Origin of the sequence: Arthrobacter sp. NPDC056691 (assembly GCF_042791415.1) — a bacterium.
Taxonomy (GTDB): domain Bacteria; phylum Actinomycetota; class Actinomycetes; order Actinomycetales; family Micrococcaceae; genus Arthrobacter.
On sequence record NZ_JBHTXX010000007.1, the window covers coordinates 55,757 to 112,514 of the forward strand.

Below are 56,758 nucleotides of genomic sequence, written 5' to 3' on the forward strand. Positions count from 1 at the left end.
TGAGCAGTACGCGCGCACGGGCCGCAGGTTCGAGGCGCGGAATCTGATGGACAAACTGGTGGGTTTCTCCAACGAACTCGGCCTGCTAAGCGAAGAGTACGCCACCAAGGAGGACCGGATGGCCGGCAATTTCCCGCAGGCTTTCTCGCACCTGGCACTCGTCCGGGCCGCGGACGCCATGCACGGCGTGGATCTTCTTAGCCTGGCCGCCGAAGCCGTCTGACGCCCGCACCTGCAGCAGCGCCACCGAGGGCCTGCCAGTCCGCCCAGTCCGACCAGCCCGAAAGAGTAGTTAAAACCATCCGGAATAGGTGTTTTATCTGCCGTTAAACGACACAATGATGGAGTCAGGCCCACCCATGGGATGGGAAGCGTACCTGACCGCCATTGCTGAACCCATGGCGGCTGAAGATGCAGCCGCTGCCCGACCAGGGCCACGGCACCACCATCTCGCCGGATGCGTCATGGCGAGTACAGCAGAAAGGCAGATCCAATGAGCAAAACCTTCCAGCCCACCGAACTTTTCGAGGGGAAACTAGACGAATCCCTGCTCGGCCCTCCCTTGGCCGAGGTGCTGGGCGACGAGATTCCAACCCGGATTTCAGTCCCGTTTACCAGCGACGACTCCCGGATCCTCTCCGGGGTCTGGGAAGCCGAACCGGGCCTCTCGCGGTGGGAGTTCCTGGAGCGCGGTGAGGTCATTCACGTCCTTGAAGGACGCATGGTGGTCACCGAGGACGGCGGGGAGCCGGTCACGCTGGAGGCCGGAACTGCCGGCTTCTTCCCCATCGGGTGGCAGGGAACCTGGGAGATCCAGGAACGGATCCGAAAGTTCTTTGTCATTTTCAACGCCTAACAAGCGGCCGCTTCAGGCTCTTCCTGGCACGCGCCTCAATGGCCGGGGACTGGCGGCGGGCCGGACGGCTTAGGGTCCTCCCGCCGTCGTCCGGCAAGCTCGCCGAACCAGTCAACTGCCGCCTGCGCCGCCCTGGCGTCCCGCTCAATGCAAAATATCGCTGATCTCCGCCCGAACCAGCCGTTCGGCCAGCTCACCGAGGTCCAGGTTGAGGACCGCTTTGAGGGCACGCGCCATGTTTGGGGCCACGGCAAGGAATTCGGCCAGACCCGGATCGGATTCCAGCTCTCGCCCAAGCTTTTCCCGCACATCATCGGCGGTCCAGTGGCTGTGGGTATGCTGGCTGGTAAGTACCGTCTTGGCGTTCATGGCCCTGCCCTTCGTTCGCCCCGTACATTGGCTTTGCCATCACCGACTTTGCCGGGCCGGGCTCAAGAACCGGTCAGGCAACGGGCCGGATTTCAACAGGTTTTGGCCAAGTTTTGCTAAAGGCCCAACTCCGCTGGAAGAGACGCCTTGGCACCTGCTCTGGAAGTGGGGGCGGTCGCCCGGGGAGGCGGGACTAATTCGGCGGCTGGCACCGTTATGCACATCGGCTGGGGCTTGGCGCCGTAACTGGGTTGCGCGCTAACACCCTGCGTTTGATGACAACGGGAATGAGATTTAATGACGACGACGACTGCCGAAGGAGTCGGATTCCGTTCGCGGCGGGGACCCATCCTTATTGCGCTGATGCTGGCGACGGGTCTGGTGGCGATCGATTCGACGATCGTGGCGACGGCGGTGCCTTCCATCGTTGACGACGTTGGCGGCTTCACGTCGTTTCCGTGGCTTTTTTCGGCCTACCTGTTGGCGCAGGCCGTCTCGGTGCCCGTCTACGCGAAACTCTCCGACGTCGTCGGCCGCAAACCGATTATCCTCAGCGGTATCGGGCTTTTCCTGCTCGGTTCGATTCTCTGCGGAGTGGCCTGGAGCATGCCGGCCCTCATCGCGTTCCGGGTGCTGCAGGGCCTGGGCGCGGGAGCTGTCCAGCCCGTGGCGATCACCATCGCCGGCGATATCTACACGCTGACCGAGCGGGCAAAGGTGCAGGGCTACCTCGCCAGCGTGTGGGCGGTCTCCTCTGTTGTTGGCCCAACGCTCGGGGGTGTGTTCTCCTCACTGGGCATCTGGCGCGGGATCTTCCTCGTGAACATACCCCTGTGCCTCCTGGCAGGGTGGATGCTGATCCGGACATTCCACGAGGAAGTGGAGCGCGCGAAGCACAAAGTCGACTATCTGGGGGCCGGCCTGCTGACAATGTCGCTCAGCCTGCTCATCCTAGGAGCCCTCGAAGGTGGCCAGGCATGGGCCTGGAACTCTCCCGTCAGCATCGCTGTCTTTGCAGTCGGAGCACTCTTGTTCGCCGTGTTCATGCTCGTGGAGAGGAAGGCAGCGGAGCCGGTCCTCCCGCCGTGGGTCGTGTCCCGGCGGCTGCTGGGGACAACAGCGATGATCTCATTCGGCGTCGGCGCGGTCATGCTTGGCCTGACCTCCTACGTCCCAACGTTCCTCGAAGGAGCCCTCCGGACCTCCCCGATTTTCGCCGGGCTCGCCTTGGCGGCGTTGACCATCGGCTGGCCGATCAGCGCGTCCCAAGCGGGCCGGTTCTACCTGCGGATCGGATTCCGCAGGACCGCCCTGATCGGCGTCACTGTTACGGTCATCGGGACAGCCGTCCTGGCACTAACTGCCCCGGCACCCAATATTTTGGTGGCAGCGGCAGGTTGCTTCGTCGTCGGACTTGGCCTGGGGCTGGTGGCGACCCCGAGCCTCATTGCCGCCCAGTCAAGCGTCGAATGGAATGAGCGCGGTGTAGTTACCGGCACCAATCTTTTTGCACGTTCGATCGGAAGCTCCATCGGCGTCGCCGTATTCGGGGCAGTGGCCAACGCGATTTACGCCGGCGCCCCCGGCGGCGTTGCCGATCCGCAGACAATCGTGTCGGCGTCGGCCGCCGTCTTCCTGGCAGTGTTGGTGAGTGCTGTACTCACCGTGGTTGCCGTTGTCGCGATGCCTGGCGTGGACGGCACAAGCGCCGCCCCCGCTGCGGCCGCCAAGGCCAGCGCGGCGGCCAAGGCCAGCGCGGCGGCCGCACAGGATTAGGACCGTACCCGACCCGCCGGCGCTGGCAGCCGCTGCCTCTTCGGTCGGGCAGCCTGAACAGGCTGAGGGCGGGTGACGGCCAGGATCATGCCGACGCCGGCCAGGGAAGAGATCATCGCGGAGCCGCCGTAGGAGATGAATGGCAGGGGCACACCAATGACCGGAAGCAGGCCGGTGACCATGGCGATGTTCACGACGGCCTGTCCGATGATCCAGGTGATCACGCTGGAGGAGACGATTCGGGCGAACGTGTCCTGGGTCCGGGCAATGACCTTGAAAACAGCGATGCCAAGGACCGTAAACAGCACGAGCACCAGGAGAGTTCCGGCCAGGCCGAGTTCCTCGCCGAGGATTGTGAAGATGAAGTCGTTGTGGGCTTCCGGGATCCAGTTCCATTTCTGCCGGCTCTGCCCCAGACCGACGCCGAACCAGCCGCCGGAGGCCAGGGCGTACTGGCCGTGCAGCGCCTGGTAGCCGACGCCCTGGGAATCGTCCGCGGAACCCGCGCCGAGCCAGGACGAAATGCGGGATACGCGGTTGCCGCTGGTGGCGGCCAGGATGAGGGCCAGCAGAGCGCCGAGGATGCCCGCGACGCCGAAGACTTTCATCCGTACGCCGCCGTAAAACATGGTGGCGGCGAGGATCATCATGATGATCATGACCGTGCCCAGGTCATGGCCCAGGGCGACCAGCCCGATGATGATGGCTCCGGTTGGCAGCAGCAGCGGGACGATGGCGTGCTTCGATTCGTGAAGCATCGCCTGCTTGCGGGACAGGACGGCCGCTGCCCAGACGATGAGCGCGAGCTTGGCGAACTCGGAAGGCTGGACCGTAAAACCGCCGAAGCCCAGCCAGTTCCGGTTGCCGTTCACGGTCATGCCCAAGGGCGTGAACACCAGGCCGAGGGATACGACGGCGGCCCCCAGCAGAGGCCAGGCGAGCCAGCGGATGTGCCGGGTCCGGAGGCGTGCCAGGCCGAACATGATGGCTATGCCGGCCGCCGTCCACATGGCCTGCTTGAGCGGAAGGTCGTACGGGTTCCTTCCGGCCGCCACGGACTCCACCGACGACGCCGACGCCACCTCGATGAGGCCGAGTGCTGCCAGTACCAACACCACTGCCAGGATTACCGGCCGGGTGCGGTCCCCGGACTCATCACCGAGCCAGCGTCCGATGCGGAGCAGGACGTCGCCGCGCCCCGTCACATTGCTCGACGGAAGCTTTGCGGTCATTTTGCCATCACTTGTTTCCTTCCCTTGGGGCCGGCCCTGCTCCGGGCCATTCCGGGAAGGAGAAACCCACCGGGGAGAAATCATACGTCCTGGCGCCCGGGATCCGGTGGTTCGACGGACGCGCGTGGTTCGCCGGACGCGGGGTCAACCCCGGTAGAGGCGCCTGCCGTAGAGGTGCCTGCGCCGCGGCTTCCTGACCGGGGGAGCGGAACAGAACTCTTGAAGATCGGCAACCAGCCGGAAGTACCTGCCGGATTCGAGGGCGGCGAGTGCCCTGTCGTAAGCCGCTTCGTACGCGGATCCCTGGGCTGGGCCCTGGACGTTGGACCGGGTCTGATCGTGCACCGGTGCGGAGTGGCTGAGTGGACCCAGGGCTTCGGAAAGCCATGCCAGCTCAGCCCGGAGACCGTCCACCGTGGTCCTGTCGAAGAGCCTGCGGTCCCCAAGAACTGACCAGACCCGGCCCGCGGCGGCACCCATGGCGCTGGAGGCGTCGTGCTCGCCGGACCGCACGCCGGGGTCGTAACAGAGCAGCGCCGCGACCTGATCGAAGAGGAAGGATGACGCCGCCGGCCCGGCTTTGTGGTGGGTGCTTTCCAGAGCTTTCAGCATTTTCTGTCCCGACTGTCCCGATGCCCGGGCCGGAAGAAGGCCCAGATGATTTCATCGCCTTCGATACCTTTCATGGTGATCCGCCGACCTGAGACAGCCATGAGAAGCCTGTGAGGGTCTTCTCATGAGCAGAGCCATTGGACGCGGTGCCGTGGCTGTCTATGCTGATGCAATGACTGAAGGTATGGGCAGGGTGGTCTGCGACATCACCGTCACGGCCGACGGATTCTCGGCCGGGCTCAACCAGACCGAGCAACGCCCGTTCGGTGACGACGGCGGCGACGGCACCGGCGACGCACTGCACGCCTGGATGTTCAAGACTCCCGACGAGAACCGGGCGGAAATCGACCAGATCATTGCCGCAAAAGCATTCATCATGGGGCGCAATATGTTCGGCCCCGTGCGTGGTGAGTGGGACCGGCAGTGGAACGGTTGGTGGGGCGACGATCCGCCGTTCCACGGCCCTGTCTTCGTCCTCACTCACCATGCGCGCGAACCGCAGCCGATGGCCGGCGGCACCACGTTCCACTTCGTCACCGAAGGCATCAAATCTGCCCTGTCACAGGCACGCGCGGCGGCCGGCGATGGCGATGTCGCCATTGGTGGCGGCGCCACCACCATCAACCAGTGCCTCGCCGCGGGACTGATCGACGAACTGCGCGTGCACATTGCGCCGCTTACGTTCGGCGCCGGCACGCGGCTGTTCGAGGGCGTGCCGCCGCTGAAGCTTGAGCAGGTGACGGCCCGGGCAGCGAGCCTGGTCACGCACGTGACTTACCGCCTGCAGTCCTGATCCGGCTGGGCAGCGACCCGGGACGAACGGTGACCCGTGACGAACTGGCCTGCACAGCTTTAGCTCAGGTACGCGTCGGCCGCAGACAGTGCCTCGTCCAGGATGGCCACGCCCGCTGCCGCATCGGAGTCTGTCACGTTGAGAGGTGGAGCGACATTGACACGGTTGCCCTGGATCAGCGGCAAAAGCCCCCGGTCCAGGCACGCCCTGGCGACGGCAATCATCGGCGCGCTGTCAGCGGCTGTGGCTCCTGCGGGCACGAGCGGCTCTTTCGTCTGCCGGTTCCGGACCAGCTCCAGGCTCCAGAGGCCGCCGATACCCCGCACATCCCCAACGGACCGGTGCTTCCCGGCCAACACCCTGAGTGCCGGCCCCAGGACATCCTTGCCAAGCCGGGCAGCTGCCGCTGCAGTGCCTTCCTGGTGCATCGCAGTGATGGCGCCGACGGCTGCTGCGCAGGCCAGAGGGTGGCCGCTGTAGGTCATGCCCGCCGGGTAGGGGCGTTTGGTGAACGTCTCAAAGATCGTGTCGCTGACCAGTACGCCGCCCAGCGGAACGTACCCGCTGTTGACACCCTTCGCGAACGCCATCAGGTCTGGTGCCACACCAGCATGGTCCACCCCGAACCACGCTCCGGTGCGGCAAAAGCCCACCATCACCTCGTCGGCGATGTAGACGATGCCGTGGCGGTCGCACAACTCGCGGACCCCGCGCAGGTAGCCGGGCGGCGGAACGATGACGCCCGAACTGCCAACGACTGATTCCAGGACCAGGCCGGCGATTGTGGACGGGCCTTCCAGGAGAATCACCTGATCGAGATGGGCCAGCGCCCGTTCGGACTCTTCCTCCGGCGTCCGTGATCCGAAGACGGACCGGTACAGGAAAGGACCAAAGAAATGTACGGCGCCCGCCGCACCCGTGTCCGAGGCCCAGCGGCGCGGGTCGCCCGTGAGGTGGATCGATGTGGTGGTCGAGCCGTGATAGGAGCGGTAGGCGGCAAGCACCTTGGGCCGTCCTGTGTGCAGACGCGCCATCCGCACCGCATGCTCGATGGCCTCCGTTCCGCCGGTGGTGAAGAGCACGTGCCCGAGGCGCTCCGGTGCGACCTCAATGATCAGCCGGGCCGCTTCGCCCCGGACATCGGACGCGTGGCCAGGGGCAAGGGTGCACAAGCGGTCCGCTTGCTCCTTGATCGCAGCAACGATGCGCGGATGCTGGTGCCCGAGGTTGGTGAACACCAGCTGCGAGCTGAAGTCCAGGTAGCTCCGTCCGTTGACGTCGAAGACGTGGCTCCCGGAGCCGCCGATCAACGTTGGCACCTCGCGCGGCCCCTGCACGGCCCAAGGGTGGAAGACCAGATCGTCGAGATTCATGACATCCTCCGTTGAATGCGTGCCGGACGGCTTGCTTCACTGTGGCACCTTCCAGCAGCAGTTTCCAGAGCACTTCCTCCCCGCCAGGCGCGACACGCGGCCCGGTTCTTCAGCGCCGGGAAGGCAATGGAGCGGACCCTTGAACGGCCGCCCGCTCCGTGGATAGCATTGCCGGCACGGGCGCCGACGGCGCAGCGCCCGGTCAGCCACCAACATCGATCAGATCGAGGAGACGGCCATGGGCGAGGCAACTGCAGAAACGTCATCGGCGGAACTAATGGTGGATCTGATCATCTCCCTGGACGGTTATGCCTCGGCCGAGGGATGGCCAGGCTGGTGGGGACTGGAAGGCCCGGAATACCTGGGCTGGCTCGAGGAGGAAGGGAAGAAGAACCACACCTTCCTTCTGGGGGCGAACACCTACCGGGTGATGTCCGGCATGTCCGGAGAAGCCGCGGCCGAAGGCGCAGACTTCTCCCAGGAGGAGGGAGCCGCCCTGACCGGCCTTGACGCCGTGCCCAAGGTGGTCTTCTCCTACACCCTGCAGGCACCTCTGGCCTGGCCCAACTCGGAGCTGGTCACCGGGGATGCCGTGGAGGCCGTGAGGGAAATGAAACGGACCGGCACCAGGCCTTTGAGTACCCTCGGCAGCCTGAGCCTTTGCCGGTCGCTGCTGACCGCCGGCCTCGTCGACAGGTTCCGGCTTGTCGTCTTCCCGGTGATCACGGGCCGCACCGGGCGGGAGCGGATCTACGACGGCTATCCTGACGTCTCGCTGGAGATGGTGGACAGCAGGACGTTCGACGGCCGGCTTCAGCTGCTGGAGTACGTCCCCACGGTGATTGATGGTCCGCCGGGCGGCGGGCCAAGGTAAAAGCAGCCCCGGCCGATTCAGCCCAGAGTGGTGCCGGCGGTCATGCGTGCGCTACCGCCTCTGCCTGGGCCTGGACGGCGAGCCGGAATTGGTCCGGGACGGTTCCTGCGCCGGTTGCCAGGTCGGCGGCGAGCTGTCCGATCAGCGGTGCGAATTTGGCGCCGTGGCCGGAGCAGGGGGAGAGGATGGTGATGCCGTCGGCGCGGTCGAGGATGAAGTCCTCGGTGGGGGTGTTGGTGAAGAGGCAGGTGGTTTCTGCGTAGGGTTCCGGGATCAGTCCGGGGAGGTACTGTTCGACGTATTCGATGACCCGACGGCGGTTGTCCGGGTTGATCTGTCCGTCCTGTTCTGCGGCCGATGGCAGGATCTTTCCGCCGTTGTATTCGGCGATCTTCTGTCCGCGGTAGCCGGCGTCGCGGCCTCCGGGCAGACCGTAGGCCTGCCAGCCTTCACGCTTGTGGATGAACGTCGGCCAGGGTGAGGCCTCGTGACCGGTGCCGTCGGCGTAGGGGAAGTGGTAGGCCTGTTCCTGGCGTACCTCAAGGCGCGGGATCGAGGCCAGGAAGGATGAGGGCAGTGCCAGCGATCCGAGCAGCTGGGGGAGCCAGCCGCCGGCGGCGACGATGACGTTGGCCGCGTGCAGGGACCGGCCGTCGGCGGAGGTCAGCACGTAGCCAGCATTTGAGGCGGTGATTGAGGTGACGGCCCAGTTGTTGTGGAGTTCCGCGCCGTGGGCCACGGCCTGGTCCACCATTGAGGCGACGGATTCGTGGGCGTCGATGACGCCGGCGTCCGGGTGCCACAGGACCTGGGTGTCAAAGGCGATTTGGGGCCACCGCTGCCGGGCTTCCTCGGCGCTGAGGAGTTCGTGGTCAATGCCGCGTGCCTGCAGGACGGCGGCGAGGCGTTCGGGCTGGCGGATGGCGCCGTAGTCCACGGCGCCGGCCGGGGTGATGAGCTGTTTGCCGCTGAGGCGGGCCAGTTCGTCCCATCCGGTTTTCGCTTCCTGGACGAGGCCGGCGTAGAACTCGTCGGGGTAGGCGTAGCGGAAGATCCGGGCGGAGCCGTGGGAGCTGCCTGCATCGTTGGCAGGGGTTGAGCGTTCGAGCAGGGCAACGTCGTGGCCGCGGGCGGCGAGATGCCAGGCAGTGGCAGCTCCGGACAGCCCAGCGCCGACGACGGCGTATTCGGTCGATTCCATGGGGCGGCTCCTCTTGGCGGGGGATGGGCAACGGGGCGGTGCCCTCCTCCCATCCAGTAACTCACCCGTGAGAGCATCCGGTCCAATATAATTTGCCTTGTAATTATTAGCGTCAGTCGAAAGAATCGCCATGGAACTCCGGCAGCTCAGGTATTTCCTCGTCGTCGCAGACGAGCTGCACTTCGGCCGCGCCGCCGAACTCCTGCACATCACCCAGCCGCCGCTGACCGTCGCCGTCAAGGGGCTCGAGCGCGAGCTTGGTGTCCAGCTCTTTGACCGCACCACCCGCCGCGTGAGGCTGACGGCAGCCGGCCAGGCGTTCAAGGAACGCATCCAGGCCGCCATGGCTGACCTGGACGACGCTGCCGGAGATGTCGCCGACGTCGCCGCCGGCAAGAGCGGCAAGATCAGGGTGGGCTTCGTCAGTTCCGCAAGCTACACCACGGTGCCCGAAGCCATCCGGGCCTTCCGCCATCACCGCCCCCGCATTGACCTCGTGCTCCACCCGCTCACCAGCGGAGAGCAGATTGAGCAGTTGCTGGACGGCAACCTCGACCTGGGCCTCATCCGGGACCCCGGTGACGTGCCCGGGCTGCGCCTCGAACTGCTGGGCGCGGAAGACCTGGTGGTGGTCCTTCCCGACACACACCCGCTGGCGGCGGCGAAGGCGGTCCGCCCCGCGGATCTTGAGGGGGAGCCAATGATCCTGTTTCCCTACCGGCTGATGCCCGGGTTCGTGGCGAGGGTGCTCCGGCTCTTCGGGACCCTGCCCACCCCGCCGGCCGTCGTCCAGCAGGCCATCCATCAGGAAACGGTTGTCGGCCTTGTCGCGGCGGGGTTGGGGGTCTCGGTCCTCCCTGAATCGGTGCAGCGGTTCCAGATGCCGGGAGTCACTACGCGCCGCTTTGTGGACAGGCCGCAGACGGAGCTTCACGTAGCCCGCCCTCTTGGCACTTCTCCCGCCGTGGATGAGTTCATCCGCTGCCTCAGGGGAGAGATTTCGGTATAAGTCCTGTGATCGCAGGTTGCACAGCCGGAAAAGTGAAATTACTTGAAGCTTGAACTAAATACCGCTACCGTTGATTCAAGCTTCAAGTAATTTTCTCCTGGAATGTCGAGGACCTCGAATGACCGCTTGTGTTGAAACCGCACTGCAGGCTGCGCCCCTGCCCACTGCCAGGCGCAGCCCCGTCAGTGTTCGCAGCCAAGTCACTGTGCCGCTGCGCTTTCCGGACGGATTCAGCACTACAGCTGAGGTGCTGACGTTCCGCGGCCTCGCGGACGGCAAGGAGCACCTGCTGCTCGCCTTGGGCCAGTGGGAACAGCAGCTCCTCGCACATGATGTGCCGCTGGTCCGGCTGCACAGCGAATGCATGACCGGCGACGTGTTCGGCAGCCAGCGCTGTGACTGCGGGCCGCAGCTGCGCGAGGCTGTGGAGGAGATCGCCGCGGCCGGCGGGTTCCTGCTTTACCTCCGGCAGGAGGGGCGCGGCATCGGCCTGTACTCCAAGCTCGACGCCTACGCCCTGCAGGACACAGGCCTCGATACCTACGACGCCAACCTGGCCCTGGGCCACGGCGAGGACGAGCGCGACTACACTGCCGCCGCCCAAATGCTGGACGCCCTCGGCGCCACCCGGATCCGTCTGCTGAGCAACAACCCGGACAAGGCCGAACAGCTGACGGCCCTCGGCATCGACGTCGCCGAACAGGTTCCCACCGGGGTTTACCTTTCGCCGGCCAACCACGGATATCTGGCGGCGAAGCGGGACCGTACCGCACACACGCTGGAACTTTCGAGGGCCGACGTCGGGCCCGTACCAGTGGTGCCGGTGGGCACCGTCCCCAGCCACGAGGAGATGCTCAGCCGCGTTGACGCGCTGGTTCCCCGGCTGCGGGAGCGGGCGGAGGAAACGGAGCGGCTGCGCCGCCTCCCGGAATCCACCATGAATGAGCTGAAGGAGGCCGGCGTGTTCCGGCTCCTGGCCCCAAGGGAGCTGGGCGGCTACGGCATGGGCGTGGAAACCTATGCCGAGGTTATCCGGCGGCTTGCCCGGGGCTGCGCGTCAACTGCCTGGACTGCCGGGCACCTGATCGAGCACGTGTGGATGCTGGCCCGCTGGCCCCAACGGGTCCAGGATGAAGTGTTCGCCAACGGACCTGATCCGCTGGCCGCGGCCACAAGCGCTCCCGTGGGCACAGCCCAAAAGGTCCCGGGAGGATTCTCGATCTCGGGCCACTGGAGCTTCGCGTCCGGGGTCATGCATTCGGAGTGGGCCCTGCTCTCGGTGCAGTCGGACGGCGTCCGGCTGCAGTGCCTCGTCCCCGTGGCAGAACTGGAACTGCTGGATGTGTGGCACACGGACGGGCTGCGGGGAACTGGCAGCAACGACCTGCGGGCGAAGGACCTGTTTGTGCCGGAGCACCGCGCCATGGACTGGACCTTGCTGAGCGCGGCGGACAACGCGGGCAGCCTGATCCACGAGGACCCGATGATCCACACCCCCATGGCCACGCTGCTGAACCTGGTGGCACCGGCGGCCGCCCTGGGAGCCGCCGAGTACGCTGTCGACGTCTTCCGGGAAAAGATGCTGGTGCGCAAGGTGAAGAACACCGTTGACAACCGGCAGGCGGATTCACCCCTGGCACAGGCCCGCTTCTCGAAAAGCTACGGACTGGTGGCCACGGCGCGGCTGCACTGGCAGGAGGCAGTCACGACGGTGGCTGGGTCCCATCAGCGCCTCCCATCAACGCTGACGGAAGACGAACGCGCCAGCTACCGGCTCTCCCTTGCCCTCGCCGGTGAGGCGGCGGAGGAAGCAGTACGGCTCGCCGTCGCTGGCTCGGGCGGGAGCGCCCACCGGCTTGCGCACCCCCTGCAGCGGATCCAGCGCGACGTGAACGTGCTCCTCAACCACCCGACCCTGAGCTTGGATCCGATCCTTGAGCAGGCGGGCCGGGGCCTGCTGGGGCTTGGGTTCACGGTTACTTCCTTCTAAATCGCTGCCCGGTTTCGTCCGTGCTCCGGTCAGCCCGGCGGGTTCATCACTCTGACGGTCCGGGGTGCCTGGAAGGACAGCAGCCGGATCCACTCGGGTTCGTGGTCCCGCAGCTGAATCCCCGGCAGCGCCGCCGCGGTTTCCTGGATGATGACGGCGGCCTCCAGTTCGGCGAGCTTGGCCCCGAGGCAGCGGTGGATGCCGGAACCGAAAACCAGACCGGTCGAAAGTCCACGCCCGGCCTCCTCCTGCGGGGGCGCGCTTTTGGGTTCGGTGCCTGCAGTGATCTGGTTGCCCGACAGTTCAAGCAGTATCTCGGTGCCGGCGGGGAGCCGGCCGCCGCCAAGGTCCGTGTCATGGGCGGTCACGCGGCGCCAGGTGGGAACCGACGATTCCGTCGCCAGCACGTGCCGGACCACTGACCTGGCGCCGGCTTTCGAGGCCGTTTCCCGCCAGCCCACGGGCGCCGCACCCTCCAGCAGCCGGAACAGCGTGGTGCTGATCAGCTGGGTGGTGGTTTCCTGGCCGGCGATCAGCAGGAAGTAGCCGAGCGAGCAGATCTCGGTCCTCGAAAGGCCGTGCCCGGCAAGGGACTTGAACAGGTTGCGCCCCGGAGCCGTCACCGAATCCGCCACGAGCCGGCGCAGCCAGACGTAAAACTCGGCGGCGCTGCTGGCCAGTTCAAGCTGCCGTTCCGGGCCAGGCCAGCCCCAGAACAGCTCCATGGAGTCGAGGCCCCAGCGCTTGAGGGCCGCAAGATCCCGCACGGGGAGTCCGAGCAGTTCGAGCATGACGACGGCGGGCGGAAACGCCGCCACCGTCTGCACGAGGTCCGCGTGTCCGGACCGGGCGAGCTGGCCGGCGGCATCCGCGGCCGCTTCCCTGGCAAGTTCCCGGATCCGCGGCTCCATGGCGGCCACGGTGGCGGGCGTGAAGAAACCGGCCACCACCTTCCGGATTCCGCCGTGCGTGCCGGTGTCGTTGCTGGCCAGCACGGGCGGCAAGGCAAAGCCCGCCCGCTGCAGTACACGCAGGGCCGGTCCCTCCAGCGGCGTCACCGCCACCAGCGCATTGGCGGGGCTGAAGTCGGCAGGACGGTGGAGGACGTCGCGGACCGAATCCGGGTCCCGGACCACGAGGTACGGGCACTTGGACGCGCGGGGAGCTTCCGCGGGGCTGGCCATCGCTGCCGGCATCATGCCCGCACCCCGTTCAGCCACGCGGCGGCGCCGGCGCGGAAGTCAGCCGGGGACAATTCGGAGGCCTGCTCGGGAAGGGCCCCGAGGAGGGGAACCCGCAGCTTCCGGAGCACCTGCCGGTTGCTGTGGTGAACCGCGCCGGGGCTGACGGGCCAGCTGCCGAGCACGGTGCCGAGGACATCCAGCCCGCGCGCGGACAGTGCCTCCAGGGTCAGGGCTGTATGGTTCAGCGTGCCGAGCCCCGGCCGTGCGACGACGACGAATGCCGCCGCCAGCAGCGACCCGAGGTCTGCCAGGGTGCCGCCGTCCGAATCCAGTTCCACCAACAGGCCTCCGGCACCCTCCACCAGGACGTGGTCGTGGGAGGCTGCGAGTTCGCGGATCCGGTCTGCGTGCGAAGCCAAAGCGGGCAGGGGCATCCCGTCATGGGCAGCAGCCGCGACAGGCGCCATGGGTTCCTGAAGGACGACGCCGGCTTCCGCCGTCACGCCCGCGAGCCGGACGATTTCGGCTGCGTCGGAGTCGCCGTCGGCGGCACCGGACTGGCACGGCTTGTAAACCGCGACGCTGCGGCCCGTAACGTGCAGGAGGGCGGCGAGGGCCGCCGTCGTGATGGTTTTGCCGACGCCGGTGTCCGTTCCGGTGACCAGAACGATAGGGGGCAGGTTCATGGAAGTTCCTCCAAAATGGCGCGCAGCACTGCGCAGCTGTCTTCGATTTCTTCGGGCGTGAGGGTGGCACGGGCGGTGAGCCGCAGCCGCGAGATACCGTCCGGAACGGACGGCGGGCGGAAGCAGCCGACACGGACTCCGGCCCGGCGCGCGGACTCGGCGGCGGCCAGGGCCGATTCGGCGGACGGCATGGGGATGGACTGGACGGCCCCCGCTGTCCGATCGGGGATTGCGCCGCGGCTGGCCAGGGCCGGCGCAAGTCCCGCGGCAAGGGCGCCTGCGTTGCCGTGCACGGAAGCCGCCCGCCACGGTTCGTCCCTAATGATCCGCGCCGCGGCGAGGGCAGCTGCGGTGGACGCCGGCGCCAGCCCGGTGTCGAAGATGAAGCTGCGGGCCCGGTTGAGGAGGTGGTCACGCAGCAGGGCGGATCCCAGGACAGCGCCGCCTTGGGAACCCAGCGCCTTGGACAGTGTGGCCGTCACGATCACGCTGGAATGCCCGGCAAGGGCGGTTCCGGCCACCGAGCCCCGCCCCTGAAAACTTCCGGCGCCGGTGACGCCGAGGCTGTGGGCCTCGTCGATGAGCAGCATGGCGTCGTGCTCTTCGGCCAGGGCCAACAGATCGGTGAGCGGCGCCTCGTCGCCGAGGACGCTGTAGACGGATTCGACGGCGACAATCGCCCGCGGTTCCTTACGGCCGGCGAGCAGCTTACCGGCGTCCTCAACGCGGTTGTGGGCGAATGATTCGGTGCGGGAACGGCTGAGCCGGAAGCCGTCGATCATCGAGGCGTGGCAGTGCTCATCGGCGACGATCAGGGTCCCGGGACCGCCAAGCGCCGTGATCGCACCGATGTTTGCCAGGTAGCCGGAGGAGAAGACCAGCGCCGCTTCCGTGCCGGCCAGAGTGGCCAGTTCCTGCTCGAGGTCCAGATGCAGCCGCGTGGTTCCGGCCACCAGGCGCGAGGACGTGGCGCCGGCGCCCCACCGCGACGCGGCCTCAGCGGCTGCCCCGGCCACCCTCGGGTCTGTGGCCAGGCCCAGATAGTCGTTGCTGGCCAGGTCGATGAACTGTTCGTGCGCGGCGCGGGGGAGCGGGCGGCGGACCTGGCCCCGGCGTTCCCGGACGGCGGCCTGCCGTTCGAGCCATTCGGCCATGGAATTGCTCATGACGTACTTCCGGACCGGGCATGAACTCGTTCCAGGACCCCGGCTGCCTGAACCGCGGTTACATGGACCCCGGTTTCATGGACCTCGGCGACCGCCGCCGTCATCCCGGCGGCGATCTGCGCGATGTCCGCAGCGGTGCTGATGTATGGCGGCATGGTGTAGACGAGGTTCCTAAACGGGCGGACCCAGACGCCGTGGCGGATGGCTGCCGCTGTGACCGCGGGGACGTCGACGGCGTCATGCAGCTCGATGACCCCGACGGCGCCGATGGTGCGGACGTTCCGGACCGCCCCGAGTTCCAGAACGGGCGCCAGCCCGGACGCCAGACCGGTGCCGATCCGGGCGACGTCGGCCCGCCAGCGGCCGGTCTCGATGATGCCGAGGCCGGCGTTGGCCACGGCACACGCCAGCGGATTGCCCATGAACGTGGGACCGTGCAGCAGGGCACCGGCGTGGCCGCCGGAAACAGCCGCGGCCACCTCAGCGGTGCACAGCATGGCGGCGAGGGTGAGGTAGCCGCCGGTCAGGGCCTTGCCCACGCACATGATGTCGGGCACCACGCCGGCGTGATCGGCCGCGAACAGTTCGCCGGTCCGGCCGAAGCCGGTGGCGATCTCGTCGAAGATGAGCAGCAGCCCGTGCCGGTCCGCCACCTGCCGGAGCGCCGTCAGGCATTCGGCCGGGTACGCGTGCATGCCACCGGCGCCCTGCAGCACCGGTTCGACGACGATCGCGGCCAATTCCGCCGAATGCGCGGCCGCAAGCTCCGCCACGTCGGAGGCCCACGCCTGCACCACTTCCGGGGTTGCCGACGCCGCCGCCGGAGGACGGGGCGCAAACACGTTGCCGGCGAGCATACCCGGGAAAGCAGAGTGCATGCCGTCCACCGGGTCGCAGATCCCCATGGCCGCGAACGTGTCGCCATGGTAGCCGCCGCGGAGGCTGAGGAACCGCTGCCGCTGCGGATGTCCGGACGCGGTCTGGAACTGCACTGCCAGCTTCAGCGCCACCTCCACGGCGACTGAGCCGGAGTCCGCCAGGAACACCCGGTCCAACCCGGACCGGCCCGGGGCGGCAGGGGCCATGGCAACCAGGCGCTCGGCCAGTTCCACCGCCGGGGCATGGGTGAGCCCGCCGAACATCACGTGGCTGAAGTTGTCCAGCTGCGTCTTGGCGGCGGCATCCAGCGCCGGGTGGCGGTAGCCGTGGATCACCGACCACCAGGAGGACATCGCGTCGACCACTTCGTGGCGGGTGCCGTCTTCACCGCGGAGCCGCAGCCGCACGCCGTCGGCCGCCTCCACCTCCCACAGCGGGAGGTCCGGGGAGGCCGGTGCGTAGGGGTGCCATAACCGTGCGCGGTCCCGTTGAATCAGGCCCATCGGGTGCGAATCCAGCGTCACAGGACCAGCACCCCGTGGCGCGAGCATTCCGCGGACCAGCCCAGCGGCGTCACCTGGACTTTCATCCGGCGCCGGCAGGCGGTGCAGTAGCGCGGCGGTTCCATGGCCATACGTTCGTTGCACCCGTGGTGGGCGGACGACGCCGGGTGGACGCCGCCGTCGGACGTCCCGCCGCAGTGCCCGCAAAAGGTACCGCCGGGTGAGCGGTCGGGTAGCGATACCTCGTTCACAGCGTCTTCTGGAGTTCCTTGATGGGCATGTTCAGCTCGACCAGCAGGTTCAGGTCCGCCGTTGCCGGGCGGCCGAGGGTGGTGAGGTAGTTGCCGACGATCACGGCGTTGATGCCGCCGAGGAGGCCTTCGCGGGTACCGAGGTCGCCGAGGGTGAGTTCGCGGCCGCCGGCGTAGCGCAGCACGGTGCGGGGCATCGCGAAGCGGAAAGCGGCGATGGCGCGGAGGGCGTCCTTGCCGTCCATGATGCCCTGGTTTTCCAGCGGGGTTCCGGGGCGGGGGTTGAGGAAGTTCAGCGGGACCTCGTGCGGCTCCAGGGCCGCAAGCTGGGCGGCAAGTTCGGCCCGCTGTTCCAGGGTCTCGCCCATGCCGATCAGGGCGCCGCAGCACAGTTCCATGCCGGCGGCCTTGACCATGTTGCACGTGTCGAGGCGTTCTTCGTAGCTGTGCGTGGTGACTACCTCGGGGAAGTAGCTGCGGGCTGTTTCGAGGTTGTGGTTGTAGCGGTGCACGCCCCACTCGGCGAGCTGGTCCACCTGGCGCTGGGTGAGCATGCCCAGGGAGCAGGCGATGTTGATCTCCACGGCTTCGTTGATGCGGTCGATCGCGAACTTGATCTGGTTCATGAGCTTGATGTCGGGGCCGCGGACGGCGGCGACAATGCAGAACTCGGTGGCGCCGGTGGCGGCGGTTTCCTTGGCGGCCTTGACGAGTTCCGGGATGTCGAGCCAGACGCCTCTTACCGGGCTGTCAAAGAGGCCGGACTGGCTGCAGAAGTGGCAGTCCTCGGGGCAGCCGCCGGTCTTGATGGAGATGATGCCTTCGACTTCGACGTCCTCCCCGCAGTGCCTGAGCCGGACTTCGTGGGCAAGCTGCAGTGCCGCCGGCAGGGCCGCATCCGGCAGGCGGAGCACTTCCTCTAGCTGCGCCTGTGTCAGCCCGACGCCGTCCTCGAGGACCTGCTGCCGGGCGGTTTCCAGGATGGGGTAGGTGCCCGGGGTAGTCGCGTGGCTTGTGGCTTCGCTCGCGTTTGCCTGAATCGTCATTGATGGGTCCTTTGCGTGTGATGGCTGCGGATATTCCTCCGAACTGACGCTAATTCCCCATCGAGGACAGGATTTTGTGGGGACCCGACAAGCAGATCCGCGGGACATTGGTCGGGTCCCTACTCTGGCGGCGAAAACGGCAAGGGCCGCCGTCGCGGTTGGCGGCGGCGGTCCTTGTGGTTTTGGATGTGCTGTTCTGTTGGTCGGGTTAGCCGTTGATGATTTGGGGGATGCCGAGGTGTTTGAGGCCTTCGACGCCGAATTCGAGGCCGTAGCCGGATTGTTTGGCGCCGCCGAAGGGGATGCGGGGGTCGACGGCGCCGTGTTTGTTGATCCAGACGGTGCCGGCCTGGATGCGGTTGGCGACGTCGCGGGCGGCGGGGAGGTTGGGGGACCAGACGGAGGCGCCGAGTCCGACGTCGAGACCGTTCGCCATGGAGATGGCTTCGTCGATGGTGGTGTAGCGGATGATGGGCAGGGCGGGGCCGAATTGTTCTTTGGTGACGAGGGGGTTGTTGTTGTCGATGTCGGCCACGAGGGTGGTGGGGTAGAAGTAGCCGGGCTGGTCGGGGTCGGGGTTGCCGCCGGTGAGGATCCGGGCGCCGGAGTCTTTCGCGGCTTGGACGAGGGTGGCGACGATGTCGTATTGGGCTTTGTTTTGGAGCGGGCCGAGGACGTTGTTTTCGTCCAGGCCGACACCCATGGGCATGGTGTTGGCGACGGTGGTGAGTTCTTCGCAGACGGCGTCGTAGATGGTGTCGTGGACGTAGAGGCGTTTGAGCGCGGCGCAGGTTTGGCCGGTGTTGATGAAGGCGCCCCAGAAGAGGTCTGCGGCGATGGTTTTGGGGTCGGCGTCGGGCAGGACGATGCCGGCGTCGTTGCCGCCGAGTTCGAGGGTGAGGCGTTTGACGGTATCGGCGGAGGAGCGAATGATGGCTTTGCCGGCGGCGGTGGAGCCGGTGAACATGATTTTGCCGATGGCGGGGTGTTCGGCGAGGCGGGCGCCGACTTCGCGGTCGCCGGCGATGACGTGCAGGACGTCGTCGGGGAGTTCTTCGTTGAGGACCTTGATCAGGGCCAGGACGGAGAGCGGGGTCATTTTGGAGGGTTTGACGACGGCGGTGTTGCCCATCCGCAGGGCGGGGGCGATCTGCCAGATGGTGATCATCATGGGCCAGTTCCAGGGGCCGATGGCGCCGACGACGCCGATGGGTTTGTAGTGGAGTTCGGCGTAGGTTTGGCCGTCGTCGACGATGACTTCGGGGGTGAGTTCGGTGGTGGCGGTGGCGCGGAGCCAGGCGGCGCAGGCGCCGACTTCGAAGCGGGCGCCTGGTCCGTTGAGGGGTTTGCCCTGTTCGCGGGAGAGGAGCCGGGCGAGTTCCTCGGCGGAGCGTTCGACGGCGTCGGCGGCCTTGAGGAGCGCGGCGGACCGGGCGTCGTGGCCTAGGGCCGCCCAGGCCGGCTGGGCGGCTACGGCCGCGGCCACCGCGGTTTCAAGGTCTTCGACGGTGTGGACCGGCGCCTGGCCGACGACACCGCCGGTGGCGGGGTCGAAAATGGTCCGGCTAACCTCGCCGGAGCCGGGGGTGGCGGTAATGCTGGCAAGCAGTGAATCGTAAGTTTCCATTGGTGTTCCTCGTGGAGTGGATTGTCCGGCTAGTGCTTGTGGTTGTCCTGCGGGTATCCGGTGGTGTTCAGGACGGTGAGCCGGGAGTTGAAAGGCAGGATCACAGGCTCGGCGGCGGGTTCGTCCCAGCCGAACATCCGTCCGATGGAGCGATGCTCGCGCAGGTCTATGAGGAGGACCGCCTCAACGGTCATCACTTTTTCGGTCCAGAAGAACAGGTAGAGGTCATCGCCAACGTCGAAGGTGAGGCAGCGGTCGGTGTCTGCGAGTCCGGCTTCGCCCCCGCGGAGGCAGTGCCAGGTGAAGGTGCCGGCGTTGAGGTAGATGTGTTCGTAGGTTTCGACGTCGCTGTAGCGGTAATAGATGCGCTTGCCCACCAGTCCGCCGGAGCGGGAATGGAGGGCCGCCGCACCGTCCACGTTTCCGTGGCTGAACCTGGTGGTGCTACGGGTCTTGCCGTCCTCGACGACGAAGGAGCTGACGGCCGTTGTGACGGCGCGGGTGTTTCTGTCGAGGATGATGTTGACGTTTTCGGCCAGGCGGTCTTCGCCCGTGACGAAGTCGATGATGAAGATCCCGGGCCGAGCCTCGATGGCCTTGTACCTGGCCGCACCCTGGTTTTCCTCGCCGCTTGAGCAGGTCCAGGTCAGGGAATGCGCGTCATGAAAGGTGTACGTGGCGGTGTGTGCACCGTCGCGGGCGAGATGCAATGCCGTTCCGGCCAGGGCTGCGGAGGCAGGCAGGGTCTGGTCCCCGAATCCGTCCAGCATGGTGGCCACGGAGGGCCACTCGTTCTCGGGTACGTAGTCCTGAATATCAGTCGCGGTCATGGTTGTCCTTTGGTTGTGAGGCTGGTTCTGGATGAACGGGGTTGGTTTCTTGGGGCGTCTGAGGCCTCAAACGATTTCCGAGGCGTAGTCGATTGACGGCTTCTGGGTTCCTCGGGCTATTCCTGCGACCAGGACGATGGGGATGCCGAGCAGGAGCCACCGGGCAACGCCGCCGGCGCCGCCGAGCAGGGCATCGTAGTTGTCCAGGGTCAGGTAGCCGATCACGATGAATGAAACGAAGGACAGGAAGGGTGCCACCACGGTCACCCACAGGTTGTCGCGCATCTTCGCTCTGGCAAAGTAGACGACGATCGCTGCCGATGTCAGGAGGAGGATGCTGATGAAGCCGGCGGTTCCGAGGGCGACGAACCACGCGAAGACTGTGGTGAGGGGGTCGGCTCCTGAGATCAGGAAGGCGCTGATAATGGCCAGGACGACGACGCCGTTGGCCAGCCCTGCGAACGTCGGGGCACCGGTCCTGGAGACTGATGCCAGCTTGGCGGGCAGGGTCCCGGCCCGGCCCAGGGCGAAGAGGTACCGGGCGAACATGTTGGCCAACCCCAGCATCATGGCGATGAAGCTGGTGACTACGAGGATTTGCATGGCGAGACTCAGCCATGGGCCGGCACTGCTCTGGGCCAGGTCGAAGATCATGCCGGCGGGGTTCCCGGCGGCTTCGGACTGGATGCGGTCGATGCCGACTGCTCCGCTGATGGCCCAGGTTGAAATCATGTAGAAGAAGCCCACGAAGGCGATGACCAGGTATGCGGCGCGGGGAATCGTCCTGCGCGGGTTCACGGCTTCCTCGGCGAAGACGACTGTCGCTTCGAAGCTTGTGAAGCAGGCAAAGGCGAACAGCAGCGAGATGCCCAGTCCGGGTCCCACGATGGTGGCGCCCGTGAAGCCCTCGAAGGTGAAGATCCCGAACCCCTTTTGGGCGATCAGCGAGACGACAAGAGCGGCAACGACGAGTGTTTCGCCCAGGATCAGTACGCCCAGAACCGTCAGGCTCGCATCCACACCCTTCATGGTCAGGGCGGTGGCCAGGGACAGCACGACGACGATCCAAAAGTACGGCGGCAGGCCCAAGCCAGTCAGGGTCTCGACGAGCTGCTGCGCGAAGACACCGAACTGGGACCAGAGCCCCACCTGGAGGCTGACGTACGTCAGGATCGCAATGCCCGCGCCGCCGGTGGCCCACTTCGTTCCCAGTCCCTTGGCGATGTAGGCGACAAATCCTCCCGCGTTGGTGATGCTGTGGCTCATCCGAAGGTAGCCAACGGAAAACAGGGCGACGAGCAGGGCCGCGATGACGTAGATAACGGGGGTTCCGGGGCCGCTGGCGGCGAACAGGACGGGGCTCGCGCCCACAACGGCCGCCATGGGTGCGGCAGCAGCAATGGCAAAGAAGGCCACCGCGACGACCCCCAGCTTATTGGGCCGCAGGCGGGCAGAGGTGGCCGTGGAGTCCTGAAAAGCGGGCATCTGCCCGGTTTGTTGGTTCATGATGTGTGGCTCTTTCGCCAGGGCATGGACTCATGATCCATGCGATGTGAGTACGTGGGGATGCCGGCCGAAGGCGCACCCCCTCGTGCGCGACTTCCGACGGAAGCGACTGTGATGAGCGGTACGTGAGCCGGATCACGGATAAAACTCTACAAGTGTTTAGTTTTGGGTGTCAAGGGTCACCAGTAGCCGTGCCGGCGGGGCTAAAATCGGCTTATGAGCCTGGATTCCCAACGATTGCCCTACGGGGATGGTCGCGACGCCCTGCTGGCGGCGGTCATTGATGTTGTTGCCGAGAAGGGCCTGCGGGGCGTGACCTATCGTTCTGTTGCCGCCCGGGCAGGTGTGAACCATACGCTGATCACGCATCACTTCGGTTCCATCGAGGGGCTGCTGGCCGCCACCCTGGAGTGGGCCGTGCAGCGCTCGATTGACGAAACCGGCCTTGCCCGCGTGGCGGATTTCGACGAGAAGTTCGCCGACGCTCTTCTGGCCTCGGTGTCCTCCGAGCCGGAACTGCAGCTTTTTCAGTTCGAGATGCTGCTCGAAGCCCGGCGAAAGCCTGAGCTCAAAGCCCTGCTGGACCGCCTGTATGACAACTACATCTCCACGGTCGAGACGGCCCTGCGCGAACGTTCCCTCGATACGGACGATGAACTTTCCAGGGCAGTATTCGCTGCGCTCGACGGGCTGATGCTCCAGTTCCTCACCTTTGGAAATCCGGCGAAGATCCGGTCCGCCGTCGTCCAGGTGGGCAGACTCCTCGAGCGATCGGGCACAGCCGGCGACGCGACCGCCGCCGGCCTCTCCCCGGCCGGGAAGTAATGCCCGGAGACCTGCTGCCGAGTCCGCATTTCGGGCCCGTTCAGGCGCTGCGCCCGTCAAGGATGCTCCGGGCTGCTTCCAGGCCGCTTTCGATGGCGCCGTCGATGAAGCCGCCCCAGCCGCTGGCATAATCCGAACCTGCGAAAAGAAGGGCACCCTGCGGCTGTTGGAAGCTGCCCAGGGACTCCGTCAGGAAGCCCGGCCGGTGCATGGGCCAGGTCTCTCCGGACAGCGGGTCGCTGGTCCAGTCGTGGCTGGCGACGTCCAGGACTTCAAGGTCCGGTGCGAGCAGGTCGAGGGCCGCCTGGACCTGCCGGACGTTGGTGGCGTCAAGGCGGGCGGTCTCGGGGCCGAAGGCAACGAGGATGGTGTTGCCGTCCTGGTCGTATTCGGCCTGGACGAAGTTCAGCGGCCATTCAGCGGCGCCGAGGGCAACAAAGGGGGTGACCTTTCCCTGGACCGTTATCCACACCTTGATGCCCCTGGAGACCTGCCCCTCGGTGATGGCCTTCCGGCCGGGTGCCGGCAGGGGAGGATCGAACACCATGGAGCCCATGGCGCCGAGTGGAAGCGTGCAGATCACGTATTTTGCCTGGAACTCCTCGCCGTCGCTGGCAATGACCGTAGCGTTCTCGTCGGTGCAGTTGATGGCCGAAACTGTCTTCCCGAGACGGACGTCCGTGCCGGCGGCAATGCCGTTGATCAGTTCGCCGGTGCCGCCTTCAATCTTGAACGTGGCGCAGGCCTCAAAGTTGACCAGCCAGTCGCCGTTAGTGAGCGCGACCCACCGCAGGGCCTGGGTGTAGGCGGCATTGTCGATGGGGCCGTTGAAATCAAGCGCCCAGAAGGATTCCAGGATGTCTCGCGAGTCTTCCGTGATCTGCAGTTCAGCGAATCTCTCCGGCAGGGAAACATGATCGATGCCCTTAATGTCGTGGTTGGTGAACGGAGCGAAAGGCTGCGGGAAGTACTGGCGTGCCTGTTCCACCAGCTTGCGGTTGGGGGCATCGATTTCACGCAGCAGCTCGTCCGGGGTGCCCTCGTGCCGTGCACCGCCCGCCCACCAGTAGGCACGTTCCGGGACGGGGCTCTGAACGGTGCCGAGCCCGTAGCGCTTCATTTCCGCCCAGACATGGGGCTGGGTCCAGTGGACCCAGGTGCCGCCGATTTCCAGGGGGCGGCCAAGCCGGTCGTCGAGCCAGGTACGGCCCCCGATCCGGTCCCGCGCCTCAAGAACGATCACGGACAGGCCAGCCTGGCGCAGTTCACGGGCTGCTGTGAGGCCGGCGAAGCCTGCGCCGATTATGACGACGCCGGTCTGCTGGGTGTTGTTGTTGGTGGCAGTCACGGTGAGCCTTCTGTTTCAGATCTTCTTGTTGCCGGTCAGGAGTAGACGAAGAATTCGGTGGTGTCTTCAACAACCGTCCACCGGGTCTGTGCACCCTTGTTGAATGAAGCGGCCGAGCCGGGCAACAGGTCGAAGCTTTCGCCGCCCACGACCTGGATATGCAGGTGGCCTTCGATGATGTGAAGGGTCTCGTCCGCCTCGATCAGCAGGTCAAACGGCTCGGGGGCCTCTTCGGTAGTGACGTGCCAGAAGCCGGCGGACAGTGCTGGACGGCCGCCGTCTCCGGGGCGGCGCACCCACTGGACCTGGCCCAGGATAAAGGGCTCATACTTCTGCGGATCAAGGGCATCGTGGGCGGTGAATTCGACGGCGTTCGTGGACGTGGACATGGGTTCCTCCTTGGCATTTTGAATAACTCAGCACTTGCTTAGTTGTGTGCTGCAGCACAGCTAAGCATTTGCTGAGGTTTGAAGTCAATACCCTGTTGCCAGCGGTTAGAATCGGAGGCATGAGCGGGCAAAAACAGAACGGCTACGGCACAGGGCGGGAGGCTTTGCTTGCCGCCACCGTGCACGTGGTGGCGCGCAAGGGACTGCGGGGCCTGACATTCCGTGCTGTTGCCGAGCATGCCGGCGTCAATAACACTCTGGTGGTCCATCACTTCGGCAAGCGGGACGCCCTGATCGAGGCAGCACTCGAATGGTCCGTGGAGCAGTCGATCGGGCTGTCACAGCTGGAAGCGCTCCCCGCCACCGAGGAGGAGTTCTGCCAGCGCATCCTGTCCCTGATTGAGGACAACCCCGACATCCAGATTTTCCAATACGAAATGATCCTTGAGTCGCGGCGGCGGCCCGAACTGGCAGGGCCTGTGCGGCACCTTTACGAAAGCTACATTGCTGCGCTCTCGGACGGCCTGCAGCGGATCGGCTTCGGCGGCCGGGAAGGTGCTGCCCAGGCCGCTTTCGCGGCGCTGGACGGCCTGGTGCTCCAGCTCCTGGCCGGCGCCAACCCCACGGGCGTCGAGGCGGCCATTCGCTACCTTTGGGCCGCTTTGGGCGGCCACATAAACACCCCGGCGGTCAACGCCAGCTGATATCGGACGGAGTCCAGCATGCGCGTTCTGGTGGTGGATCACCTCAGCCCCGACGGCGTTCTGCAAGGGCCGGGCCGCCCCGACGAAGACACGGGCCGGACGACCAGGCGCACCGGCTGCGCCTGGTGGAGTGCGCGGCCACCGGGACGGGCGTGCTGATGGTGACGTATCGGCCGGCCTAACGGCTTTCTTCCCGGTGACATCGGCTCCATACTCGATCTAGGTGTGGCCAAACACGACCAGTTGGCGGTGATCATGACGGACACGGGCAGCCGCAGGATCGACCTGCCCCTGATCGACCACCACTGCCACGGCGTTGTCGACGGCGAACTGGGCGATGACGGGTTCAGGACCCTGGCCACGGAATCCGACTGGCCGGGCCCGGCAGGCACAGACAGCCTCGATTCGCCCTTCGGCTTGGCGGTACGGCGCGTCTGCGCCCCGGTCCTGGGACTCGATCCCCTTGCGCCGCTGGATGAATACCTCGCGCACCGCCACGCCATTGGCGCCGCTGAAGCCAACAGGCTGCTGCTTCGCAGCACCGGAACGTCCGACTACCTCATTGACACGGGCATACGGGATGCACGGCTTCTTGACCCGGCCACCATGGCGACGCGTGCTGATGCCCGGGTCCGCGAGATCGTCCGCATCGAGAGAGTAGCCGAGGACCTCGCGTCCGGGTCCACCGCAGCCGGCTTCGTTGCGAAGTTCCCGGAGACGCTGGCGGCCAGAACCCGGGAGGCCGTGGGAGTGAAATCCATCATTGCCTACCGCCACGGTTTCGACATCCCGGCAGAGCGTCCATCCGGGCGGGATGTGCTTCAGGCGGCCGGCGAATGGTTCCGTACAGCCGAGAAGACCGGACGCGCCAGGATCACCGACCCCGTCCTTCTGAGGTTCGGGCTTTGGACGGGGATCGACACAGGCCTTCCCGTCCAGCTCCACACGGGATACGGCGACTCGGACCTCCAGCTCTTCCGGGCTGATCCATCGCGGCTCAATCCACTCTTCCATGCGACCAGGTCACTGGGGGTCGATTTCATGCTGCTGCACTGCTACCCCTTCATCAGGGAAGCAGGCATCCTCGCCCAGGTCTTCCCGCACGTCTATCTGGATGTGGGCCTGGTTTCGCATTACCTGGGCCCAAGTGCCGGTGCCGCCATCCGCCAGGCGATGGAAATCGCGCCTTTCAGCAAGGTCCTGTACTCGTCGGATTCGTACGGCCTTGCCGAGCACTACGCCGTCAGTGCCGCCAGCTGGCGGACGTCATTCGCAGCGCTGATGGACGACTGGGTTGCCTCGGGCTGGGCAACCACGAACGACGCCGAAAGAATTGCCACGATGGTCGCCTCGGAAAACGCCAGGCGCGTCTACAACTTGAATCCCTGAAGCCCAATGCCGATCGCCTGAACAACGAAAGGAAAGCTGTGACTTCAAATCCAAAGGCGGACCTGGATCTCCAGCAGGTCAGGGCACTTGTCATTTCCTGCCTGGATAACGCAGGCGTATCCAGGGTCAAGGTTCTGCCCGCGACCAAGGTGGAAGATGCTTTCCACAACGGTTGCGGCGTCTCGGTGAGCGTCGGAGTCCTGTTGGCCGCCGATGACCATGTCACCCGGTCGTCCGGGATCGATCCCATTGTCGGTGACCTGCGCGGAATGCCGGACCGCTCAGGAGTTGCCGTCATCGACAAGGCAAGCGGCCTCGCCTGGGCGCCGGCCGACCTGGTGGACCTGCACGGTGCCCCTTATCCAACCTGCCAGCGCACGGCACTCAAACGCGTTGTTGCCGAGTGGGCAGCGGCCGGACTGGAGGTTTCGGCAGGCGTCGAACTGGAGTTCACAGTGTTCAGCGGGACCCAGGATGCGCCTGTCCTGGCACACAGTGGTCCGGGCTACGGCGCGGCGGCATTCCTGCAGCTGGAGGCCTGGAATCTGGACGTGCTGGCATCGCTTGTGGAGGCCGGCGTTCCGGTTGAACAGATCCATCCCGAGTATGGCCGGGGCCAGGTGGAAATAGCCCTGGCACCGCGGAACCCGGTTCAGGCCGTGGACGATTATCTTCTGGCCCGGTTCATCGTCGCCAGGGTTTCCCGCCGGCATGGATTGCTCGTTTCCTACGCGCCAATAGCTGATTCCACTACTGCGACCAACGGATGCCACATCCATTTCTCCGCGCGGAACGTAGACGGGAATGTGTTCTACGACGCTGCCGCCGTGACGCAGATGAGCCCGGCAGGAGAGAGCATGATCGCAGGCGTCCTCGCCAGGCTGGCGGAAAGCTCGTCATTGCTGGGAGGCAGCGCCCTGAGCCTGGCCCGGCTTCAACCCCAACAGTGGGCGGGGAGTTTTATCTGCTGGGGCACGGGCAACCGCGAGGCCGCCGTGCGCTTCGTGCCGGGCCTCAAGGGCTACGAGGACAAGCAATCGAACGTGGAAGTGAAATGCTGCGACGGTTCAGCCAACCAGTACCTGGCCGTTGCAGCAATTCTTGCCAGCGCGCTGGAGGGCTTCAGGGAACAGCAGCAACTGCCCGCCGAGGTCACTGTCGACCCGGGGACATTGAGCGAGGCGGAGAGGGAACGCGCCGACATCCGGGCATTTGCCCCTGATATGTTGACGGCCCTGGACGGTCTTGACGGCAGCAGCTTCCTCCGCACTGCCTTGGGCCATGATGTGGTGGACTCCTATGTGGCAGTGCGGCGGGGCGAAGCCGAGCGTTTTGCCAGGCTCGACCGTGAGGCCGTGATTGCCGCCCTCCGCTGGCGGTACTAGCCGGCGATGAACCGTACAGCGGCATTCGACACTGGGCCTGCATCCAACACAGATCCTGCGTTCGCGCGCCTGGCCACCGAGGTGCAGAACGTTCAGGTGCTGTACCGGCAACTGCATGCCCAGCCCCGGGTCTCGGGGGACGAGGGCCACACCCTGGCCACGCTCGTGAACGAGCTGCCCGACTCATTCCGTAAGGAAATACTGGCCGGAGACATCGGCATCGTCCGCCTCGGTGGCGCCGGTGCCGCCGTCGCAATCAGGGCGGAGATGGACGCCCTGCCCATCGTGGAACGGACAGGCCTTCCCTGGGCCGCCACCAATGGGGCCATGCACGCCTGCGGACATGACGTGCACATGGCGGCATTCATTGCCGTTGCCCGCACTGTTGCTTCGCTAATCCCACTGCCGGCTCCGCTGGTGGGCATTCTCCAGCCCAGGGAAGAAGTCGGTGAATCCGGGGCCCGCGATGTACTGCGGGCCGGGGTGCTGGAGGCCCAGGAGGTGGGGGCCGTTATCGGAGCCCACCTGCAGCCGGCCCTGGATTCCCTGGCCTATTCCTGCACGCCGGGACCGGTCAATGCCGCCGCCGATGAATTCGAACTGGTCATCACCGGCCAGTCTGCGCACGGCGCCTACCCCCACCATTCTTCCGACGCCCTCCTCGCCGCCAGCGCCTTTGTGGTTTCCTGCCAGCAGATCGTTGCACGCAACGTCGATCCCACCGTGTCGGCGGTACTCACCGTCGGGACTTTCAGTGCCGGCGTCAGCCCCAACGCGATCCCGGAAGAGGCAACGGTTACGGGGACCATCCGCACCATGACGGAGCCGCAACGGCAGATGATCCACAACCGTCTCCGCCAGGTGGCCAACGGAGTGGGCATGGCCCACGACTGCACGGTGCGCCTGGAGATCAGTAAGGGCGAACCGATCCTGGAAAACGACGCCGGACTTGCCGCCGAAATCGGACGCCGGCTTGGCGCCCGGGGGAATGAACTCCGTGAATTCCGTTCCTACGGTTCGGATGATTTTGCGTTCTACGCTTCGGCGGCGCGGGCAGCGATAATCTTTACCGGGACGCCGGCTGCGAGCGGAACCCTGCACGCCAGTACATTCGCGCCGGATGAACAGGCCGTCAGCCGTGTCGCCACAGCCATGCTCACCGGGTACCTTGCTGCCGCCCGGATGCTCGGTCAAGGCAGGGCATGACGTCGGCTGCGGCCTATCGGTCAGGAATCGAGAAGCCGGGCCGCCGCGGTGGACATTAGGGTGAGGAGTGCGATGAATCATAACCAGGAGGGCGCATGCCATACACCGTAGATTTCCAGAACGTGTCCACCGTTGGGCTGGAGTCGTCCCCAGTGGCAGACGCGCTGGCGGGACTGCGCGCCAACGAGGCACGTTATTACAAGAACAAGTACGATCACGCGTTCACCGTCGAGCCCGCCGGCGACGCGCCGGAGACGCTCGACTGGGTAAACCGCGTCCTTTCCAACGAGCGCAACATCGTCTTCTCAGCCCGTCCGCTCGAGGTTACTTCCTTCGAAGTGGACGGCCTTCGGATGGCATATGTGTTCTACGAATCCGGGCTGGCAGTCAACGTGATGTACGGCATCGAACCGGGAGCGAAGCGCGCAGTCGGCTTCAAGCTCTCACAGGGCATGGAGGTTCCCGAGGAACTTGCAGCCAGCTTCAAGTTCGCGCGCCAAAAGTCGAAGCTGGCCGGGGAGATCCGCGGCTCCTACTTCGTGATCAAGGGCGAGTACTAGCGTGTACTAAGCAGCCCCACCAGGGCGACTGCCCGCCGTCGTAAGTGTCCGTTAACCGGCGGCGGGCGCCTTGGCGGCCTTGGCGGCGGCCTTGGCTGCCTGCTTGCTGGCGCGAACCTTCGTCAGCGACTCCGGATCCACGATGTCAGCCACCGAGAGGTACGAACCCTCCGCGCCGTAGTGGCCCGCTGCCTCACGCCAGCCCGGCGCCTGGAGTCCGCACTGCTTGCCGAGCAGCGCCAGGAAGATCTTGGCCTTCTGCTCGCCGAATCCGGGCAGTGCGTTCAGCCTTCGGAGGACTTCCTTGCCGTCCGGTTCGTCCCGGGTCCAGATGGCCGTTGCCTCGCCGCCCCACTCGCTTTGCACGGCCTCGGCGAGCGCCTGGACGCGGCCGGCCATGGAACCGGGGAAGCGGTGGACTGCCGGACGTTCCTTGAAGACCTCAACGAAACCTGCCGGGTCATGTTCGGCCACGGCGGCAGGACTGATGGAGCCGATGCGCGCGCGGATTTTTTCGGGTCCGGCAAAAGCCGACTCCATGGTCACCTGCTGGTCAAGCAGCATGCCGGTGAGCAGCGCGAAGGCGTCATCGCTGAGCAGTTTGTCGGCGGCCTCGTCGCCGGTGATGTGCAGTTCCATGCGCCCATCCTCCCACTTCCGGCCCGTGTCACAGGCACCGCACGGTGAATCCGTGTCAGGATCAGTCATGGTCCACCGCCTGATGCTGCTCGACACCGCCTCACTGTACTTCCGTGCCTTCTATGGGCTGCCCGATACCATCCGCCGGGCCGACGGCACCCCGGTAAACGCCGTCCGCGGCCTGCTCGACATGATCGCGCGGCTCACCACCGACTACGGCGCCACGCATCTGGTGGCATGCTGGGATGATGACTGGCGTCCCCAGTGGCGGGTAGACCTCATTCCCACCTACAAAGCCCACCGAGTGTCCGAGGCAGTGGCGGGTGCGGCCGATGTGGAAGTGGTGCCGGACGCGCTTGAGGCGCAGATCCCCCTGATCCGCCACGTGCTGGACTTGGCCGGCATCGCCGTCGTGGGGGCCCCGGAGCACGAGGCCGACGACGTTGTGGGAACCTACGCCAGCCACGCCAGCCTTCCGGTCGACGTGGTGACGGGGGACCGGGACCTCTTCCAGGTGGTCGACGACGACCGTCAGGTGCGCGTCATCTACACCGCCCGGGGAATGCGGAACCTCGAAGTTTTGACCGACGCCGTCGTCGTGGGAAAGTACCGTGTGCTGCCCGCGCAGTACGCCGACTACGCGACCCTCCGCGGGGACGCCTCGGACGGGTTGCCCGGCGTCGCCGGCATCGGCGAGAAGACCGCCGCGTCGCTGCTCCTGGAACACGGCACGCTCGACGGGCTGCTCATTGCGGCGGCGGATCCCGGAGGCGGGGTGTCGTCCTCGGTGCGCTCGAAGCTCACCGCCGCGGCAGACTATCTCAAGGTGGCCCCCACGGTCGTCAACGTGGTGCGCAATCTGGACCTGCCGTCCCTTGATGAAGCGGGCGCCGAATTGCACGCTGTGACCGGTGAGGCGCGGGACGAACTTGAGCGGCTGGCCACCGAGTGGAACCTCGGCGGTTCGGTCCGGCGGCTCCTGCAGGCGCTGGACCGCCGTCCCTAGAGTGTCCTTATTTTCCCAGCCCGGCCTCGGCGATCAGCTCCGTCAGCCACGGCCGGTGCTCGCGGTGGAAGGTCAATCCCTCAGGCAGGCCCTGCACGGAGGGCTCGGAGCCGGTGATGTCGATGGTGATCCGGCCGCCGCCCATGGGCGCGTTGGTGATATGCAGGTCGCCGTAGGAGGCCGGCAGCACCGGGTCCATCCACATGCCGCCCCGGGACACATGCGCGTCATACCGCATCAGGCTGGTCACCAGCATGATCGGCGTGGTGGCTGCCCACGCCTGCGGGGAGCAGGCCGTCGGATACGGCACCGGCTCAGTGACCTGGTCCCGGCTGAAGCCGCAGAACAGTTCCGGCAGGCGCCCGTCGGTGTAGTCCGCAGCCTCCAGCAGGGCCGTCGCGATCCGCTGCGCCTCCTCGACGAAGCCATAACGCAGCAGGCCCACCGCGATGATGGCGTTGTCGTGCGGCCAGACCGAGCCGTTGTGGTAGCTGGCCGGATTGTAGGCACCCATATCGGTGCCCAGCGTCCGGACCCCCCAGCCGCTGAACATCTCGGGGGTCATCAGCCGCTTGGCCACCAGCGGCACCTTGTCCTCGTCCACAATGCCGTGCCACAGGCACTGCCCCATGTTGGACGCGCACGCGTCAACGGGCCGCTTGTCCCGGTCCAGTGCGACGGCGAAATAGCCGCGGTCCGGGAGCCAGAACTGCTCGTTGAATTTCTTCTTCAACTCCGCTGCCTCTTCGGTGAGCTGCGCCGCCAAACCTGTGTCACCGGCGTCGTACGCCATCCACGCCCGGGACAGGAACGCGGAGTAGACCAGCGCCTGGACTTCGCAGAGCGCGATCGGCGGCTCCGCCAGCGTCCCGTCGGCGAAGTTGATGCCGTCCCACGAGTCCTTCCAGCCCTGGTTGATGAGGCCCTGGTCATTGAGCCGCTCATACTCGACGAACCCGTCACCGTCCTTGTCGCCGTAATTCCTGACCCAGTCCAGGGCGCGGTCGGCGTGGGGGAGCAGAGCGGCGATGGTGTCCCGGCCGAAACCCCAGCGGCTCACCGAACCGAGCGCCATCACGAACTGCGGCGTGGCGTCGTTGCTGCCGTAGTAGGCCGATTTGCCGCCCAGCGCCAGCCCGCTGGAGACACCGAGCCGGACCTCATGCAGGATCTTCCCGGGCTCCTCCTCGCTCATCGGGTCCACCACCTTGCCCTGCCGGTCGGCGAGCGTCTGCAGGGTGCCCAGCGCCAGCGACGGATCCACCGGCAATGCCATTTCCGAGGCCCACAGCGAGTCGCGGCCGAAGAGCGTCATGAACCAGGGGGCTCCCGCGGCCACGACGATACGCTCCGGATGGGCCGGATCCTCAATGCGGAGCGCGCCCAGGTCGTCGTAGCTGCGCCGCAGTGTGCGCTCGATGGAGCGGTTGCCCATGTGCAGCTTGGGAATCTTGGCCACCCATTCCTGCCGGCGGCGGTCGCTCGGGGACAGGTCACCGGAGACGGGACGGATCAACGACGACGGCGGGACCCCGCCGCCGTCGGCGGCAGGCGCCACGCTTACCCGCGAACTCCACTCACCGCGCGGCGGGACCACCGTCCGGAACGTCAGGGAGTCGGCGGTGACCTCGGCGCCGCTTGCGTTGACCACGACGCTCTTGACGAGGTCCTGCCAGCCGGCCTTGATCACCAGGGAGTCGCCCTCTGGCCGGCGGGACTCCTCCCAGCGGCGCTGGACACGGGCTTCCTTCACCTCAAAGAGATCAGCGAAATCCGACTCAACGCTGAGGGAGACGATGCACTCGGTCTCCTTCGAGGAGTAGTTCCGGATGGTGATCTCCTCGCGGATGCCGGCACCCACCTCCCGCAGGCGCTCCACGATCAGGGGACTGTCCGCGTACCCGTCAGAGCGGGGAACCCGGCCAATGAACAGCGCCCGGTACGGCTCCTTGGTCTCCGCCGTCAGCGCCTCCAGTGGCAGGCCGTTCACTGACAGGTTCCACCGGGACAGGATGCGGGTGTCCTCATGGAAAACGCCGTGCGGATGCTCCGGATGGATGTCACCGTTCGCCGAGGAGATGCAGAAGGACGAACCTTCCACCAGGGTGACCGTGCCCGACCCCACAGGACCGGCAGCCGTGTCAGCATTCCAGCCAGCAGCCATTCCCGCCTCCTTCGACGGCTCAGGATAGGGGCGGCGCCGTGCGGACCGGGGCCGCACTGACTTTCTCCGCCTACTCCGTTGGGCATGACGCTACGCTCGAACGACCCCTGATAAAAGGTCTCTGGCGGCCCCCGGTGAAGACGGCGAGAATGGATTCGTGCCCCAACTTCGCGCCGGGACGGACAGCGAGGCGATGAACCCGGCGGCCCGCAAGGTGCAGCGCATCTACCTGACGCTGACACTCGGCAATACCCTTGCGGCGTCGTTCATCTGGGGCATCAACACGCTCTTCCTCCTCGACGCCGGGCTCAGCAACCTTGAGGCTTTTGCCGCAAATGCGTTCTTTACCGCCGGGATGGTGCTGTTCGAGGTGCCCACCGGCGTGGTGGCCGACGGCTGGGGGCGCCGGGTCTCCTTCCTGCTCGGCACCGCCACGCTGTCCGTCTCGACGCTCCTCTACTACCTGCTGTGGCAGCTCTCAGCGCCGTTCTGGGCGTGGGCAGCCGTGTCCGTGCTGCTCGGCCTGGGCTTCACCTTCTTCTCGGGTGCGGTGGAGGCGTGGCTGGTCGATGCGCTGCACTTCTCCGGCTACGACGGCGCGCTGGAGACGGTGCTCGGGCGCGGCCAGATGGTGTCCGGCACTGCCATGCTCATCGGGTCAGTCGCAGGCGGCGTGATCGCCCAGGCCACAAACCTCGGCGTGCCGTTCCTGATCCGTGTGGGCGTCCTGCTGGCCATGTTCGGAGTGGCCCTGTGGCTCATGCACGACGTCGGCTTCACGCCCGAGCGCTCGGCGCGTCCACTTCAGGCGACGCGCGCTGTCCTCTCTGCCTCCATCGAGAACGGCCTGAAGAATCCGCCCGTGCGCTACGTGATGCTGTCCGCGCCGTTCACTGCCGGCGTCGGGATTTATGTGTTTTATGCCCTCCAGCCGTTCCTGCTTGAGCTGTTCGGCGACCGCGGCGCGTACGCCATCGCAGGACTGGCGGCGGCCATCGTGGCCGGTGCCGAGGTCCTTGGCGGCTGGCTGGCGCCGCACTTCCGGCGCCTGGTCCGCAAACGCACCACGGTGTTGATCCTCAGCGGGGCCGTCAGCGCACTGATCCTGGTGGCGCTCGGGTTCACGCGTGACTTCTGGCTGGCCCTGGTGCTGCTGGCGCTCTGGGCACTGGTGGCGGAGGTGGGGATCCCGGTGGGGCAGGCGTACCTCAACGACATGATCGATTCCAGGCAGCGGGCCACGGTGCTCAGCTTCGCCTCACTCATGGGCTCCAGCGGCGGCGTGGTGGTGCAGCCGCTGTTGGGCCGGGCAGCCGATGTGTACGGCTATTCGGCGTCCCTGGCATTCAGCGGCGTCATCCAGCTGCTCGCCGTGCCGTTCCTGTACGCCAGCCGCCGTCAGCGCGCCGCAGCAGACGAAGCGCACGGCCGCTAGAGGCAGGCTGAAGGTTCGGACCGGTGTATGTTCTCGCCGTTGAGAGTCCTTCCACCGCGGAGTAGCGTGACAGTACCGTCAACCCGCATTACACCGACCCGGGAGCGACCATGCCATACCTGAGAAGCCGAGTAGCAGCCGTCACCACGGCCCTGGCAGTGAGCGTGACGGCAGGCGCAGTTGCCAGCCCCGCGTTTGCGGATGAACGGGTGACCGAGAAGACTGCGACCGCCACCGGGTACGGCGGTGCAGTGAGCACCGTTGACCCGGAAGCGTCCGCAGCGGCCATCGACATCCTCCGCAGAGGCGGCAACGCGGCCGATGCCGCTGTCGCCGCGGCCGCGACCCTCGGGGTGACCGAGCCGTATAGCGCCGGAGTAGGCGGCGGCGGGTACTTCCTCTTCTACAGCTCACACACCGGGCATGTGAGCACCATCGACGGCCGTGAAACAGCGCCGGCCGCCATGCCGCATGACGCCTTCATCGATCCCGGTACCATCACCCCCGAAAACCCGGCGGGCAAGCCCTACAACTTTACGCCGGAGCTCGTCACCAGCGGCATATCGGTGGGCGTGCCCGGCACCCCGGCCACGTGGGAGCGCGCGCTGGACCGGTGGGGAACCAAGGACCTGGACGATGTCCTGGAGCCGGCCATCAAGGTCGCGGACCGGGGATTTGTGGTGGACGATACCTTCCGCCAGCAGACCCTGGATAACAAACTGCGCTTCGAAGCGTTCACCTCCACGAGCAAGCTGTTCCTCCCCGGCGGTGACGCACCTGCCGTCGGCAGTATCTTCAGGAACCCGGACCTCGCGGCCACCTACCGGCTGTTGGCGGACAAGGGCACCCGCGGCTTCTACCACGGTGCGCTCGCCAAGGAGATAGCGTCAGCCGTCCAGGCACCGCCGAAGAGCAAGACCACCAAGCTGCCTGTCCCGGCCGGACACCTGACGACGGCGGATCTGGCCAGGTACCGCGCCCTGAACCAGCAGCCCACCCACGTCGATAACCGCGGCCTGGACGTCTACGGCATGGCTCCGTCGAGCAGCGGCGGCACCACAGTGGGCGAGGCGCTGAACATCCTTGAGCCGTTCGACCTCTCCGGGATGTCCACGCCCAGCGCGCTGCACCACTACCTCGAAGCCAGCGCGCTCGCCTTTGCGGACCGCGGCAAGTACGTGGGGGATCCTGCTTTCGTGGACGTTCCCACCGACGCCCTGACGGACCCGCTGTTCGGTAAGGAACGCTCGTGCGGGATTAACCCGAAGCTGGCGGCCGTGAAGCCCGTGGCGCCGGGTGACGTGGCAAAGTACGACGGCGCGTGCCCGGCCGCCGCGGCGGCCCCCGCCAGCGAGCAGGACACCGAGAACATCTCCACCACCAACCTGACGGTCGCTGACAAGTGGGGCAACGTCGTCGAGTACACCCTCACCATCGAACAGACCGGAGGGTCCGGCATAGTGGTTCCCGGCCGTGGCTTCCTGCTGAACAACGAACTGACTGACTTTTCGACCGTGTACGACCCGAAGGACCCGAACCGGATTGAGCCCGGCAAGCGGCCGCGGTCCTCGATGTCGCCGACGATCATCCTCGAGGACGGCGATCCGTTCCTCGCCCTCGGCTCGCCCGGCGGCTCGACGATTATCACCACCGTCCTGCAGACCATCCTGAACCGGGTGGACCTGGGGATGAACATCTCCGATGCCATCGCCGCTCCGCGGGCAGCGCAGCGGAACTCTGCCAAGGTCACGGCCGAGCCCGGGTTCATCACCGCGTATGAGAGCCAGCTGAAGCCGTTCGGCCATGAGTTCACCCCCTCCGGCGACGCGTTCACCTCGGCAGCAGAGATCGGCGCGGCCACCGCCATCGAGTTCAAGTCCGGGGGACGCCTGGTCGCGGCGGCCGAGCCGGACAGGCGCGGGGGAGGCTCAGCCATGGTGGTCAAACCCGCGAGGTGAGTCCCGCCGTCGTCCGTGGAAAAGCCAGCCGCTGCGGAAGGCGGGCCGCTGATGGGGAGCGAGCCGATAATAAGAAGTGCGCCGCTACGGCCGGCTGTCGCCGGGGCCCGGCAGCAACTGGAGGTTCCTGATCTGCGACGGTCCGAACTCCACCGTGAGCGGACGGATTTCCCAGGAGCCGCTCCGTTCCCGTGAACGGCGTTCCCCGGGCCCGTCTTCCCTTGGGTGGCCCTGCGGCTTCGGCTTGCCCACGGCAACGTGGGGGCGCCACCGCGGATACCTGTAGCCCAGGGCGCGGGAGCTGAGGATGAAGTCGTCCGGGTTGTCCACTAGCAGGTCATCAAGCAGTTCATGGAGGGCCTGGACGAGCGAGACCTGGAAGTCCCGCACGGCCTGGGGCACGTCCACCTCGAGTCCGGACACCCGGCCGCCGCCCAGCAGGATCAGCCGCTCCGCGGTTCCGGAGAAGCCCTCCAGCACGGGCAGGCCGCGCAGCCAGTCCGCAGTCCTGGCAACGGCCGCGGCAGGATCCGTGGCGCCCTTGGTCCACTCGGCAATGTCGGCGGCGAAGTCCTCCAGAATGCCGATGTGGAGCAGCGTCATGTGCAGTCCCTGCGGCCTGCGAAGCCCGTCCGCGTAGGCAGCGAGCTGTTCGTAGTCCGCGGGTCTGGTGCCGACGCCGAGCACCGGAACCTCAACTGTGATGCGGGGAAGCCTCAGCATCCGGACCTCCTTGTCCCTGGCCGCCGTCGGAATTCTCTTGCCTGTGGTTGATGCCATTATGCGCTTCAGGCGACCCAAGGTTTTCCCAAAGTTTTCCCAACCTCCAGGGCCGACCATGTGCCCGGGGTGCAAGCTGGATGGCTGCGGAAACTAAACAGAACAACAGTGAGGACATGCCATGGGCGAGCTACGGAAACTCGGCACGATCGGAAGCCTTGGGCTGCTCCTGTCGGGCAGCCTGATTTTTGGTCCATCACAGACCGCCCTGGCGGCCACCTGCCGTGCCGGAACGGCAGTCCCGGTGACCAACCTCGGGGGTAAGGTCCTGACCGCCACAACCTTTGAGGGCAACACCCTGGCACCGTTCGTGGCCACTCGGTCAGGCAATGGAACGGTGGCCGTGGCCAGCCCTACGGCCCATACCGGCACGTGTTCGGTCCGGTTGCGGGCGACCGATACCGTCGGGTCCGTGGCCAACATGGGATACGGCCTGGAGGCCGGCACCACGCGGGCCAGCGCCGACGCCTGGGTCAACATCGTGTCCGGCGGACTCCGGGGGAACAACGTTCCCTATGTGCGCTTCTTCTCCGGTGCCACCCGGATCGCCGATGTCTTCCGCGACAATGCCACGGGCACGCCCTGGCTGCGGACCACCAATCCCAACGGGACGTTCTCGTTCACCAAACTCTCGGCGTCGAACATGCGCCTGGGCGCCTGGCACCATGTGCAGATGCAGGTCAGGGCCAACGGTGACAAGTCCTCCATCGAGATCTGGCTTGACGGGGCAAGGTTGTTCGCCAACAACAGGGTGACCCTCGGCGCCACGAGCCTGAGCAAGGTCCAGTTCGGAGCCGAGCACCCGCGTCAGATGGGTGACAGCTACGTCGACGACGTCGTCATCCGGAGGTAGCGGGTCCCGAAGGTAGCGGGTCCCGAAGGTAGCCGAGGTACGGCGGTAGGGCCGCAGTCCGGCGGGCAGTACGGCCCCGAAGCTCCTGCACGGCCTGCTTTCCCAGGCCGTGCAGGTCATTGCTTGGATCCCGTTGCAATCGGGGCGTGGCGCGTCCGGGCCGCTCCTGCGGTCCGGCGTTTTTGTCACACCCCCCTGTCATGCTGTGGGTATGGGAAACAGTGTGGCTGCTGCGGAGGTGTTGGAGGCTATTGGTGCCTCTGCCTTGGCGCTGGCTGCTGAGCTCCGCGGGCTGGCTGATCCTGCCCCGGCGGGCGCGGTTCCGCTGCCGGATCATGTTGACCCTCTTGGGGAGCAGGCTGCTGCGTTCCTGGACGGCCTGACCGGGGTGGCCGGGATAGAAGCCCGGCTTGCGGCGGTGAAGGTGCACTTCGCTACCGGATACGTCACCGCGGATGCGGCGATGGCGCCCCCGGCTCAGAAGCCGCAGGACGTTGCCGTGCGGCAGATGTCCGTGACGGCGGAGGTGGCCGGTGCGCTGACCGTCAGCGAGGGTGCGGCGGCACGGTTGCTGGTCGAGGCCGCCAGGCTGAGCACGGATCTGCCGCTGACGCTGGCCGCGATCGGGTCCGGAAGTCTGTCCTGGCAGCACGGGCGGATCATGTGCGATGAAACCGACGGGCTGGATCGGGAGGCTGCGGCGGCGTTGGAGGCGCACTTCCTGGATCCGGACGCGCCGGGGTTTGCCCGGGGTTGCCCGGCCGGGGAGCTGACCCCTGCGAGGTTCCGCGCCAAGGCACGGTATTGGCGGGAACGGCATCATCAGGACAGCATCGAAACCCGGCACCGCAACAGTGTGAAGGACCGGCGCCTGGAGTACCTCCCGGCCCGGGACGGCATGGCCTGGCTCTCGGCGTTCCTGCCCGCGGACCAGGCCGCCGGGATCTGGAACCGCTCCACCGCCGCCGCACGCGCAGCCCAGGGCCCGACCGAGACCCGGACCCTGAGCCAGCTCCGGGCCGATGTCTTTTCCACCGGCATGCTCGGTCCCGTTTCGGGGATTGACGGCACGGGCGCAGCATTCTTCGCCGGCCCGGTGCCCGCAGGTGTTGGGCCCGCAGGTGTTGGGGCCGCGGGGGACGGGCCCGCTGCTGATGTGCCGTCCCCGAGGGCTCAGGTCCTGGTCACGGTTCCGGTTTTTTCGCTGCTCGGACTGACCGACGAACCGGCCACACTGGATGGGTATGGGCCCATTCCCGCCAGCATGGCCCGCCGGCTCGTCGCCGACGGCGGAACATCGTTCCTGCGCGTCCTGACCGATCCGCGGGACGGGGCGCCCCTGGAGATCGGACGCACCAGCTACCGGCTCACCAAACCGATGCGCCAATGGCTCCGTCTCCGCGACGCGCGGTGCACGTTCCCCGGCTGCAACAACCACTCCCTGGACAACGACGCCGACCACATCCTGGCCTGGGCCGACGGCGGCACCACCGGCGTCGCCAATCTTGGCCAGCCGTGCCCGAAGCATCACCGCCTGAAACACACGACGGCGTGGAGGCCGGTCGGCGCCACCCGCGAGAGCCCGCCAGGCTGGATCTCACCCGCGGGACGGTCCTACCCGGCCGAATACCAGGACTGGGAACCACCCCACTGGCCAGAACCGACAGCCGGTGCTTTGCCGGAACCGCCACCCGTTCAGGCTTTGCCGGAGTTGCCACCCGGTCAAGTCTGGTCCACGTCGCCGCCCGGCCTGGACGGACCGGAACCGCGACTCATCGAAGTCTCTCCGGAACCACCGGACTGGCTGGAGCCGCCGGATCGTCCGGCCGTGCCCGGCGGCTTCGACCAATTCGAGGGCTACCCGGACGTGGGCGGTTACCGGTGCCCCGAGCCTTCGGAAGCTCCCGACGACATTGACGGACTCGAGAGCCCGACGGCCTTCGACGGCGTTGAACCACCGCTGCCCGTGGATCCATGGCCCTGCTGGTCATCGTCAGCAGCAGCCTAGGAAGACGCCTGCCTGTGTCAGGACCAACGGCTACCACCGGCACAATGGAAGGGTGACTTCCGTACCGCTCCCGCAAGACGTGCTACAGGGCGCCGTGACTGGCTCCGCCCCCTTCGACCTGCAGGCCATCGGTGCTGGCCTGGTTTTTGCGGAGTCGATGGCGGAGCTGGCCGGGGTGCTGCAGACACAGGGGGCCGGGGGCGCCGCGGTGGTCCAGGCCCCGCCCGGCACCGGCAAAACGACGCTCGTGCCTCCGCTGGTGGCCAACCTGGCACAGGCTGCCGCCGGTAAAGGACGGCCGCGCGTCGTGGTCACCCAGCCGCGCCGGGTCGCCGCCCGGTCAGCGGCTAGACGTCTGGCCGCCCTGGACGGGACGAAGCTGGGGGACCGGGTGGGCTACACGGTCCGCGGCGAACGGCAGGCCGGTCCCGCCACGCTCATTGAGTTTGTGACGCCGGGCATCCTGCTACGCCGCCTGCTGGCTGATCCCGGCCTGGAGGGCACCGCCGCCGTTATCCTCGACGAAGTTCATGAACGCGGCCTGGAAACCGACCTGCTGGTGGGACTGCTCGCCGAGGTGCGCCAGCTGCGCGGCGACCTCATGCTTGTCGCCATGTCCGCCACCCTGGACGCGCCGCGGTTCGCGGCCCTGCTCGGCGCCGACCCAAGCGCGGATCCAAGCGCGGATCCAAGTGGCGAGCAAAGCGGGGAGGCCGACGGCGGCGGCCCGGCTCCCGTCGTCGACTGTCCTTCCGCTCTTCACCCGCTGGAAACAGTATGGGAGCCGGCGCCCGTGGCGCGGCTCGACCGACGCGGCGTGACACGTGCCTTCCTGGACCACGTGGCGGACACCGCCGCGGAGTCCTACGCGGCAGCCCTTGCCGCCGACCCCGGCACCGACGCCCTGGTGTTCCTGCCGGGCGCCTGGGAGGTGTCCCACGTTGCCGGCCGGCTGCGCACCCGGGTGGGTCCCGGCGTCGAAATTCTGGAACTGCACGGCCAGGTCAGTCCCGCGGCCCAGGACCGTGCCGTGTCCGGGCGGCAATCCCGGGATCCGGCCCGGATCATCGTTTCCACGGGGCTCGCCGAGTCGTCCCTCACTGTGCCCGGCGTCCGGCTGGTGGTCGACGCGGGTCTGTCCCGCGAACCGCGCCGTGACGCCGGCCGGGGCATGACTGGCCTGGTCACCGTCTCCTGCTCGCGGGCCTCTGCGGAACAGCGCGCCGGACGTGCTGCGAGGCAGGGGCCAGGGAAGGTGGTCCGCTGCTACGACCAGAAGACCCTCGGCGCAGCGCCTGCACACCAGACCGCCGAGATCGCCGTGTCCGACCTGGCGGGTGCCGCCCTGATCCTCGCGTGCTGGGGCTCACCGGGCGGCCGCGGGCTGGCCCTTCCGGACGCTCCGCCGCAGGCCGCGATGGGCGACGCCGTCGAAGTGCTGCGCGAGCTTGGGGCCGTGGGCGGGGACGGCCTCGCCACGGACTTGGGCAAAGCTCTTGCGCGCATCCCCGCCGACCCACGCCTCGGACGCGCCCTCCTGGTCGGGTCGTCGCTGCTGGGTGGCCGGCTGACTGGTCGTGCTGGTCACGGAACTGCCGGATACGGAACTGCCGGATACGGGACGGCGGCGGAGGTTGTGGCCGCCGTCGCAGGGGACCAGCGCGCCACGGGAGCCGACCTGCCCCGGCTGGTGTCTGCCCTCCGTTCCGGCAACGATCCCGCCTCCAGACGATGGGCTGAGGAGGCGCAGCGGCTGGATAGGCTGGCACGCGAAGCGGCGGCCGGCGTCGGGCTTCCCTCCGTCGACGTTCCCTCCACCGCAGTGCCGGCGGGAACCGCTGAACAGATCGGTCTGGTCGTTGCCTTGGCGTTCCCGGACCGGGTGGCACGCCGCGTCCCCGGGGACGGGCCGGAGCGCTACCTGCTGACCTCCGGCACGCGTGCCGGCCTTCCCGCCAGCAGTCCGCTCGCCGGACATGAATGGCTGGCTGTGGCCGAGGTTGCGCGGGCGGACGGGCGGGACGCCGCCGGGACCGGCGCGGTGATCCGCTCTGCCGCGCCGCTGACAGCGGACACGGCCGAGGCCGCCGCGGCGCACCTGCTGTTCGACTCGGTGGAGGCAACGCTCACCCAGGGCCGGGTGACGGCCCGCCGGGAGCGCCGGCTGGGCGCCATATCGCTTTCCTCCACGCCGGTGCGGGCGTCCGCCGGCGAGGCCCGCGCCGCAGTGTCACGGGCTTTGGCGGACCAGGGGCTGGGAGCAATCGGATGGTCGATGGCGGCAGATGGGCTGCGCCGCCGGCTCGCCCTGCTGCATAAGGAACTGGGCGATCCCTGGCCGGACATGTCCGAGCAGGCGCTGCTGGCCCGGCTCGACGACTGGCTGGGTCCGGAGCTGGAGGCGCTGGCCGGCGGTGCGGCAACCTCCGGAATTGACCTCACGGACCCGCTGCGGCGGCTGCTGCCATGGCCCGACGCCGCCAGGCTCGGCGAGCTCGCGCCCGAGTTTTTGGAGGTGCCCAGCGGTTCCCGCGTCCGGATTGATTATCCGGACGCCGGGGACGACGGCGGCAGGCCCGTTGTTGCGGTCAAGCTCCAGGAATGTTTCGGCTGGGACCGCACGCCGATGCTGGCCGGCGGACGGACGGCGGTCCAGTTCCATCTACTGTCGCCCGCCCGGCGGCCGCTGGCCGTCACTGACGACCTCGCCTCCTTCTGGGCCGGGCCCTACGCGCAGGTCCGCGCCGAGATGCGCGGCCGCTATCCGAGGCACCCCTGGCCCGAGGACCCCTGGACCGCGACGGCGACCGCACGGACCAACGCCCGGAAGTGATTATCCCGCGGCCTTCACACCGGTCAGCCGTGCGTACAGCGCCAGATGGGCGTCTACCATGCGTTCGGTGCTGAAACGGTCTTCGGCCTGGGCCCGGACTGTCCTGCGGTCCAGGTCCGCGGCGCGCTGAAGAAGGCCGGCCAGGTCCTCTGGCGAAGAAGCCAGGTAGCCGCTCACGCCGTCGTCAACGATCTCAGGTGCTGACCCCATGGGTGTGGCAACGACGGGGGTGCCGGTGGCCATCGCCTCGATCATCACCAGCCCGAACGGCTCCATCCACTGGATGGGGTTGAGCAGGGCGATGGCTTCACCGAGCAGGTCGTACTTCTCCGCGCCGCCCACCTCGCCCAGGAACTCCACCTCCGGACCCTGCAGCGGCTTCACCACATCGTGGTAGTACTGCACTTCGGCCGGTTCCCGCATCTTCGCGGCGATCCGCAGCGGAATACCGGCCAGTTGGGCCACTCCGATGGCCTCCAGCACGCCTTTGTCGGGGCACATCCGGCCAAGGAAACACGCGTAGCCGCCTTGCCCTTTCCCGACCGGAACAGCGGCCACCTCCATGCCATGGGGGATGATGGCAGCGACGCGGTCCGCCAGCACGCTGCTGACCTGGCTTTTGGAGATGGCGATCAGCGTTGTGTCCCGGGCTGCGGCGCCATAGACAGCGGCAAACGCTGGGTTCAGGTCGCTGTGAATAGTGGTCACCACCGGCAGCCCCTCGGGGCGGCCCCGGTAGAGCGGGCCTGCAAGGGTGTGGTCGTGGACCAGGTCCACCATGCCGTCCATCCCTGCATACGCGTTGATCACGTGGCTGAGTTCCGAGGACGTGAACCCTACGAAGTCGGGCTCGGAGATGCGCATTCCAGGGAGCTGAGCCACCGGGCAGGTACTGTCCGCGGCGGCGGCGAGCAGCACCTCATGGCCTGCCCTGGAAAATCCCCTGGCCAGGGCATCGACCACCAGTTCGATGCCTCCGTACCCGGTCGGGGGAATCGGATACCAGGGCCCCGCAATTAGACCGATACGCATCCGCAGCTCCCTTGTTGTCCGGATGTACCGGGACCGTTTGACTACTGAGTCCATTCGGTTGTGGGTGGCACCGAAAGCCGGAGCTACGGTGCCATATTTGTTGGTGCCGTGTTTGTTACTGCGTCATCAGCCGGGCCAGCGGCGGCCGCGGCTTATGCAGCAGGGTCAGGCCCTCGCGCAGCCCGTCAATGGTCCCTTCCGTCCCCTCCGCGCGTAAGGTGAGCCGTGCAGAACCCATCAGCACGTGGTCCGCCCGGAAGCTGCCGAACTCAGCCGGAAGCACGGGGGCCAGGCAGACCTCTTCGCGGGGAATCAGTGGATCGAAGCGCAGCAGGGTCCGCATCAGGTGCACCGGCGCGGCTGAAGCCCAGGCCTGCGGCGAGCAGGACGTGGGAAAAGGGACCGGTTCGGGGAAATCGTCCCGGGCGAACCCGCAGAAGAGTTCCGGCAGCCGCCCGTCGAACTGTTCCGCCGCGTCAAACAGGCCCATGGCAACGCGCGTGGCCTCCTCGACGAACCCGTACCGCATCAGTCCGCCGGCTATGAGGGCTGTGTCGTGCGGCCACACCGAACCGTTGTGATAGCTGACCGGGTTGTAGGCGCCCATGTCGGACGCGAGGGTACGGATGCCCCAGCCCGTGAACATCTCCGGCGACATGAGCCGCTCGGCCACCAGGGGCGCCTTGTCAGTGTCGACGATGGCTGACCACAGGCAGTGGCCCATGTTGGAGGTGCAGGCATCCACCGGACGCTTGTCCTTGTCCAGGGCCACGGCGAAGTACCCCTTCTTGGGAAGCCAGAACTTCTCGTTGAACTCGGCCTTGATGTCGGCGGCCCGACGGTTCCATTTGGATGCCGTCTCGTCGTCGCCCAGCTGCTGGGCGAGCAGCGCGCGTCCAAGGTAGGCGCCGTAGACGTAGCCCTGCACTTCACAGAGGGCTATGGGGGCCTCTGCCATCCGGCCGTCGGCGAAGTTGATGCCGTCCCAGGAATCCTTCCAGCCTTGGTTCAGCAGGCCGTGCTCGTTGGCGCGCTGGTATTCAACGAAGCCGTCGCCGTCGCGGTCGCCGTAGTGCTCCACCCATTCCAGGGCCCGGTCCGCATGCGGGAGGAGGGAGTCCAGCAGGTCGCCGGCAAGCCCCCAGCGTCCCAACTCCGCGAGCAGCGCCACGAACAAGGGCGTTGCGTCGGCGGTGCCGTAGTACGCCTGGCTGCCCCCGAGCGCCAGCCCGGCGGTGACGCCCAGCCGCACCTCGTGCAGGATCCGGCCCGGTTCCTCCTCGGTATCCGGATCAACTTTTTCTCCCTGCAGCGCTGCCAGCGTCTGAAGGGTTCCTGCCGCCAGCTTCGGATCCACCGCCAGCGCCATGTAGGAGGACAGGATGGAGTCCCTGCCGAACAGCGCCATGAACCACGGGGCGCCGGCGGCAACGGCGGCCCGCTCCGGGTGGTCGGGGTCGAAAATCCGGAGGGCGCCCAGATCCTCCTGGCTGCGGGTGAGGACCTTTTCCACGTTCTTGTCCGTCACAGTGAGCTTGGGAACATGTTCCTCCCAGGCGGCGTAGCGCTGCGCGCCCACGTGCGGAGCCGTCTCGTGCGTGAAGGGCTGCTCAGGCCCGGTGCCGTCCACCAGGGGCGTGGTGAACACGCTGGCGGTCCAGGTGCCGCGGGCGGCTAGCTCAGCGTCGAACGTCAGGGCATCCTCGGATACCGTGGCGCCCGCGGCGCTGATGACCACGCCGCGGTGGACCCCGTTGCGTACGGCGTCAATCTGCAGGGCGTCGGCCCGGACCTTTCGGCTGTGCTCGGCGGACGGCACCACCTTTCCGCCTTTGACGTCGAACAGGTCGCTCAGGTCCGCATCCACCCTGATCTGGATCCGGCAGGTCCGCGGCTGTTCCGAATAGTTGTGGACCTTGATGTCGTCACGCAGGCCGGGGCCGACCTGCCGGCTGTGCACCACCACCAGCGGGCTCTCCACCGCACCGTTGGCCCCGCGGGGCCTGCCGACGAACACCGCCCGGTAGGGCTCACGGGTCTGGCCGGACAGCGGTTCCAGAGGAACGCCGTCGACCGTTAACTGCCAGCGGGACAGAATCCGGGTGTCCTGGTAGAAGGCGCCCTGCGGCTGGCCGGGGAGTACGTCCCCGCTCTCGGCGGAGATGCAGAAGGAGGAGCCTTCCACCACGGTCACTGCTGTGAGGCCGGAGGACCCTGCACCGATATTTTCATTCCACGCACTCATCGACCGCTCCCTGGCGACTAGTCGGATGGCATGGGCCGGCCCTGCGGCCACGTTATCCATCGTCCCCCTGCCGGCATGACGCCGCAACGGGTTATTGCCTGCCAGCAGGGCGGGACCGGAGAGCCGCGCCGTCGGACTGGCGCTGAGGGGCCGGACCCCTTGCTGAACAGCGGCTTTAGGTGTCGAATCTTCTTACCAAGGCCGCGTGGCGGCTCACGACTAACACGCCGGGAGATGGTCATGTCGGTAAAAGGCACTAACGGCCGGGGCAAGGGTCCGGGCCGCGGCAGTTCCGATCTCCGGCGGGCGGACGCGTCGGCCGGAGCGCCCGTGGACAAGCCGGAGGGCATCCGCAACGTCGCGCTGGTGGGGCACTCCGGGGCCGGAAAAACCATGCTGCTCGAGGCCCTCCTCGCCGCCGCCGGGACCATCCCGCGGATGGGCTCCATCGTTGACGGCAACACGGTCAGCGACGCGGAACCGTCCGAGATCCACCAGCAGCGCTCCGTGGTCCTCTCCGTGGCGCCGCTGCTTTACGACGGCGTGAAGGTGAACCTGCTGGACACCCCGGGCTACGGCGACTTCACCGGCGAGCTGCGGGCTGGGCTGCGCGCTGCGGACGCGGCACTGTTCGTGGTGTCGGCCGTGGACGGCGTCGATGCCGCCACCACCGCGCTGTGGGCGGAGTGCGCGCAGCTGGATACGCCCCGGGCTGTGGTGATCAGCCGGCTCGACCACCCGCGGGCGAATTTCGACGCCGCCCTGGCCGCCTGCCAGGGGGCCTTTGGCCAGTCGGTGGTCCCGGCCTACCTGCCGGTCCGCGGGAACGGCAGTGTGACGGGACTGCTGGGGCTTCTGTCCGGGCAGGTCTCGGAGTACGACGGCGAATCCCCGGAGCCCGCGGTCCGGGACGGGAGTGCCGAAGAGCTCGCCGCCGCGGAGTCCGAGCGCGGCACGCTGATTGAGGGGATCATCTCCGAGAGCGAGGACGAGTCCCTGATGGAACGCTACCTCGGTGGTGAGGACATCGACGTCGAAATCCTGGTGAGCGACCTCGAAACGGCTGTGGCGCGCGGATCGTTCTTCCCGGTCCTGCCAACCTCGGCCGAAACGGGCCTGGGCATCACCGAGCTGCTGGACATGCTGACCCGTGCGTTCCCGACACCCCTGGAGCATGCCGTCCCGGAGGTGACAGACCTGGCCGGGGAGCCGGCCGGTCAGCTGTCCTGCGACCCTGCCGGGGCGCTGGCAGGCGAAGTGGTGCGCACCACCATGGACCCGTTCCTGGGGCGGGTCTGCCTGGTGCGCGTCTTTTCCGGAACGCTGCGCGAGGATTCGGCCGTGCACGTCAGCGGCCGGGGCCTGGCCGAACGCGGCCACGAGGACCACGACAGCGACGAGCGCCTCACCCACCTCTACTCGCCGATGGGGGCAAGCCTGCGGCCCGTCCCGTACAGCGTGGCCGGCGACATCTGTGCCATCACCAAACTGGGCAGTGCCGAGACGGGCGATACCGTGTCAGCGAAGGATGCCCCGTTGCTGATCACCGCCTGGGACATGCCGGAGCCGCTCATGCCGGTCGCCGTCGAGGCCGCCACCCGCAGCGACGAGGACGCCCTTGCCAAGAGCCTCGGCAAGGTGGCCGCCGGCGACCCGACGCTCAGGGTGGAGCGGAACTCGGAAACCCACCAGCTGATCCTGTGGTGCATGGGTGAGGCCCACGGCGAGGTGGTCCTGGACCGGCTGCGGGAGCAGGGCGTGAAGCTGCAGACCGTTCCCGTGGTGACGCCGCTGCGGGAGACCTTCGCCGCCCCGGCCGCCGGGCACGGACGCTACGTCAAGCAGTCCGGCGGCCACGGCCAGTACGCCATCTGCGACATCGAGGTGGAGGCGCTCGATCGCGGGGCGGGCTTCGAATTCGTGGACAAGACCGTGGGCGGAGTAGTGCCGAACCAGTTCATCGGCTCGGTAGAGAAGGGCGTGCGGGCGCAGATGCAGAAGGGTGTGTCCGCCGGGTTCCCCGTGGTGGACATCCGGGTGACCCTTGTGGGCGGCAAGGCCCACAGCGTTGACTCCTCGGACGCCGCCTTCCAGTCGGCCGGCGCGCTGGCCCTGCGCGAGGCCGCAGCCGCCGGCCGCATCCAGCTGCTGGAGCCTGTCTCCGCCGTCACCATCAGCATCCCGGACGAGTACGTCGGTTCGGTCATGAGCGACCTGTCGTCGCGCCGTGGCCGGCTCACGGGCACGACGTCGTCCGGCGGGGACGCCACGGAGGTCACCGCCGAGGTCCCGGACGGTGAGCTCCTCCGCTACGCGGTCCAGCTGCGGGCGCTGACCGCGGGCACGGGCCGGTTCCGCCGCAGCTACCTGCGGCACGAACCCGTCCCGGGCAACGTGGCGCCCGCGGCGGCGAACGCCTGAGGGCACCAGGCGTAACGCCCTCAGGCATCGCCTGAGGGCGTTACGTATCTGCCCGCCCGCCAGGCGGCGGGCGTTGGTGTGCCGGGAGCTGCTAGCGTGCCCTGCCGTCGGCTCCGGCCGTCGTGGGCGCTGCCACAGCAACCGGCGCCATGCCCAGGAGCCCGGCCGCGATCCGCGCCCCGATCATGGCCGTGGGGAGATTGATGTTTCCCCTGGTGATGCTGGGCATGATGGAGGCGTCGGCTACGAAAAGCCCCGAAACGCCGTGGACTGCGCCGGTGCTGTCAACCACGGCGGTTTCGTCCGTGGCCGGGCCCATCTTGCATGTCCCCGCAGGGTGGCAGTAGTTCACGATGTCATCGAGTGGTGCTGTCTTACCGGGAACGCGGTCGCCGAGCATGGCGGCGAGTTCGGGCACCTGCACCATTTGCTCCATGAGGTCCAGGGCCTCGGAGAGCACGGTCCGGTCGTAGCCGTCGGGGTCAGTCCCGTAGCGGTGGTCAATGACGGGGTTGGTGATGTCCAGTTCGGCGTTGAGCGTGACTGATCCTTCGGAACGTGCGCGCATGGCGCCGCCGTAGAGGGTGATCGGCGGCAGGCCGGGGTGTCCGCTGTTGGCGCCGGCCACCATGAAGACGTGGATGTCGTACGGGCCGGCATCGCACCTGCTTGATTTGGCCCGCCCGACTGTCTGCTCGTCCGGATTCCAGGGGAGCCTGGCGAGGTCTTCGACAAGCCCGGGCTGGCCGGCGAAGTCGAGCTGGACGCAGGAGTGGTCGAGCAGGTGCTTGCCGACTCCAGGCAGGTTTGCCTGGACCGTCAGCCCAAGGGCGGCCAGTTCGGCCGCCGGACCGACGCCTGAGCGCAGCAGGATCGCAGGCGAGTGGTAGGCGCCGGCGGCGACGACGACGCGGCTGGCTTTGATATGGGCAACACCTGCGGCGGTTTGGACGAACACTCCCTGCGCGACGCCGCCGGCAATGTCGATGCTGGTGACCTGGACACCTCCGGCGATGGTCAGGTTTTCCCGCTCCCGGACCGGATCAAGGAACGCGAAGGCGCTGTTCCACCGGACCCCGTCGGCGACGTTGACCGGCATCGGTCCGATCCCCTCGGCAGCTTCGAGTTCATCAAGGTCGTCGGCAAACGGCAGTCCTGCGGCAACGCCCGCGTTGACGAATGCCTTCTGCGGCGGGGTGAGCTCGTCCATGGTGTACCTGCGGACGCGGAACCGGTCCCTGACCCATTCCAGAAGCGGCGTGACCTCCCCGGCTGACCATCCGGGATTGCCGGCGGCGGCCCATTCGTCGTACTCATGGCGTGCGCCGATGGATGCGGTACAGCCGTTGTGGGCCGAGCAGCCGCCAAGGATGCGTGCTCGGGGCAGGTCCAGGACGCCCTCGCCGGAGGAGCGGCTGGCCCTCAGGTCGTAGTCGTGTGAAAGCGGAATCGACCGGGCGTCGAGCATGTCGGCGGGCCACTGGCCCAGCTCGCGTGCGCCGTAGTCGGGGCCGGCCTCAAGGAGAAGGATGGTTTCGTCGCTGTGCGCAGCGAGCGTCCCGGCGAAGGCGGCTCCGCCGGTTCCACCGCCGATGACGACGGTGTCTACGGATGAGGGGAGTGTATGGGGCATGTCAGGTCCTGTTGTTGAGTAGGTTGCCGGTTGGTGGGTCAGTCGACGTCCGGGAGTTCGCCGGCCCTGGCCATCCAGCCGCGGTTGCCGGGGCGCAGGTTCCGTCCGTAGAGGACAGCCGCGCCCAGCAGGACGTACGCGAGGGCCAGGAAGGGGGCGAAGATCACGGGGTAAGCGGGCAGCGGGACGATGCTGTTGTAGGCGATCGTCAGCAGGGCGAGGGTGGAGACCAGTGGTGCGGCCACATGCGCCCAGATGCTGAACTCCTGTGGGTGGCTGCGGCGGAAGTACAGGAAGGCGGCGACGTTCATCAGAATGAAGATCGGAATGTAGACGAACGTCCCGGTGGTGCCGAGCATGTTGAAGAGGTTGTAGGGGCCGAGCGGCAGGCCGACGGCGAGGCAAATGGCCAGGGCGATTGCCGACTGGACGTACACCGCGGTGACCGGAGTGCGGTGCTTCGGCTGTGTGCGGGCGAAGAACCCGGGAAGCGCCCCGGTGCGGGCGATGCCGTAGATGGTCCGGGTGGCGCTTGTGGTGCAGGCGATGCAGACACCGAGGCCGGAGTTGACGAGGGCGATCAGGACCAGGACCGAGGCGCCGCTCCACAGGCGGTCGGCGAGGACGAACGCGGGTGCGGTTGGCGACGCGGCCAGGGCAGCAATGTCGCCGGTGCCCCAGCCGATCTGCAGGCCCCAGGCGGTGACAACGTAAAAGACGCCGATGAGGACCAGTGAGCCGATGATGGCTTTGGGTACGATCCGCTTCGGGTCCCGGGATTCCTCCCCAACGGCCGCCGCACTTTCGAAACCGGTGAAGGCGAATATTGACAGCACAATTGCGAGGAAGAATCCGGACGGATTCTGGACGTTGGCCGGGTTGAAGCCGTCCAGGTTCACGCCGCCGGTACCCGGGTTGAACATGCCGGTTACAGCGAGGCCGAGTCCGACAGCCATTTCGAATACGGTCATGACAACAAGAAACTTGATCGAGATGACGATGCCCCGGTAGGCGCAGGCAAAGCAGATGACGAGTATGGCGGTCGAGTAGAGCCACCACGGAAGCCCGATGCCGTATTTGCCGCTCAGCTCATCCTGGAGCACGGCGCCGGTGAAGGCCGCCAGGGCGGCCGGGACGATCGTGACCATGACGGCGTAGAGCCAGCCCGTCATGAAACCGGATTTGGGGCCGATGCCGGCGGAAACGTAGGTGTAGAAGCCGCCGGCCGACGGCAAATGCCGTGCCAGGCCCAGCATCGGAACAGAGATCACCAGGCAGACCAGGAACGCTGCCAGGTAGGTCAGCGGGGCAGACGAGCCTGCCTGTCCGCTGGTGAATGCGATGGTGTAGAAGATCCCCAGCGTAGGGGAGATCTGGGCGATCGACTGCATGAGGGTGCCGCCGAGGCCAATGGACCCGGGGCGAAGCCCGGTGTCGAGGTGCTCGCCTGTCGGCTTTGTTGAGGCTTCCGGTGGGTTGGTTAACATCTGCTCTTCCTTGAACTATGAGTATTTAGCGATCGCGGGCCGTGGCCGGCATCTGGAAGCCGGCCATGGTGAGGTAGGCCGCGCCGATGGCGCCGCCGAAGTCGTCCAACTGCGTTGCCGCCAGCTCGGCATGGTGGATCCAGGGTCCGAGCCGGCGGAGATAGGTCTCCAGCTCTTCCCGGTAGAGATCCAGGTGCTCGGCCGCGCTGCCGCCCAGGACGACCGTGTGCGGCCGGTACGCGGCCAGGAGCGTGCCGAGCCCTTCGGCCACGGCGAGCCCGTACTCCCGGAACACCCGGGTGGCCACAGCGTCTCCGCGCGTAGCCCTTTCAGCAAGGTCTGCGACGACGTTTCTGTCCCGGGAATCCCTGCCGAGGGCAGAAGCGGCCGCGCGTTGGAGCGCCTGCCGGGAGGCGGCCATTTCCCAGCACGCCTCCCGTCCGCAGTAGCAGGGCTCGGGCGCTTGCCGGACCGTGATGTGGCCGGCCTCGGGGTGCATCCCGTCCGCACCGCGCAGCGGCCGTCCGGCCAGGAGCAGGCAGGAGCCGATTCCGGTGCCGAGCGTGATGTGCAGCAGGCTTGTTGAGCCGGCGGCGGCCCCGACCCGCTGTTCCGCGACGGCCGCACAGACGGCGTCGTTGTCGATGGTGACCGGCGCGCCGAACCGCGAGGCCAGCGCGGAAACGACAGGTTCCCCGGTGAACCCGGGCAAGGTGTCCGGGTTCCGGATGATGCCCTCGGGATCGACGGGTCCGCTGGCCCCGATTCCGATTGCAGTGATGGGCCGGCCCGGCGCAAGCAGGCTGATCTGGCCGGCGAGGAAGTCTGCGGCCGAGCCGGAGGTGAACTCGCCGGGGGTGGGCACGGCAAGCCGTGCGAAGACTTTCTGCTCCGCATCCATGGCAACGAAACGGGTGCCGGTGCCGCCGATGTCCATGCCGACGCGCACTCCCGCCGCGGAGCCGGTCCGGTCCGGTACGCTGACTGGCATTCAGACCGCCGTGGTGATCTTGGAACCGTAGAGGAAGGCCCCCGGTACAACGCCGTTGGCCCGGGCGAGCCCGACGGCGAAGAGCTCGGCCGCGACGGAGCTCGCCGCCAGGCGATCCAGGGCCCCGGCGCCGGGAATACGGACATTCGTTGCGCCCGGGACCTCGTCGTCGCCCACGATGATGACGCTGGAGCCCGTACGGACGAGATCAGAGGCAAGCAGGCGCAGGCTGGGATCGGGTTCCGTGCCGTGCATTCCGAAGATCACGACGGCGAGACCCTCTCCGGCCAGTTCAAAGGGGCCGTGCCGGAACTGTCCGCCGATGAATCCTTCGGCCGGGACCTTGGAGGATTCTTTGGTGATGAGGGCTGAGAACAGGGCGGTGGCCGCTTCGTCCCCCCGGCCGACGTAGGCAAGCCTGCGCTGCGGATGGCCGGCAACGGCCGCGGCCGCGTCCGCCACCTCAATCGAGCCGATGGCCTGCTCGACGGCGGCAGCCGCGCCCAGGATCTCGGCCGTGACTTCGTCGAGGGGGTGGCCCTCGAAGGCGGCGGACAGCATGCGGTGCACAGCCAGGGTGTTCAGGTAGCTCTTGGTGCTGACGGTGGCTTCGCTGCCGCTGTGCAGCGGCAGGAACAGGTCGGAGTCGACGGCGAGGGGGCTCGAGGTGTCATCGCCGATGCCGATCAGGAGGGCGGGGGCGATCAGGCCTTCCTTGCGCCGGTTCAGCAGTTCCACGACCTCGCCGCTCGCACCTGATTGGGAGGTGACGATGAGCAGGGTGTTGATGGTGATGGCGTTGGGGCTGTCCAGCAACTGCCCGGTGTCTATGCTCCAGGCCGGACGGCCCAGCTCTGTCAGCTTCCGCCAGGTGGGGATGCCGGCGAAGTGGGAGGAACCCATGCCGGTCAGGATAATCCTGTCCCAGCGCGAGCCGGCCAGATCCCGCAGGGGAGGGATTGCAGCGGCTGCAAGGCGGCGCAGCGCGTCCGGCTGCTCAGCTATGTCGAGCTCGAAAGGGGTCATTTCGTACATCTGGGTGCAGTCCTTCGCATAAATCGTGTGTGCCGTCGGGCGATATCTGGTCTGTCGTCGCAGCGCGCCGCCAGCGGCATCGCCAAACATTGTGGTTGTGCGAACGATCATAAATATGGTGCGAATCGATTGTCAATGGCCGCTTCCAAGTGTTTGAATTGGCTTCCAAGCACACCGCCGAGAGGGGCAACACGATGGTCAGCGCCAAGGAACGCCGTCACCAGGGAATCCTGCAGATCCTGCAGGAAACCGGCACGGCGGCCGTCGGGGAACTGGGCACGCGGCTGGGGGTCACCGAAATGACCATCCGCCGCGACTTGGAGTTGCTAGAGGCCGATGGCGTGCTGAAGCGGTTCCACGGCGGCGCGCGGCTGGCCTTCGGCAGCAGCTATGAGCCGCCGTTCCCCGCGCGGGAGAAGACGAACTCTGAGCAAAAGCGTGCCATCGGCGAACGCGTAGCCGGGGTTATCAAAGACGGCGACACCATCATCCTGGACGGTGGTTCCACGGGGCTTGCCGTGGCCGAATTCCTTGTGGACCGCGAACTGACAATCTGCCCGCTGTCGCTCCGCGTGGCCTGGGCTTTTGCCAGGTCCACCACGGTGAACCTGATCATCCCGGGCGGGTCGGTACGGCAGGGGGAATTGAGCCTCAGCGGAGCCGACACGATCGACTATCTGCGGGGGCACCACTTCGACACGTACGTCATGACGGCAAGCGGAATGTCGTTGGAGCATGGCTTCACCGAGTGGAATCCCGACGATGCCGCAGTCAAGAAAGCTGCCGTTGGCGTGGCCGACAAAACCGTCGCCGCCGTCGATTCGAGCAAATACAACCGCGTGGGCTTCGTCAGGATCTGCCCGACCGGGACTCCCGCCACGATCGTCACCGACGGTGGCGCCACTGCAAACCAGCTGGAGGCCCTTCGAAAGCACGCCCACGAAGTCATCGTCGCCGCGTAACGGCAGCTAACGCTGCTCGGGAGGCATCAAGCCTGGGTCCGTCTAGACTGCAGGCCCGTCTAGACGGCAGGCCCGTTAGCGCGGAGGAACGCTGCAACCGGCGCGGCCAGTGAGGCGCCGATGTCCTCGGCGCTGCGCTTGTTGCCGGCTACGGCGAAGGAGTGGTCGCCGCCCTCGCACCACTGCAGCGTAGCGGTGGGTCCGATCCGGGACACCACGCCTTCCAGGAGCTCCCGGGTGGCGAAGGTGTCACGCGTCCCCTGCAGGAACAGCATGGGGGTTTCCAGCCCGTAAAGGTGTTCGTCGCGGAGCTTCTCCGGCTTGCCCGGGGGATGCAGCGGGTAGCCAAGGTAGACGAGCCCGGCGGCGGGCATCCCTTCGGCCACCGCCATGGACGCCATCCGGCCACCGAACGACTTCCCGGCCGCCCACACCGGCCCCGCTTCCCCGCTGGATCCCGCACGGGCCACCGCCTCAGCCATCGCCGCCCGCCAGGTGGCAATCGCCGCCGGCGGCCGGTCGGGGAACTTCCGTCCCGCCTCGCGGTAGGGGAAGTTGAAGCGCAAGGTGGCAACGCCGTCGTCGTTCAATGCGCCCGTGAACCCGCGCATGAACGGATGCTCCATGCCGGCGCCGGCACCGTGGGCCAGCACGAGTGTTGCGAACGGACTGTCCGGCCGGGCGTAGGCGCCGGAGACGTGGCCGTCACCGACGGCAATGGTGATGGGCGAGTCAGCGGTGGGCATGACTCCATCATGCCCGATCCGGATGCCTGGCGGCCTGGGCGCCTGGATGCACAGCCCGGGCACAGGCAGGCGAAAGTCTCCAGCCAGCTCCGGACCGGACAGTTGATGCAGAAGCCGGAAACGCCGGACGCAGCCCATCAAGCACTAGGAGGAACAAGCATGATCGTGTACCGCCCCATTGCACCTTTGACCGTCGGCAGCGGCAGGCTCGGCGCAGCACTTGTAGCGATGGTCGTCGCGGCCTTCTGCGGCACGGCGGCCTTCGACAGCGGCAGTTCCGGGGAGTGTTCCTAGGAGGCCGACACCACCCTGAGCCAGGCGTAATCCTGCGGCCGCAGTACGAGCCCCTCGTCGATCCGCACCGGCTCCCCGGAAAACAGGTCCAAAGCTTCGGCGGCGAACCCGGACAGGGTTTCCGCTGCTACCACCTGCGGCCCGTCACTGAAGTTGGCGAGGGCCAGGACCACAGTTCCCTCGCCGGGCCGCTGGTACCCCAGCACGGCGGGGTTGTTGGTAGTGAACGGGACGAGACGGGTGCCGGCCAGCTCAGGAGTTGCCGCGCGGACCTCTGTCAGCCGCCGCAGCCCTGCGAACACGGCGCCCTCAGGGCTGCCCGGGTCCAGGCGCTTCGCGTATTTCTCGGCCGGGAACTGCGGGCGGTGCACCCACCGGCTGTCCGCTTCGTGGCCGTCCTCCCGCGTGTAGTCGTAGTCGTTGAGCTGCCCCACCTCGTCGCCCAGATAGAGCAGGGGGATGCCGCCGGTGCTGTAGGCCACGGAGTGCGTCAGAAGGACGCGGCGGATGGCCTCTGCCGAACCGTCCTCAAGCCCGGACAGCGACGCGGTGGTGCCGGAGATGCGGCAGTCGCCGGTCCGCGGGTTGTCCTGGAAGGGCACGCCGTGGGCGAAGCTGCCGGGAAAGCGGTTGACGTAGAACGAGTTGAGGAACCGGCGGTGGTCGA

Annotated in this window: 49 protein-coding genes (2 of these 49 cut by a window edge); 22 read left to right on the top strand and 27 right to left on the bottom strand. The window is 67.1% G+C overall.

The window, feature by feature from the left end; all coding sequences use genetic code 11:
* Both ACFRAU_RS08225 and ACFRAU_RS08230 read left to right on the top strand, forming a co-directional pair.
* Positions 1-223 carry the 3' end of a glycoside hydrolase family 15 protein gene (locus tag ACFRAU_RS08225; RefSeq protein ID WP_377999508.1) on the top strand. Its footprint begins 1,595 nt before the window's first position, so 223 of the gene's 1,818 nt are visible here — the last part of the coding sequence; its start codon lies beyond the left edge, outside the window; it ends in the stop codon at positions 221-223.
* Between the two features lie 270 nt (positions 224-493).
* Positions 494-856: a cupin domain-containing protein gene (locus ACFRAU_RS08230; protein WP_377996154.1), complete on the top strand. Its 363-nt coding sequence runs from the start codon at positions 494-496 to the stop codon at positions 854-856.
* Between the two features lie 144 nt (positions 857-1,000).
* On the opposite strand, the gene ACFRAU_RS08235 is transcribed toward ACFRAU_RS08230, so the two are convergent.
* Positions 1,001-1,225: a hypothetical protein gene (locus ACFRAU_RS08235; RefSeq protein WP_377999509.1), complete on the bottom strand. Its 225-nt coding sequence runs from the start codon at positions 1,223-1,225 to the stop codon at positions 1,001-1,003.
* 297 nt (positions 1,226-1,522) lie between these two features.
* Here ACFRAU_RS08235 and ACFRAU_RS08240 point away from each other — a divergent pair, with 297 nt between their 5' ends.
* Positions 1,523-3,001, top strand: coding sequence for an MFS transporter (locus tag ACFRAU_RS08240; RefSeq protein ID WP_377999510.1), 1,479 nt, complete (start codon positions 1,523-1,525; stop codon positions 2,999-3,001).
* Here ACFRAU_RS08240 and ftsW read toward each other — a convergent pair.
* Both ftsW and ACFRAU_RS08250 read right to left on the bottom strand, forming a co-directional pair.
* Positions 2,998-4,233, bottom strand: a complete 1,236-nt coding sequence (gene ftsW, locus ACFRAU_RS08245; RefSeq protein WP_377999511.1) for a putative lipid II flippase FtsW — start codon at positions 4,231-4,233, stop codon at positions 2,998-3,000. The two genes, ACFRAU_RS08240 and ftsW, sit on opposite strands and share 4 nt — an antisense overlap.
* Positions 4,234-4,377: 144 nt before the next feature.
* On the bottom strand, positions 4,378-4,845 hold the full coding sequence (locus tag ACFRAU_RS08250; RefSeq protein WP_377999512.1) for a CHAD domain-containing protein: 468 nt from the start codon (positions 4,843-4,845) through the stop codon (positions 4,378-4,380).
* A gap of 184 nt (positions 4,846-5,029) precedes the next feature.
* On the opposite strand from ACFRAU_RS08250, the gene ACFRAU_RS08255 reads away from it, so the two are divergent.
* The gene (locus ACFRAU_RS08255) at positions 5,030-5,638 is read left to right on the top strand and encodes a dihydrofolate reductase family protein (protein WP_377999586.1); all 609 of its coding nucleotides are present in this window, start codon (positions 5,030-5,032) and stop codon (positions 5,636-5,638) included.
* Positions 5,639-5,697: 59 nt separating this feature from the next.
* Here ACFRAU_RS08255 and ACFRAU_RS08260 read toward each other — a convergent pair whose 3' ends face one another.
* Positions 5,698-7,011, bottom strand: a complete 1,314-nt coding sequence (locus ACFRAU_RS08260; RefSeq protein ID WP_377999513.1) for an aspartate aminotransferase family protein — start codon at positions 7,009-7,011, stop codon at positions 5,698-5,700.
* Between the two features lie 238 nt (positions 7,012-7,249).
* Between ACFRAU_RS08260 and ACFRAU_RS08265 the strand changes: the two genes are divergently transcribed.
* Positions 7,250-7,885 carry a dihydrofolate reductase family protein gene (locus ACFRAU_RS08265; RefSeq protein WP_377999514.1) on the top strand — a complete coding sequence of 212 codons (636 nt, stop codon included), beginning with the start codon at positions 7,250-7,252 and terminating at the stop codon, positions 7,883-7,885.
* 40 nt (positions 7,886-7,925) lie between these two features.
* On the opposite strand, the gene ACFRAU_RS08270 is transcribed toward ACFRAU_RS08265, so the two are convergent.
* The gene (locus tag ACFRAU_RS08270; protein WP_377997470.1) at positions 7,926-9,086 is read right to left on the bottom strand and encodes an FAD-dependent oxidoreductase; all 1,161 of its coding nucleotides are present in this window, start codon (positions 9,084-9,086) and stop codon (positions 7,926-7,928) included.
* A 130-nt stretch (positions 9,087-9,216) separates the two neighbouring features.
* On the opposite strand from ACFRAU_RS08270, the gene ACFRAU_RS08275 reads away from it, so the two are divergent.
* Both ACFRAU_RS08275 and ribA read left to right on the top strand, forming a co-directional pair.
* Positions 9,217-10,095: a LysR family transcriptional regulator gene (locus tag ACFRAU_RS08275; protein ID WP_377999515.1), complete on the top strand. Its 879-nt coding sequence runs from the start codon at positions 9,217-9,219 to the stop codon at positions 10,093-10,095.
* Between the two features lie 118 nt (positions 10,096-10,213).
* Positions 10,214-12,085 carry a GTP cyclohydrolase II RibA gene (ribA, locus tag ACFRAU_RS08280; RefSeq protein ID WP_377999516.1) on the top strand — a complete coding sequence of 624 codons (1,872 nt, stop codon included), beginning with the start codon at positions 10,214-10,216 and terminating at the stop codon, positions 12,083-12,085.
* 29 nt (positions 12,086-12,114) lie between these two features.
* Here the strand turns inward: ribA and ACFRAU_RS08285 are convergent, their stop codons facing one another.
* The 9 genes from ACFRAU_RS08285 to ACFRAU_RS08325 all read right to left on the bottom strand — a co-directional run bounded on the left by ACFRAU_RS08285 (position 12,115) and on the right by ACFRAU_RS08325 (position 21,763).
* The gene (locus tag ACFRAU_RS08285; protein ID WP_377999587.1) at positions 12,115-13,281 is read right to left on the bottom strand and encodes a cytochrome P450; all 1,167 of its coding nucleotides are present in this window, start codon (positions 13,279-13,281) and stop codon (positions 12,115-12,117) included.
* Entirely contained in the window at positions 13,281-13,955 is a 675-nt protein-coding gene (gene bioD / locus ACFRAU_RS08290; protein WP_377999517.1) for a dethiobiotin synthase, read from the bottom strand. The genes ACFRAU_RS08285 and bioD overlap by 1 nt, the downstream gene beginning before the upstream one ends.
* The gene (locus tag ACFRAU_RS08295) at positions 13,952-15,109 is read right to left on the bottom strand and encodes an 8-amino-7-oxononanoate synthase (RefSeq protein WP_377999588.1); all 1,158 of its coding nucleotides are present in this window, start codon (positions 15,107-15,109) and stop codon (positions 13,952-13,954) included. The genes bioD and ACFRAU_RS08295 overlap by 4 nt, the downstream gene beginning before the upstream one ends.
* 8 nt (positions 15,110-15,117) lie before the next feature.
* Complete coding sequence (locus ACFRAU_RS08300) at positions 15,118-16,503, bottom strand: adenosylmethionine--8-amino-7-oxononanoate transaminase (RefSeq protein ID WP_377999518.1); 1,386 nt, start codon at positions 16,501-16,503, stop codon at positions 15,118-15,120.
* 17 nt (positions 16,504-16,520) lie between these two features.
* Positions 16,521-16,754, bottom strand: a complete 234-nt coding sequence (locus ACFRAU_RS08305) for a hypothetical protein (protein WP_377999519.1) — start codon at positions 16,752-16,754, stop codon at positions 16,521-16,523.
* Positions 16,751-17,800 (bottom strand): biotin synthase BioB, encoded by a 1,050-nt coding sequence (bioB, locus tag ACFRAU_RS08310; protein ID WP_377999520.1) that lies wholly within the window; start codon positions 17,798-17,800, stop codon positions 16,751-16,753. Before bioB ends, ACFRAU_RS08305 begins: the two co-directional genes overlap by 4 nt.
* 208 nt (positions 17,801-18,008) lie before the next feature.
* Positions 18,009-19,427, bottom strand: coding sequence for an aldehyde dehydrogenase family protein (locus ACFRAU_RS08315; protein WP_377999521.1), 1,419 nt, complete (start codon positions 19,425-19,427; stop codon positions 18,009-18,011).
* A 29-nt stretch (positions 19,428-19,456) separates the two neighbouring features.
* The gene (locus ACFRAU_RS08320) at positions 19,457-20,257 is read right to left on the bottom strand and encodes a MoaF C-terminal domain-containing protein (protein WP_377999522.1); all 801 of its coding nucleotides are present in this window, start codon (positions 20,255-20,257) and stop codon (positions 19,457-19,459) included.
* Positions 20,258-20,323: 66 nt separating this feature from the next.
* The gene (locus tag ACFRAU_RS08325) at positions 20,324-21,763 is read right to left on the bottom strand and encodes an APC family permease (RefSeq protein WP_377999523.1); all 1,440 of its coding nucleotides are present in this window, start codon (positions 21,761-21,763) and stop codon (positions 20,324-20,326) included.
* A 216-nt stretch (positions 21,764-21,979) separates the two neighbouring features.
* On the opposite strand from ACFRAU_RS08325, the gene ACFRAU_RS08330 reads away from it, so the two are divergent.
* Entirely contained in the window at positions 21,980-22,588 is a 609-nt protein-coding gene (locus tag ACFRAU_RS08330) for a TetR/AcrR family transcriptional regulator (RefSeq protein ID WP_377999524.1), read from the top strand.
* Positions 22,589-22,628: 40 nt separating this feature from the next.
* On the opposite strand, the gene ACFRAU_RS08335 is transcribed toward ACFRAU_RS08330, so the two are convergent.
* Positions 22,629-23,936: a flavin monoamine oxidase family protein gene (locus tag ACFRAU_RS08335; protein ID WP_377999525.1), complete on the bottom strand. Its 1,308-nt coding sequence runs from the start codon at positions 23,934-23,936 to the stop codon at positions 22,629-22,631.
* Between the two features lie 35 nt (positions 23,937-23,971).
* Positions 23,972-24,325, bottom strand: coding sequence for a cupin domain-containing protein (locus ACFRAU_RS08340; RefSeq protein ID WP_377999526.1), 354 nt, complete (start codon positions 24,323-24,325; stop codon positions 23,972-23,974).
* 119 nt (positions 24,326-24,444) lie between these two features.
* Here ACFRAU_RS08340 and ACFRAU_RS08345 point away from each other — a divergent pair, with 119 nt between their 5' ends.
* The 5 genes from ACFRAU_RS08345 (at position 24,445) to ACFRAU_RS08365 (ending at position 29,569) form a co-directional block, all read left to right on the top strand.
* Positions 24,445-25,029 (top strand): TetR/AcrR family transcriptional regulator, encoded by a 585-nt coding sequence (locus tag ACFRAU_RS08345; RefSeq protein ID WP_377999527.1) that lies wholly within the window; start codon positions 24,445-24,447, stop codon positions 25,027-25,029.
* A gap of 225 nt (positions 25,030-25,254) precedes the next feature.
* Positions 25,255-26,418 carry an amidohydrolase family protein gene (locus ACFRAU_RS08350; RefSeq protein ID WP_377999528.1) on the top strand — a complete coding sequence of 388 codons (1,164 nt, stop codon included), beginning with the start codon at positions 25,255-25,257 and terminating at the stop codon, positions 26,416-26,418.
* Between the two features lie 38 nt (positions 26,419-26,456).
* On the top strand, positions 26,457-27,803 hold the full coding sequence (locus ACFRAU_RS08355; protein ID WP_377999529.1) for a hypothetical protein: 1,347 nt from the start codon (positions 26,457-26,459) through the stop codon (positions 27,801-27,803).
* A 6-nt stretch (positions 27,804-27,809) separates the two neighbouring features.
* Entirely contained in the window at positions 27,810-29,009 is a 1,200-nt protein-coding gene (locus tag ACFRAU_RS08360) for a M20 family metallopeptidase (protein WP_377999530.1), read from the top strand.
* Between the two features lie 95 nt (positions 29,010-29,104).
* Positions 29,105-29,569 carry a phage tail protein gene (locus tag ACFRAU_RS08365; RefSeq protein WP_377999531.1) on the top strand — a complete coding sequence of 155 codons (465 nt, stop codon included), beginning with the start codon at positions 29,105-29,107 and terminating at the stop codon, positions 29,567-29,569.
* 51 nt (positions 29,570-29,620) lie between these two features.
* On the opposite strand, the gene ACFRAU_RS08370 is transcribed toward ACFRAU_RS08365, so the two are convergent.
* A complete protein-coding gene (locus tag ACFRAU_RS08370; RefSeq protein WP_377999532.1) occupies positions 29,621-30,208 on the bottom strand; it encodes an HhH-GPD-type base excision DNA repair protein in 588 nt (195 codons plus the stop codon).
* A gap of 67 nt (positions 30,209-30,275) precedes the next feature.
* Here ACFRAU_RS08370 and ACFRAU_RS08375 point away from each other — a divergent pair, with 67 nt between their 5' ends.
* A complete protein-coding gene (locus ACFRAU_RS08375) occupies positions 30,276-31,214 on the top strand; it encodes a 5'-3' exonuclease H3TH domain-containing protein (RefSeq protein WP_377999533.1) in 939 nt (312 codons plus the stop codon).
* Positions 31,215-31,221: 7 nt separating this feature from the next.
* On the opposite strand, the gene ACFRAU_RS08380 is transcribed toward ACFRAU_RS08375, so the two are convergent.
* Entirely contained in the window at positions 31,222-33,378 is a 2,157-nt protein-coding gene (locus ACFRAU_RS08380; protein ID WP_377997481.1) for a glycogen debranching N-terminal domain-containing protein, read from the bottom strand.
* Between the two features lie 193 nt (positions 33,379-33,571).
* Here ACFRAU_RS08380 and ACFRAU_RS08385 point away from each other — a divergent pair, with 193 nt between their 5' ends.
* Positions 33,572-34,813, top strand: coding sequence for an MFS transporter (locus tag ACFRAU_RS08385; protein ID WP_377997489.1), 1,242 nt, complete (start codon positions 33,572-33,574; stop codon positions 34,811-34,813).
* Positions 34,814-34,923: 110 nt separating this feature from the next.
* On the top strand, positions 34,924-36,771 hold the full coding sequence (gene ggt / locus ACFRAU_RS08390; RefSeq protein WP_377999534.1) for a gamma-glutamyltransferase: 1,848 nt from the start codon (positions 34,924-34,926) through the stop codon (positions 36,769-36,771).
* Positions 36,772-36,855: 84 nt separating this feature from the next.
* Here ggt and ACFRAU_RS08395 read toward each other — a convergent pair whose 3' ends face one another.
* Positions 36,856-37,551, bottom strand: coding sequence for a hypothetical protein (locus tag ACFRAU_RS08395; protein ID WP_377999535.1), 696 nt, complete (start codon positions 37,549-37,551; stop codon positions 36,856-36,858).
* A 121-nt stretch (positions 37,552-37,672) separates the two neighbouring features.
* On the opposite strand from ACFRAU_RS08395, the gene ACFRAU_RS08400 reads away from it, so the two are divergent.
* The 3 genes from ACFRAU_RS08400 (at position 37,673) to ACFRAU_RS08410 (ending at position 43,245) form a co-directional block, all read left to right on the top strand.
* Positions 37,673-38,404, top strand: coding sequence for a hypothetical protein (locus ACFRAU_RS08400; protein ID WP_377999536.1), 732 nt, complete (start codon positions 37,673-37,675; stop codon positions 38,402-38,404).
* Positions 38,405-38,615: 211 nt separating this feature from the next.
* Complete coding sequence (locus ACFRAU_RS08405; RefSeq protein ID WP_377999537.1) at positions 38,616-40,412, top strand: DUF222 domain-containing protein; 1,797 nt, start codon at positions 38,616-38,618, stop codon at positions 40,410-40,412.
* Positions 40,413-40,569: 157 nt separating this feature from the next.
* Positions 40,570-43,245 carry an ATP-dependent RNA helicase gene (locus ACFRAU_RS08410; protein WP_377999589.1) on the top strand — a complete coding sequence of 892 codons (2,676 nt, stop codon included), beginning with the start codon at positions 40,570-40,572 and terminating at the stop codon, positions 43,243-43,245.
* Here ACFRAU_RS08410 and ACFRAU_RS08415 read toward each other — a convergent pair whose 3' ends face one another.
* Entirely contained in the window at positions 43,246-44,277 is a 1,032-nt protein-coding gene (locus tag ACFRAU_RS08415; RefSeq protein WP_377999538.1) for a glycosyltransferase family 4 protein, read from the bottom strand.
* A gap of 115 nt (positions 44,278-44,392) precedes the next feature.
* Positions 44,393-46,522 (bottom strand): glycogen debranching N-terminal domain-containing protein, encoded by a 2,130-nt coding sequence (locus ACFRAU_RS08420; protein WP_377996841.1) that lies wholly within the window; start codon positions 46,520-46,522, stop codon positions 44,393-44,395.
* 240 nt (positions 46,523-46,762) lie between these two features.
* Here ACFRAU_RS08420 and ACFRAU_RS08425 point away from each other — a divergent pair, with 240 nt between their 5' ends.
* Positions 46,763-48,943, top strand: a complete 2,181-nt coding sequence (locus ACFRAU_RS08425; protein ID WP_377999539.1) for an elongation factor G-like protein EF-G2 — start codon at positions 46,763-46,765, stop codon at positions 48,941-48,943.
* A 91-nt stretch (positions 48,944-49,034) separates the two neighbouring features.
* Here ACFRAU_RS08425 and ACFRAU_RS08430 read toward each other — a convergent pair whose 3' ends face one another.
* The 4 genes from ACFRAU_RS08430 to ACFRAU_RS08445 are packed head-to-tail and all read right to left on the bottom strand — an operon-like array spanning position 49,035 to position 54,080.
* Entirely contained in the window at positions 49,035-50,576 is a 1,542-nt protein-coding gene (locus tag ACFRAU_RS08430; RefSeq protein WP_377999540.1) for a GMC family oxidoreductase, read from the bottom strand.
* 38 nt (positions 50,577-50,614) lie between these two features.
* Positions 50,615-52,063 carry an APC family permease gene (locus ACFRAU_RS08435; RefSeq protein ID WP_377999541.1) on the bottom strand — a complete coding sequence of 483 codons (1,449 nt, stop codon included), beginning with the start codon at positions 52,061-52,063 and terminating at the stop codon, positions 50,615-50,617.
* Between the two features lie 25 nt (positions 52,064-52,088).
* Positions 52,089-53,054 carry an ROK family protein gene (locus ACFRAU_RS08440; protein ID WP_377999542.1) on the bottom strand — a complete coding sequence of 322 codons (966 nt, stop codon included), beginning with the start codon at positions 53,052-53,054 and terminating at the stop codon, positions 52,089-52,091.
* Positions 53,055-54,080, bottom strand: coding sequence for an SIS domain-containing protein (locus ACFRAU_RS08445; RefSeq protein ID WP_377999543.1), 1,026 nt, complete (start codon positions 54,078-54,080; stop codon positions 53,055-53,057).
* 167 nt (positions 54,081-54,247) lie between these two features.
* Between ACFRAU_RS08445 and ACFRAU_RS08450 the strand changes: the two genes are divergently transcribed.
* On the top strand, positions 54,248-55,051 hold the full coding sequence (locus ACFRAU_RS08450; protein ID WP_377996835.1) for a DeoR/GlpR family DNA-binding transcription regulator: 804 nt from the start codon (positions 54,248-54,250) through the stop codon (positions 55,049-55,051).
* Between the two features lie 59 nt (positions 55,052-55,110).
* Here the strand turns inward: ACFRAU_RS08450 and ACFRAU_RS08455 are convergent, their stop codons facing one another.
* Complete coding sequence (locus ACFRAU_RS08455) at positions 55,111-55,797, bottom strand: alpha/beta family hydrolase (protein ID WP_377999544.1); 687 nt, start codon at positions 55,795-55,797, stop codon at positions 55,111-55,113.
* A gap of 159 nt (positions 55,798-55,956) precedes the next feature.
* On the opposite strand from ACFRAU_RS08455, the gene ACFRAU_RS08460 reads away from it, so the two are divergent.
* Positions 55,957-56,091: a hypothetical protein gene (locus ACFRAU_RS08460; protein WP_377996833.1), complete on the top strand. Its 135-nt coding sequence runs from the start codon at positions 55,957-55,959 to the stop codon at positions 56,089-56,091.
* Here ACFRAU_RS08460 and ACFRAU_RS08465 read toward each other — a convergent pair.
* Positions 56,088-56,758, bottom strand: partial view of an alpha-amylase family protein gene (locus tag ACFRAU_RS08465; RefSeq protein ID WP_377999590.1) — the 3' end only. 1,339 nt of this gene lie beyond the right edge of the window; 671 of the gene's 2,010 nt are visible here — the last part of the coding sequence; the start codon falls outside the window, past its right edge; it ends in the stop codon at positions 56,088-56,090. The genes ACFRAU_RS08460 and ACFRAU_RS08465 overlap by 4 nt on opposite strands.

Coding starts and splice junctions, on each gene's coding strand:
- ACFRAU_RS08230 (WP_377996154.1), top strand. CDS start 494: ATGAGCAAAACCTTCCAGCCCACCGAACTTTTCGAGGGGAAACTAGAC.
- ACFRAU_RS08235 (WP_377999509.1), bottom strand. CDS start 1,225: ATGAACGCCAAGACGGTACTTACCAGCCAGCATACCCACAGCCACTGG.
- ACFRAU_RS08240 (WP_377999510.1), top strand. CDS start 1,523: ATGACGACGACGACTGCCGAAGGAGTCGGATTCCGTTCGCGGCGGGGA.
- ftsW (WP_377999511.1), bottom strand. CDS start 4,233: ATGACCGCAAAGCTTCCGTCGAGCAATGTGACGGGGCGCGGCGACGTC.
- ACFRAU_RS08250 (WP_377999512.1), bottom strand. CDS start 4,845: ATGCTGAAAGCTCTGGAAAGCACCCACCACAAAGCCGGGCCGGCGGCG.
- ACFRAU_RS08255 (WP_377999586.1), top strand. CDS start 5,030: ATGGGCAGGGTGGTCTGCGACATCACCGTCACGGCCGACGGATTCTCG.
- ACFRAU_RS08260 (WP_377999513.1), bottom strand. CDS start 7,011: ATGAATCTCGACGATCTGGTCTTCCACCCTTGGGCCGTGCAGGGGCCG.
- ACFRAU_RS08265 (WP_377999514.1), top strand. CDS start 7,250: ATGGGCGAGGCAACTGCAGAAACGTCATCGGCGGAACTAATGGTGGAT.
- ACFRAU_RS08270 (WP_377997470.1), bottom strand. CDS start 9,086: ATGGAATCGACCGAATACGCCGTCGTCGGCGCTGGGCTGTCCGGAGCT.
- ACFRAU_RS08275 (WP_377999515.1), top strand. CDS start 9,217: ATGGAACTCCGGCAGCTCAGGTATTTCCTCGTCGTCGCAGACGAGCTG.
- ribA (WP_377999516.1), top strand. CDS start 10,214: ATGACCGCTTGTGTTGAAACCGCACTGCAGGCTGCGCCCCTGCCCACT.
- ACFRAU_RS08285 (WP_377999587.1), bottom strand. CDS start 13,281: ATGCCGGCAGCGATGGCCAGCCCCGCGGAAGCTCCCCGCGCGTCCAAG.
- bioD (WP_377999517.1), bottom strand. CDS start 13,955: ATGAACCTGCCCCCTATCGTTCTGGTCACCGGAACGGACACCGGCGTC.
- ACFRAU_RS08295 (WP_377999588.1), bottom strand. CDS start 15,109: ATGGCCGAATGGCTCGAACGGCAGGCCGCCGTCCGGGAACGCCGGGGC.
- ACFRAU_RS08300 (WP_377999518.1), bottom strand. CDS start 16,503: ATGGGCCTGATTCAACGGGACCGCGCACGGTTATGGCACCCCTACGCA.
- bioB (WP_377999520.1), bottom strand. CDS start 17,800: ATGACGATTCAGGCAAACGCGAGCGAAGCCACAAGCCACGCGACTACC.
- ACFRAU_RS08315 (WP_377999521.1), bottom strand. CDS start 19,427: ATGGAAACTTACGATTCACTGCTTGCCAGCATTACCGCCACCCCCGGC.
- ACFRAU_RS08320 (WP_377999522.1), bottom strand. CDS start 20,257: ATGACCGCGACTGATATTCAGGACTACGTACCCGAGAACGAGTGGCCC.
- ACFRAU_RS08325 (WP_377999523.1), bottom strand. CDS start 21,763: ATGAACCAACAAACCGGGCAGATGCCCGCTTTTCAGGACTCCACGGCC.
- ACFRAU_RS08330 (WP_377999524.1), top strand. CDS start 21,980: ATGAGCCTGGATTCCCAACGATTGCCCTACGGGGATGGTCGCGACGCC.
- ACFRAU_RS08340 (WP_377999526.1), bottom strand. CDS start 24,325: ATGTCCACGTCCACGAACGCCGTCGAATTCACCGCCCACGATGCCCTT.
- ACFRAU_RS08345 (WP_377999527.1), top strand. CDS start 24,445: ATGAGCGGGCAAAAACAGAACGGCTACGGCACAGGGCGGGAGGCTTTG.
- ACFRAU_RS08360 (WP_377999530.1), top strand. CDS start 27,810: ATGAACCGTACAGCGGCATTCGACACTGGGCCTGCATCCAACACAGAT.
- ACFRAU_RS08365 (WP_377999531.1), top strand. CDS start 29,105: ATGCCATACACCGTAGATTTCCAGAACGTGTCCACCGTTGGGCTGGAG.
- ACFRAU_RS08370 (WP_377999532.1), bottom strand. CDS start 30,208: ATGGAACTGCACATCACCGGCGACGAGGCCGCCGACAAACTGCTCAGC.
- ACFRAU_RS08375 (WP_377999533.1), top strand. CDS start 30,276: ATGGTCCACCGCCTGATGCTGCTCGACACCGCCTCACTGTACTTCCGT.
- ACFRAU_RS08380 (WP_377997481.1), bottom strand. CDS start 33,378: ATGGCTGCTGGCTGGAATGCTGACACGGCTGCCGGTCCTGTGGGGTCG.
- ACFRAU_RS08385 (WP_377997489.1), top strand. CDS start 33,572: ATGAACCCGGCGGCCCGCAAGGTGCAGCGCATCTACCTGACGCTGACA.
- ggt (WP_377999534.1), top strand. CDS start 34,924: ATGCCATACCTGAGAAGCCGAGTAGCAGCCGTCACCACGGCCCTGGCA.
- ACFRAU_RS08395 (WP_377999535.1), bottom strand. CDS start 37,551: ATGGCATCAACCACAGGCAAGAGAATTCCGACGGCGGCCAGGGACAAG.
- ACFRAU_RS08400 (WP_377999536.1), top strand. CDS start 37,673: ATGGGCGAGCTACGGAAACTCGGCACGATCGGAAGCCTTGGGCTGCTC.
- ACFRAU_RS08405 (WP_377999537.1), top strand. CDS start 38,616: ATGGGAAACAGTGTGGCTGCTGCGGAGGTGTTGGAGGCTATTGGTGCC.
- ACFRAU_RS08410 (WP_377999589.1), top strand. CDS start 40,570: ATGGCGGAGCTGGCCGGGGTGCTGCAGACACAGGGGGCCGGGGGCGCC.
- ACFRAU_RS08415 (WP_377999538.1), bottom strand. CDS start 44,277: ATGCGTATCGGTCTAATTGCGGGGCCCTGGTATCCGATTCCCCCGACC.
- ACFRAU_RS08420 (WP_377996841.1), bottom strand. CDS start 46,522: ATGAGTGCGTGGAATGAAAATATCGGTGCAGGGTCCTCCGGCCTCACA.
- ACFRAU_RS08425 (WP_377999539.1), top strand. CDS start 46,763: ATGTCGGTAAAAGGCACTAACGGCCGGGGCAAGGGTCCGGGCCGCGGC.
- ACFRAU_RS08430 (WP_377999540.1), bottom strand. CDS start 50,576: ATGCCCCATACACTCCCCTCATCCGTAGACACCGTCGTCATCGGCGGT.
- ACFRAU_RS08435 (WP_377999541.1), bottom strand. CDS start 52,063: ATGTTAACCAACCCACCGGAAGCCTCAACAAAGCCGACAGGCGAGCAC.
- ACFRAU_RS08440 (WP_377999542.1), bottom strand. CDS start 53,054: ATGCCAGTCAGCGTACCGGACCGGACCGGCTCCGCGGCGGGAGTGCGC.
- ACFRAU_RS08445 (WP_377999543.1), bottom strand. CDS start 54,080: ATGACCCCTTTCGAGCTCGACATAGCTGAGCAGCCGGACGCGCTGCGC.
- ACFRAU_RS08455 (WP_377999544.1), bottom strand. CDS start 55,797: ATGCCCACCGCTGACTCGCCCATCACCATTGCCGTCGGTGACGGCCAC.
- ACFRAU_RS08460 (WP_377996833.1), top strand. CDS start 55,957: ATGATCGTGTACCGCCCCATTGCACCTTTGACCGTCGGCAGCGGCAGG.